This window comes from Amycolatopsis sp. lyj-109, assembly GCF_046548995.1.
Lineage (GTDB): Bacteria > Actinomycetota > Actinomycetes > Mycobacteriales > Pseudonocardiaceae > Amycolatopsis.
In genome coordinates, this window is sequence record NZ_JAJPWR010000002.1 from 398,590 (window position 1) to 451,909 (window position 53,320).

General features: G+C 71.1%; 59 protein-coding genes, 1 tRNA gene and 2 pseudogenes (2 of these 62 running past the window's edge). 26 read left to right on the forward strand and 36 right to left on the reverse strand.

Annotated elements, in window-relative coordinates; translation table 11 throughout:
* Window positions 1-878, reverse strand: partial view of an ABC transporter substrate-binding protein gene (locus ACLJQF_RS05625; protein WP_410607123.1) — the 5' portion only. Its footprint begins 43 nt before the window's first position; 878 of the gene's 921 nt are visible here — the first part of the coding sequence; it begins with the start codon at window positions 876-878; the stop codon falls past the left edge of the window.
* A 138-nt stretch (window positions 879-1,016) separates the two neighbouring features.
* Here ACLJQF_RS05625 and ACLJQF_RS05630 point away from each other — a divergent pair, with 138 nt between their 5' ends.
* Both ACLJQF_RS05630 and ACLJQF_RS05635 read left to right on the forward strand, forming a co-directional pair.
* Window positions 1,017-1,715 carry an ABC transporter permease gene (locus ACLJQF_RS05630; RefSeq protein ID WP_410607124.1) on the forward strand — a complete coding sequence of 233 codons (699 nt, stop codon included), beginning with the start codon at window positions 1,017-1,019 and terminating at the stop codon, window positions 1,713-1,715.
* Window positions 1,712-2,422, forward strand: a complete 711-nt coding sequence (locus tag ACLJQF_RS05635) for an ABC transporter permease (protein WP_410607125.1) — start codon at window positions 1,712-1,714, stop codon at window positions 2,420-2,422. The genes ACLJQF_RS05630 and ACLJQF_RS05635 overlap by 4 nt, the downstream gene beginning before the upstream one ends.
* Before the next feature lie 141 nt (window positions 2,423-2,563).
* Here the strand turns inward: ACLJQF_RS05635 and ACLJQF_RS05640 are convergent, their stop codons facing one another.
* Window positions 2,564-3,256, reverse strand: a complete 693-nt coding sequence (locus ACLJQF_RS05640; RefSeq protein ID WP_410607126.1) for a M15 family metallopeptidase — start codon at window positions 3,254-3,256, stop codon at window positions 2,564-2,566.
* 106 nt (window positions 3,257-3,362) lie between these two features.
* Window positions 3,363-3,927: pseudogene (locus ACLJQF_RS05645) on the reverse strand (cadmium resistance transporter).
* 99 nt (window positions 3,928-4,026) lie between these two features.
* On the opposite strand from ACLJQF_RS05645, the gene ACLJQF_RS05650 reads away from it, so the two are divergent.
* Window positions 4,027-4,962, forward strand: a complete 936-nt coding sequence (locus ACLJQF_RS05650; RefSeq protein WP_410607127.1) for a GNAT family N-acetyltransferase — start codon at window positions 4,027-4,029, stop codon at window positions 4,960-4,962.
* 251 nt (window positions 4,963-5,213) lie between these two features.
* Here ACLJQF_RS05650 and ACLJQF_RS05655 read toward each other — a convergent pair whose 3' ends face one another.
* The 6 genes from ACLJQF_RS05655 to ACLJQF_RS05680 form a co-directional block, all read right to left on the reverse strand.
* On the reverse strand, window positions 5,214-6,662 hold the full coding sequence (locus tag ACLJQF_RS05655) for an aromatic amino acid lyase (protein ID WP_410607128.1): 1,449 nt from the start codon (window positions 6,660-6,662) through the stop codon (window positions 5,214-5,216).
* Entirely contained in the window at window positions 6,659-7,666 is a 1,008-nt protein-coding gene (locus tag ACLJQF_RS05660) for an ornithine cyclodeaminase family protein (protein ID WP_410607129.1), read from the reverse strand. The genes ACLJQF_RS05655 and ACLJQF_RS05660 overlap by 4 nt, the downstream gene beginning before the upstream one ends.
* Complete coding sequence (locus ACLJQF_RS05665; protein ID WP_410607130.1) at window positions 7,663-8,205, reverse strand: YbaK/EbsC family protein; 543 nt, start codon at window positions 8,203-8,205, stop codon at window positions 7,663-7,665. Before ACLJQF_RS05665 ends, ACLJQF_RS05660 begins: the two co-directional genes overlap by 4 nt.
* A 115-nt stretch (window positions 8,206-8,320) precedes the next feature.
* Window positions 8,321-8,614, reverse strand: coding sequence for a DUF2516 family protein (locus ACLJQF_RS05670; protein ID WP_013222364.1), 294 nt, complete (start codon window positions 8,612-8,614; stop codon window positions 8,321-8,323).
* Window positions 8,615-8,698: 84 nt separating this feature from the next.
* A complete protein-coding gene (locus ACLJQF_RS05675) occupies window positions 8,699-9,388 on the reverse strand; it encodes a hypothetical protein (protein WP_410607131.1) in 690 nt (229 codons plus the stop codon).
* Window positions 9,385-9,813 carry a helix-turn-helix domain-containing protein gene (locus ACLJQF_RS05680; RefSeq protein WP_410607454.1) on the reverse strand — a complete coding sequence of 143 codons (429 nt, stop codon included), beginning with the start codon at window positions 9,811-9,813 and terminating at the stop codon, window positions 9,385-9,387. The genes ACLJQF_RS05675 and ACLJQF_RS05680 overlap by 4 nt, the downstream gene beginning before the upstream one ends.
* A gap of 144 nt (window positions 9,814-9,957) precedes the next feature.
* Here ACLJQF_RS05680 and ACLJQF_RS05685 point away from each other — a divergent pair, with 144 nt between their 5' ends.
* A complete protein-coding gene (locus ACLJQF_RS05685) occupies window positions 9,958-11,103 on the forward strand; it encodes a methyltransferase domain-containing protein (RefSeq protein WP_410607132.1) in 1,146 nt (381 codons plus the stop codon).
* 49 nt (window positions 11,104-11,152) lie between these two features.
* Here the strand turns inward: ACLJQF_RS05685 and ACLJQF_RS05690 are convergent, their stop codons facing one another.
* From ACLJQF_RS05690 to ACLJQF_RS05700, 3 genes are read right to left on the reverse strand one after another with little or no spacing between them, the layout of a single operon-like run.
* Window positions 11,153-11,764, reverse strand: a complete 612-nt coding sequence (locus ACLJQF_RS05690; RefSeq protein WP_410607133.1) for a nucleoside kinase — start codon at window positions 11,762-11,764, stop codon at window positions 11,153-11,155.
* A 1-nt stretch (window position 11,765) separates the two neighbouring features.
* On the reverse strand, window positions 11,766-12,119 hold the full coding sequence (locus ACLJQF_RS05695) for a zf-TFIIB domain-containing protein (protein ID WP_410607134.1): 354 nt from the start codon (window positions 12,117-12,119) through the stop codon (window positions 11,766-11,768).
* Between the two features lie 52 nt (window positions 12,120-12,171).
* Window positions 12,172-12,540, reverse strand: coding sequence for a VOC family protein (locus ACLJQF_RS05700; protein WP_410607135.1), 369 nt, complete (start codon window positions 12,538-12,540; stop codon window positions 12,172-12,174).
* 83 nt (window positions 12,541-12,623) lie between these two features.
* On the opposite strand from ACLJQF_RS05700, the gene ACLJQF_RS05705 reads away from it, so the two are divergent.
* Complete coding sequence (locus ACLJQF_RS05705) at window positions 12,624-13,094, forward strand: CGNR zinc finger domain-containing protein (protein WP_410607136.1); 471 nt, start codon at window positions 12,624-12,626, stop codon at window positions 13,092-13,094.
* Window positions 13,095-13,307: 213 nt separating this feature from the next.
* Here the strand turns inward: ACLJQF_RS05705 and ACLJQF_RS05710 are convergent, their stop codons facing one another.
* Window positions 13,308-14,606, reverse strand: a complete 1,299-nt coding sequence (locus tag ACLJQF_RS05710) for a DUF445 domain-containing protein (protein WP_410607137.1) — start codon at window positions 14,604-14,606, stop codon at window positions 13,308-13,310.
* A gap of 29 nt (window positions 14,607-14,635) precedes the next feature.
* Here ACLJQF_RS05710 and ACLJQF_RS05715 point away from each other — a divergent pair, with 29 nt between their 5' ends.
* Together ACLJQF_RS05715 and ACLJQF_RS05720 are read left to right on the forward strand one after the other, a co-directional pair.
* Window positions 14,636-15,802 (forward strand): pyridoxal phosphate-dependent aminotransferase, encoded by a 1,167-nt coding sequence (locus ACLJQF_RS05715; RefSeq protein WP_410607138.1) that lies wholly within the window; start codon window positions 14,636-14,638, stop codon window positions 15,800-15,802.
* Between the two features lie 749 nt (window positions 15,803-16,551).
* A complete protein-coding gene (locus ACLJQF_RS05720) occupies window positions 16,552-17,883 on the forward strand; it encodes a hypothetical protein (RefSeq protein ID WP_410607139.1) in 1,332 nt (443 codons plus the stop codon).
* A 495-nt stretch (window positions 17,884-18,378) separates the two neighbouring features.
* On the opposite strand, the gene ACLJQF_RS05725 is transcribed toward ACLJQF_RS05720, so the two are convergent.
* A complete protein-coding gene (locus ACLJQF_RS05725; protein ID WP_410607140.1) occupies window positions 18,379-19,833 on the reverse strand; it encodes a PLP-dependent aminotransferase family protein in 1,455 nt (484 codons plus the stop codon).
* A gap of 61 nt (window positions 19,834-19,894) precedes the next feature.
* On the opposite strand from ACLJQF_RS05725, the gene ACLJQF_RS05730 reads away from it, so the two are divergent.
* Window positions 19,895-20,542, forward strand: coding sequence for a YczE/YyaS/YitT family protein (locus ACLJQF_RS05730; RefSeq protein ID WP_410607141.1), 648 nt, complete (start codon window positions 19,895-19,897; stop codon window positions 20,540-20,542).
* Here the strand turns inward: ACLJQF_RS05730 and ACLJQF_RS05735 are convergent.
* Together ACLJQF_RS05735 and ACLJQF_RS05740 are read right to left on the reverse strand one after the other, a co-directional pair.
* The gene (locus tag ACLJQF_RS05735; RefSeq protein ID WP_410607142.1) at window positions 20,539-21,066 is read right to left on the reverse strand and encodes a Clp protease N-terminal domain-containing protein; all 528 of its coding nucleotides are present in this window, start codon (window positions 21,064-21,066) and stop codon (window positions 20,539-20,541) included. The genes ACLJQF_RS05730 and ACLJQF_RS05735 overlap by 4 nt on opposite strands.
* Window positions 21,066-21,275: a sigma factor-like helix-turn-helix DNA-binding protein gene (locus tag ACLJQF_RS05740; RefSeq protein WP_004559389.1), complete on the reverse strand. Its 210-nt coding sequence runs from the start codon at window positions 21,273-21,275 to the stop codon at window positions 21,066-21,068. The genes ACLJQF_RS05735 and ACLJQF_RS05740 overlap by 1 nt, the downstream gene beginning before the upstream one ends.
* Window positions 21,276-21,366: 91 nt before the next feature.
* Between ACLJQF_RS05740 and ACLJQF_RS05745 the strand changes: the two genes are divergently transcribed.
* Together ACLJQF_RS05745 and ACLJQF_RS05750 are read left to right on the forward strand one after the other, a co-directional pair.
* A complete protein-coding gene (locus tag ACLJQF_RS05745) occupies window positions 21,367-22,161 on the forward strand; it encodes a protein phosphatase 2C domain-containing protein (protein WP_410607143.1) in 795 nt (264 codons plus the stop codon).
* A 34-nt stretch (window positions 22,162-22,195) separates the two neighbouring features.
* Window positions 22,196-22,762, forward strand: a pseudogene (locus tag ACLJQF_RS05750) (DUF998 domain-containing protein); the annotation flags it as partial.
* Between the two features lie 78 nt (window positions 22,763-22,840).
* On the opposite strand, the gene ACLJQF_RS05755 reads toward ACLJQF_RS05750, so the two are convergent.
* Both ACLJQF_RS05755 and ACLJQF_RS05760 read right to left on the reverse strand, forming a co-directional pair.
* Window positions 22,841-23,869, reverse strand: coding sequence for a D-cysteine desulfhydrase family protein (locus ACLJQF_RS05755; protein WP_410607144.1), 1,029 nt, complete (start codon window positions 23,867-23,869; stop codon window positions 22,841-22,843).
* Window positions 23,870-23,897: 28 nt separating this feature from the next.
* Window positions 23,898-24,455 carry a dihydrofolate reductase family protein gene (locus tag ACLJQF_RS05760; protein WP_410607145.1) on the reverse strand — a complete coding sequence of 186 codons (558 nt, stop codon included), beginning with the start codon at window positions 24,453-24,455 and terminating at the stop codon, window positions 23,898-23,900.
* Window positions 24,456-24,581: 126 nt separating this feature from the next.
* On the opposite strand from ACLJQF_RS05760, the gene ACLJQF_RS05765 reads away from it, so the two are divergent.
* Genes ACLJQF_RS05765 through ACLJQF_RS05775 form a run of 3 tightly spaced genes read left to right on the forward strand, consistent with a single transcriptional unit; the run spans window position 24,582 to window position 27,378 of the window.
* Window positions 24,582-25,958: an amidase gene (locus ACLJQF_RS05765; RefSeq protein ID WP_410607146.1), complete on the forward strand. Its 1,377-nt coding sequence runs from the start codon at window positions 24,582-24,584 to the stop codon at window positions 25,956-25,958.
* Window positions 25,925-26,500, forward strand: a complete 576-nt coding sequence (locus ACLJQF_RS05770) for a TetR/AcrR family transcriptional regulator (RefSeq protein WP_410607147.1) — start codon at window positions 25,925-25,927, stop codon at window positions 26,498-26,500. The genes ACLJQF_RS05765 and ACLJQF_RS05770 overlap by 34 nt, the downstream gene beginning before the upstream one ends.
* Window positions 26,500-27,378: an oxygenase MpaB family protein gene (locus ACLJQF_RS05775; protein ID WP_410607148.1), complete on the forward strand. Its 879-nt coding sequence runs from the start codon at window positions 26,500-26,502 to the stop codon at window positions 27,376-27,378. Before ACLJQF_RS05770 ends, ACLJQF_RS05775 begins: the two co-directional genes overlap by 1 nt.
* Window positions 27,379-27,469: 91 nt before the next feature.
* Here the strand turns inward: ACLJQF_RS05775 and ACLJQF_RS05780 are convergent, their stop codons facing one another.
* Window positions 27,470-28,021, reverse strand: coding sequence for a CGNR zinc finger domain-containing protein (locus ACLJQF_RS05780; protein ID WP_410607149.1), 552 nt, complete (start codon window positions 28,019-28,021; stop codon window positions 27,470-27,472).
* Window positions 28,022-28,093: 72 nt separating this feature from the next.
* Here ACLJQF_RS05780 and ACLJQF_RS05785 point away from each other — a divergent pair, with 72 nt between their 5' ends.
* From ACLJQF_RS05785 to ACLJQF_RS05805, 5 genes are all read left to right on the forward strand, one after another.
* Entirely contained in the window at window positions 28,094-28,930 is an 837-nt protein-coding gene (locus tag ACLJQF_RS05785) for an alpha/beta fold hydrolase (protein WP_410607150.1), read from the forward strand.
* A 95-nt stretch (window positions 28,931-29,025) separates the two neighbouring features.
* Window positions 29,026-30,423, forward strand: a complete 1,398-nt coding sequence (locus ACLJQF_RS05790) for a hypothetical protein (protein WP_410607151.1) — start codon at window positions 29,026-29,028, stop codon at window positions 30,421-30,423.
* A complete protein-coding gene (locus ACLJQF_RS05795) occupies window positions 30,420-30,812 on the forward strand; it encodes a FixH family protein (RefSeq protein WP_410607152.1) in 393 nt (130 codons plus the stop codon). The genes ACLJQF_RS05790 and ACLJQF_RS05795 overlap by 4 nt, the downstream gene beginning before the upstream one ends.
* A 21-nt stretch (window positions 30,813-30,833) precedes the next feature.
* Window positions 30,834-31,976 carry a hypothetical protein gene (locus tag ACLJQF_RS05800; protein WP_410607153.1) on the forward strand — a complete coding sequence of 381 codons (1,143 nt, stop codon included), beginning with the start codon at window positions 30,834-30,836 and terminating at the stop codon, window positions 31,974-31,976.
* Window positions 31,969-32,514 carry a hypothetical protein gene (locus ACLJQF_RS05805; RefSeq protein WP_410607154.1) on the forward strand — a complete coding sequence of 182 codons (546 nt, stop codon included), beginning with the start codon at window positions 31,969-31,971 and terminating at the stop codon, window positions 32,512-32,514. Before ACLJQF_RS05800 ends, ACLJQF_RS05805 begins: the two co-directional genes overlap by 8 nt.
* A 111-nt stretch (window positions 32,515-32,625) precedes the next feature.
* On the opposite strand, the gene ACLJQF_RS05810 is transcribed toward ACLJQF_RS05805, so the two are convergent.
* Entirely contained in the window at window positions 32,626-32,880 is a 255-nt protein-coding gene (locus ACLJQF_RS05810; protein ID WP_410607155.1) for a DUF397 domain-containing protein, read from the reverse strand.
* A 458-nt stretch (window positions 32,881-33,338) separates the two neighbouring features.
* On the opposite strand from ACLJQF_RS05810, the gene ACLJQF_RS05815 reads away from it, so the two are divergent.
* Window positions 33,339-33,593, forward strand: a complete 255-nt coding sequence (locus ACLJQF_RS05815) for a hypothetical protein (RefSeq protein ID WP_410607156.1) — start codon at window positions 33,339-33,341, stop codon at window positions 33,591-33,593.
* 65 nt (window positions 33,594-33,658) lie between these two features.
* Here ACLJQF_RS05815 and ACLJQF_RS05820 read toward each other — a convergent pair whose 3' ends face one another.
* The 4 genes from ACLJQF_RS05820 to ACLJQF_RS05835 all read right to left on the reverse strand — a co-directional run bounded on the left by ACLJQF_RS05820 (window position 33,659) and on the right by ACLJQF_RS05835 (window position 36,899).
* The gene (locus tag ACLJQF_RS05820) at window positions 33,659-34,267 is read right to left on the reverse strand and encodes a class I SAM-dependent DNA methyltransferase (RefSeq protein WP_410607157.1); all 609 of its coding nucleotides are present in this window, start codon (window positions 34,265-34,267) and stop codon (window positions 33,659-33,661) included.
* Entirely contained in the window at window positions 34,264-35,112 is an 849-nt protein-coding gene (locus ACLJQF_RS05825; protein ID WP_410607158.1) for an SAM-dependent methyltransferase, read from the reverse strand. The genes ACLJQF_RS05820 and ACLJQF_RS05825 overlap by 4 nt, the downstream gene beginning before the upstream one ends.
* The gene (locus tag ACLJQF_RS05830; RefSeq protein ID WP_410607159.1) at window positions 35,084-35,935 is read right to left on the reverse strand and encodes an SAM-dependent methyltransferase; all 852 of its coding nucleotides are present in this window, start codon (window positions 35,933-35,935) and stop codon (window positions 35,084-35,086) included. The genes ACLJQF_RS05825 and ACLJQF_RS05830 overlap by 29 nt, the downstream gene beginning before the upstream one ends.
* Window positions 35,936-36,035: 100 nt before the next feature.
* Complete coding sequence (locus tag ACLJQF_RS05835; RefSeq protein ID WP_013222333.1) at window positions 36,036-36,899, reverse strand: helix-turn-helix domain-containing protein; 864 nt, start codon at window positions 36,897-36,899, stop codon at window positions 36,036-36,038.
* Window positions 36,900-37,135: 236 nt separating this feature from the next.
* Between ACLJQF_RS05835 and ACLJQF_RS05840 the strand changes: the two genes are divergently transcribed.
* Complete coding sequence (locus ACLJQF_RS05840; RefSeq protein WP_410607160.1) at window positions 37,136-38,056, forward strand: MBL fold metallo-hydrolase; 921 nt, start codon at window positions 37,136-37,138, stop codon at window positions 38,054-38,056.
* A gap of 85 nt (window positions 38,057-38,141) precedes the next feature.
* On the forward strand, window positions 38,142-39,581 hold the full coding sequence (gndA, locus tag ACLJQF_RS05845) for an NADP-dependent phosphogluconate dehydrogenase (RefSeq protein WP_410607161.1): 1,440 nt from the start codon (window positions 38,142-38,144) through the stop codon (window positions 39,579-39,581).
* 60 nt (window positions 39,582-39,641) lie between these two features.
* On the opposite strand, the gene ACLJQF_RS05850 is transcribed toward gndA, so the two are convergent.
* Genes ACLJQF_RS05850 through ACLJQF_RS05860 form a run of 3 tightly spaced genes read right to left on the reverse strand, consistent with a single transcriptional unit; the run spans window position 39,642 to window position 42,502 of the window.
* The gene (locus ACLJQF_RS05850; protein ID WP_410607162.1) at window positions 39,642-40,379 is read right to left on the reverse strand and encodes a Clp protease N-terminal domain-containing protein; all 738 of its coding nucleotides are present in this window, start codon (window positions 40,377-40,379) and stop codon (window positions 39,642-39,644) included.
* 56 nt (window positions 40,380-40,435) lie between these two features.
* On the reverse strand, window positions 40,436-41,650 hold the full coding sequence (locus tag ACLJQF_RS05855; RefSeq protein WP_410607163.1) for an NAD(P)/FAD-dependent oxidoreductase: 1,215 nt from the start codon (window positions 41,648-41,650) through the stop codon (window positions 40,436-40,438).
* Window positions 41,651-41,707: 57 nt separating this feature from the next.
* On the reverse strand, window positions 41,708-42,502 hold the full coding sequence (locus ACLJQF_RS05860; RefSeq protein WP_410607164.1) for an IclR family transcriptional regulator: 795 nt from the start codon (window positions 42,500-42,502) through the stop codon (window positions 41,708-41,710).
* 101 nt (window positions 42,503-42,603) lie between these two features.
* On the opposite strand from ACLJQF_RS05860, the gene ACLJQF_RS05865 reads away from it, so the two are divergent.
* Window positions 42,604-43,068 (forward strand): hypothetical protein, encoded by a 465-nt coding sequence (locus tag ACLJQF_RS05865; RefSeq protein ID WP_410607165.1) that lies wholly within the window; start codon window positions 42,604-42,606, stop codon window positions 43,066-43,068.
* A 38-nt stretch (window positions 43,069-43,106) separates the two neighbouring features.
* Here ACLJQF_RS05865 and ACLJQF_RS05870 read toward each other — a convergent pair whose 3' ends face one another.
* Both ACLJQF_RS05870 and ACLJQF_RS05875 read right to left on the reverse strand, forming a co-directional pair.
* A complete protein-coding gene (locus tag ACLJQF_RS05870) occupies window positions 43,107-43,424 on the reverse strand; it encodes an NIPSNAP family protein (RefSeq protein WP_410607166.1) in 318 nt (105 codons plus the stop codon).
* Window positions 43,424-44,563: a 5-methyltetrahydropteroyltriglutamate--homocysteine S-methyltransferase gene (locus tag ACLJQF_RS05875; RefSeq protein WP_410607167.1), complete on the reverse strand. Its 1,140-nt coding sequence runs from the start codon at window positions 44,561-44,563 to the stop codon at window positions 43,424-43,426. Before ACLJQF_RS05875 ends, ACLJQF_RS05870 begins: the two co-directional genes overlap by 1 nt.
* A gap of 82 nt (window positions 44,564-44,645) precedes the next feature.
* On the opposite strand from ACLJQF_RS05875, the gene ACLJQF_RS05880 reads away from it, so the two are divergent.
* Window positions 44,646-45,977, forward strand: a complete 1,332-nt coding sequence (locus tag ACLJQF_RS05880) for a nucleobase:cation symporter-2 family protein (protein WP_410607168.1) — start codon at window positions 44,646-44,648, stop codon at window positions 45,975-45,977.
* Here ACLJQF_RS05880 and ACLJQF_RS05885 read toward each other — a convergent pair.
* Window positions 45,964-46,503 (reverse strand): TetR/AcrR family transcriptional regulator, encoded by a 540-nt coding sequence (locus ACLJQF_RS05885; RefSeq protein ID WP_410607169.1) that lies wholly within the window; start codon window positions 46,501-46,503, stop codon window positions 45,964-45,966. The two genes, ACLJQF_RS05880 and ACLJQF_RS05885, sit on opposite strands and share 14 nt — an antisense overlap.
* Before the next feature lie 86 nt (window positions 46,504-46,589).
* Here ACLJQF_RS05885 and ACLJQF_RS05890 point away from each other — a divergent pair, with 86 nt between their 5' ends.
* On the forward strand, window positions 46,590-47,036 hold the full coding sequence (locus tag ACLJQF_RS05890; protein ID WP_410607170.1) for a pyridoxamine 5'-phosphate oxidase family protein: 447 nt from the start codon (window positions 46,590-46,592) through the stop codon (window positions 47,034-47,036).
* On the opposite strand, the gene ACLJQF_RS05895 is transcribed toward ACLJQF_RS05890, so the two are convergent.
* Window positions 47,037-47,573, reverse strand: coding sequence for a hypothetical protein (locus tag ACLJQF_RS05895; protein ID WP_410607171.1), 537 nt, complete (start codon window positions 47,571-47,573; stop codon window positions 47,037-47,039).
* A gap of 169 nt (window positions 47,574-47,742) precedes the next feature.
* On the opposite strand from ACLJQF_RS05895, the gene ACLJQF_RS05900 reads away from it, so the two are divergent.
* Window positions 47,743-48,471, forward strand: coding sequence for a rhomboid-like protein (locus ACLJQF_RS05900; protein WP_410607172.1), 729 nt, complete (start codon window positions 47,743-47,745; stop codon window positions 48,469-48,471).
* A 64-nt stretch (window positions 48,472-48,535) separates the two neighbouring features.
* Window positions 48,536-50,857, forward strand: coding sequence for an EAL domain-containing protein (locus ACLJQF_RS05905; protein WP_410607173.1), 2,322 nt, complete (start codon window positions 48,536-48,538; stop codon window positions 50,855-50,857).
* On the opposite strand, the gene ACLJQF_RS05910 is transcribed toward ACLJQF_RS05905, so the two are convergent.
* The 5 genes from ACLJQF_RS05910 to ACLJQF_RS05930 form a co-directional block, all read right to left on the reverse strand.
* Entirely contained in the window at window positions 50,851-51,642 is a 792-nt protein-coding gene (locus tag ACLJQF_RS05910; RefSeq protein WP_410607174.1) for an arylamine N-acetyltransferase family protein, read from the reverse strand. The two genes, ACLJQF_RS05905 and ACLJQF_RS05910, sit on opposite strands and share 7 nt — an antisense overlap.
* A 33-nt stretch (window positions 51,643-51,675) precedes the next feature.
* The gene (locus tag ACLJQF_RS05915) at window positions 51,676-52,026 is read right to left on the reverse strand and encodes a YciI family protein (RefSeq protein WP_410607175.1); all 351 of its coding nucleotides are present in this window, start codon (window positions 52,024-52,026) and stop codon (window positions 51,676-51,678) included.
* Window positions 52,027-52,123: 97 nt separating this feature from the next.
* The gene (locus tag ACLJQF_RS05920; RefSeq protein ID WP_410607176.1) at window positions 52,124-52,594 is read right to left on the reverse strand and encodes a hypothetical protein; all 471 of its coding nucleotides are present in this window, start codon (window positions 52,592-52,594) and stop codon (window positions 52,124-52,126) included.
* Between the two features lie 14 nt (window positions 52,595-52,608).
* Window positions 52,609-53,190, reverse strand: coding sequence for a class I SAM-dependent methyltransferase (locus ACLJQF_RS05925; protein WP_410607177.1), 582 nt, complete (start codon window positions 53,188-53,190; stop codon window positions 52,609-52,611).
* An 85-nt stretch (window positions 53,191-53,275) separates the two neighbouring features.
* Window positions 53,276-53,320: transfer RNA gene (locus tag ACLJQF_RS05930), tRNA-Phe, on the reverse strand; it runs 29 nt beyond the window's last position.

Genomic DNA, 53,320 nt, shown 5'->3' on the forward strand with positions numbered 1-53,320 from the left:
GCCTTCTCGCCGTCGGAGTCGACGCGCTTGTTCAGGTCGCGCATGACGTCGGTCGTCAGCTTCGCGCTCACCGCGTTCACGGCGTTGGCGAAGTCGGCACCGCGCTCGTCGAGCACCTTCTTGGTCACCGCGGGCACGACGTTCTCGGTCGGCACGATGTTGAGGTCGTCCTTGAGCACGGTGTACTTCGAGTCACCGGTCAGCGGGCTGACCGAGTCGACCGGGATGACCGTGACGGCCCCGGACTTGAGCTGCTCGACGCGCGGCCCGGCCTCCTGGATCGTCTGGAAGGTGATGTTGGTCAGCTTGTAGACGTCCGTGAAGCCCTTGAAGCAGGGAAGGCGCTTCTCGCACTCCGGCGGCCCGGCCATGACGACCTTGTCGAGCTTCTTCAGGTCGCTGATCGACGCGATGCCCTTTTCCTTGGCCAGGTCGGACTTGACGATGTAGGTGTTCTTGTCCTCGGCGGCCGCGAAGTTCAGCAGCGAGATGCCGCTGGGCTCGAACAGCTTCGCCAGCTGCTCGTGCTCCTCCTGCGCGGTCTTGCCTGCCTCCTTGCCGAAGCCGGTGGTGATCGCCGCACCCTGGTACTCCGGGATGAACTGCAGCTCACCGGACTTCAGCGACGGGTAGATCAGCTCCCGCGACCCGAGGTTCAGCTTGCGCGTCACCGGGTAGCCCTTGGCTTCCAGCGCCTGCGCGTAGATCTCGGCGAGGATCTGGCTGTCGGTGAAGTTGAAGGACGCGACGACGATCGGCGCCCCGCCCTTGCCCTGCGCGGCGGGCTTGTCACCGCTGTCGCTGCCGCCACAGGCGGCCAAACCGAGCGTCGCCGCGACGGCCACCGCCACCACGGACGCGTTCCGGAACCAGCGCACGAATCCCCACTCCCTCGTCACTCGAACAGACGAAAGGACCCTAGTCCCGACCCCCGACAAGAATCCACATCGTGGGAGATAGCACCCGAAATTCCCACTCCGCGGAATATTTGCGCCTGATCGGGGTAGGGTCGCCCGGTGCACGTGACCACGGGGACGCCGCTGGCCGCCGATAGCGGGCCCCCGATCTTCCAGTGGAAGTGGGTGGACCGCAACGCCGACGACATCGTCCAGCGCCTGGTCGAGCACATCTCCCTGACCGGCGCCGCGCTCGGCATCGGCCTGCTGGTGTCGATCGTGCTCGCCGTGGTCTCCCTCCGTTTCCGCTGGTCGTACCCGGTGATCCTCGGCACGGCGGGCGCGTTGTACGTGATCCCGAGCCTGGGCGCGTTCGCGGTCCTGGTGCCCTTCTTCGGGCTGACGTTCGTCTCCGCGATGATCCCGCTCGCGACGTACACGCTGCTCATCCTGATCCGCAACATCGTCACCGGCGTCGACCAGGTGCCGAACGAGGTCCGCGAGGCCGCGATCGGCATGGGGTACACGCGCGGCAGGCTGCTCTGGCAGATCGAGCTGCCCCTCGCCCTGCCGGTGGTGATCGCCGGCCTGCGGGTCGCGGCGGTGACGACGATCGGCCTGGTGACGGTCACCTCGATGCTCGGCCTCGGCGGCCTGGGCTACTTCATCCGCGCGGGCATCCAGACGGCGACCCCCAACCCGACGATGATCATCGTGGGCGTGGTGCTGTCGGTGGCGCTGGCGGTGGTGGTCGATCTGGTTCTCTGGCTCAGCGAGCGCGTGCTGGCTCCCTGGTCGCGGAAGGTGCGGGCGCGATGAGCTTCCTCGACCAGCTGAACGCGTGGCTCGCGGACCCGAACCGCTGGAGCTGGACCGACAAGGCCGGCGTCCCGTACCGGACGCTGGAGCACCTCAGGTTTTCCCTGCTGGCCCTGCTGATCGCGGCGGCACTGACGATCCCGGCGGCCCTGTGGCTCGCCCACTACCGCCGCGGCGCGTTCCTGGCGAGCAGCGCGGTGAACATCGGCCGGGCGATCCCGAGTTTCGGGCTGATCATCCTGTTCTGGTTCCTGGCCAGCCGGTGGGAGCTGGACACGACGTTCTGGCCGTTGCTGCTGGCACTGGTCGCCTTGGCGATGCCCCCGTTGTTCACGAACACGTACGCGGGCGTGGTGACGCTGGAGCAGGAGACGGTCGACGCCGCCCGCGGAACGGGCTACCGCGAGTGGCAGATCATGCTGCGCCTCGAGCTTCCGCTGGCGTCCCCGGTGATCCTGGCGGGCGCCAGGGTGGCGTTCCTCCAGCTGATCGCGACGGTGGCGATCGGAGCCATCGTCAACGACGGCGGCGGCCTGGGCCGCTACATAGTCGACGGCTTCGCGTTAGGAGCCCAGGGTTACGGAGCGATCTTCGCGGGCGGCCTGGCCGCGGTGGTCCTGGCGCTCCTGTGCGACGGCGCGTTCGCGTTGATCACCCGCGCGGCGACGCCCCGCGGCCTGGCACTGCAGAACGCCCGCCGCGACTAGGGCGTGTCTGGACCGCAGCCCAGAACCGCCGCCACCCCATCCGGCGACGATCCTGGGCTCCGGTCAGTCAGCCTCGGCCGCGGTCACCCATCCCAGACGCGGCCTCGGGTTTGCTTCGCCCCAGCGGTTTCCCGTTCGGGGTCAGGGCTTCTCGAAGTGCTGGTAGTCGATCGGGGTGTCCCAGGAACCGCCCCAGGTCCAGCCACGGGAGGTGAACGCCCGCTCGGTGACGTCGCCGGTGTGGATCATGCCCGGCAGGTGCTGCGTCCGGTCGACGTAGGGCGCCCCGTTGGGCGGGTAGACCGCGCCGCTACCGGAGATGTACGGGTTCTGCACGGTGTTGATGTCGATGGCACGCCCGTAGGAGTGGTTCGACCACGCGGTCCCCCCGGTGATCGCCCGGCAGTTGAACGCCGAGGTGTTGTTCGCCGCCATCGAAGCGTCGTCGTCGGAGTCGTACTTCTCGACGGTCTCCATCCGCTCGATCGGGAACCGCCCGAAGTACAGGTCACCGAAGGTGCGCGCGACCTCGAGCGCCCGGTCGGCGTTGACGACCAGCTCCCCCCGGTGCACGGCACCGTCGAAACCGAGGAAGCTCAGGTTGATCAGCCGCAGCTGGTCAGGACCGACCGGGCAGCCCGCGCGCCAGCTGTTGCCGAGCCGCTCGGCGGTCACCGGCTTGATGACGGCGATGTAGGGCGCCAGGCCACTGCCGGCCGGCGCGGCGAGCTCCACGGTCTGCGTGCCGGTGGCCGCCGGAGCCGGCGCGGCCACGGCCACGACCGCGGACAGCGTGAATGTGATGACGGCAAGAACTCTGGTTCTCAGATTCATGATCACACCACGCCCGGCCCCAGTGATCGGCTGCGTCGGAGTCGGATACGCCACACTGAAGCAACCTTCGGCGCACCGGCGAAACCGTCACCGCCGGCCGCCTCGGTCAGAACGCGCCGACCAGGATCAGCACGCCGAGCGCGATCAGCACCAGCGGCAGCACCACGTGACCCCACCGGGCGAGTACGCGGGCCACGCCCGGCCGGGTCGCCAGGAAGCGGCCCGCCGCGCACCCACACCGCCACGCCCGCCAGGAACACCGCCACGTAGCCCACCAGGCCCGCAGGCCCGGCCGCGGCGAAGGCCGGGACGTACACGCCGATGTTGTCACCGCCGTTGGCGAAGCACACCGCCGCGATCCCGGGCACGCCGGCCGCCGGTGGTGGCTCGTCGTCGTCCTGGTGCCGGGCCTGCCAGGCCGCGCGGACGCCGAGCAGCACCGGCAGCACACCCAGCCAGCGGACCGCGCCCTCCGGCAGCAGGCCGGCTCCGAGCGCTCCCGCGACCGACACCGCCAGGATCGCCGCGAAGCCCAGGAACTGCCCCACCGCGACCTTGAGCTCGTCGCGGCGGCCGGCCGCTTGCCCGAAGAACACGGCGAGCAGCACCAGGTCGTCGACGTTCGTCACGGCGAACATCGCGACCGCGCGGCCGAGCAGTCCGGCGTCCACACCCACCTCCACGGTTACCCGCCGCGCAGGGGTCGGCCTGCTTTGGTCGATCGGTAAACCGCTTGGCGAAGACCGGTGCGGCACCGGACGATTCTGCCCATGCCCACCGTCACGCGCCGCGGCTACACCGGTCCGGCCGACCTGCGGGCCATGCAGGACCTGGCCCAGCGGATCTGGTCGAAGTCGAGTTCGGTGCACGTCGGAGATCTCGCGTGGCAGCGCTTTCAGCACGCCGGCCGGGAAGCCGGGTGGCCGACCGTGCTGTGGGAAGCGGGCGGCGAAGTCGTCGCGTGGGGCTGGGTTTCGCTACCCGGTGAACTCGCGCTGCTCGTGGATCCGGCGCGCCCCGGACTCGCGTCCGAGGTGCTCGCCTGGTTCGAAGACACCGCCTCCGCGGCCGAGCTCACGGTCACCGTGCTCGACGCCGAGAAGCATGCCGTCGCCGCGCTGGAGCGGTGCGGTTACGCGCTTCATGAGGGTCCGGTTTTCCAGTCGTACCTGTCTCGCCTCCTCGTGGATCTGCCCGAGCCGGTCGTGCCCGCCGGCTTCACGCTCCGGCCGGTCGGCCCGGACGATCTCGACCGCCGCGTGGCCGTGCACCGCGCGGTCTGGCACCCGTCGAGGGTGACCGGACCGAGCTACCGGACCGTCATGGCCGCCTGGCCGTACCGGGCCGGGCTGGACTGGGTCGTCGAGGCACCCGGCGGCCGGTTCGCCGCCCAGTGCTTGATCTGGCTCGACGAACGCAATGCCGTCGGCGAGCTCGAGCCCGTCGGAACCTTGCCGGAGTTCCGTCGTACGGGGCTCGCCCGCGCGGTGTGCCTCGCCGCGCTGCGCGCGGCCCACCACGCCGGCGCTCGCGAAGCCGTCGTGTATCCGGTGATCAACCATCCGAAGTCCGCAGGTGCCCTCCCTCTGTATCGCGCTCTGGGCTTCCGCCCATATGCCCGCACCCTCACCTTCACGCGGACCCGCCGTCGTATCCCTCCTTTCCCGGGGTCCGCGCCCCCGGAGGGCGCTCACCGACGAACGTAGCGCCCCGCTCCCGCGGGATGTCCGATTCGGCGGCGTCCGGCGGCCGGTTGTCCACACCCACGCACACTTGTGGACAACCGTGCAGCCGGTGTCAGCCGGGTGCCTCTGCGGGTTTGAACGTCCTGAATGACTCATTCAGGACCTCCGACGCCAGGAATGAGTCATTCACGGCACCCCAGCCCGCCAACAGCCAAGCAGGCAGCCACAGCCCACCCACCAGAAAGCGACCGGCGTCGGAAAGCCCGGCAGACTCAGGTGAGCGTCGCCAGGTCGTTGAAGTGAGCCTCGCGGCAAACGGCGACCAGACGCTCGACTTCCGGCCCCAGCGGCCGGTCTTCGTCGAGCGGCGGCACCACCGATCGCACCCACGCATAACCGGCCCGAAGGCCCGGCACGCCGTCCCCGCCGGCCAGGTACCGCGCCTGGGACGCCGTGATCAGCTCACAAGCCGTGATCGCGAAAAGGTGTGCGGCCGCGGCGCGCAGTTGTTCGCCGGCCGCCGACGAAAACGCTTGCACGTCCTCCTGACCGGCCGACGTGTCGATCGAACCGAGCGTCGCCGGTGCCGCGAGCCGGCGCAGTGCGTGCAGTTCGCCGGCCGCTCGCTTGTGCAGCGGCACCAATCCCGCCCGCGGCCCCGGATCGGCCGTGAGCTGCGGTGGCAACCCGCTGAACCGCTCGTCCAGCAACCGGTGCGTCCGCTGCACCGAGATCTCGCCGAGGTGCACCAGCGCGGCCGTCACCGCGTCCATCCGCAATCCCAGGTCCACCGCGTGGTAGCCCGTCCCCGGAACGAACGAACCGTCGACGAAGGAAGGCGAATCGCCCGGCATCGTCGCCCAGCGTCGCCGGGTCTCGTGCAAGTCGCCGTTGACGCGGGACGCGTGCGCCAGCGCCCGCGGCGCGACCCGCACCGAAAGCGGGGCCTGCACCACGCCGGGCCGCACCGGGCCGATGCCCACCAGCTCGGTCAGCTCGTACAGCAGCGTCCGCAGGTGGTCGTCGCCGCCGGCCATGACCGGGGAAAACACCGCGCGCGGTGCGCCGAGGACGTCGATCGCCATCGCCGCGGTGAGGGTCTGCAGGTCGATGAGCTGCTGGGTTTCGGTCCAGCCCCGCGCGGCGTGCATCACCGCCAGCGGAGAACCCTGCAGCAGCGAAGCACCTTCTTTCGCCCCAAGGACATAAGGCGTGGCACCACGCGCGGCGAGCGCCGAAGCGGCCGGCACTTCGACGCCGTCCTCCAGGACCGTGCCGATGCCGAGGAACGTCTGGAACGCGTGGGAGAGCGCGATGATCTCGCCCGAACTGCCGAGCCCGGAGCGCGGGACGGCGGGTGTGAAGCCGTCGTTCAAGCGGTCCACCAGGAACTGCACCAGTTCGGGGCGCACCCCCGACCACGGCCGCAGGAAGTCGCGCAGCCGGACGACGAGCAGTGCGCGGACGTCTTCGGGTGGCAGCCACGGCGGCCCGCCGACGGCCCGGCCGATCAGCAGGTTCCGCTGGTGTTCGGCCTGCTGCCGCGAATCCAGCGCGACACCCGCGAGGCGGCCCATCCCCGTGGTGACGCCGTAGACCGGCTCGTCAGGAACGGCAAGGGCCGTCAAGACCTCTTTCCGGCGCCGCGTCAGGGCTTCCACCAGCGGTTTGTCCAGAACCAACCGTTCACTGTCAGCGAACTCGCTGTCGGAGACGATCATCGGTAGGGCAGCATGGTGCCGACGCCGGAAGCCTCGGCACGGGCGAGGATCATGTTCGCCACCGCAACGTCCGTTGTGGACAGTCCGCGGTGCCAGAACAGGATCCGTTCGGCGTCGTGCTCGCGGCCGGGTTTGCTGCCCGCCACGATGTCGCCGATCTCGGCGTGGACGTTGTCCTCGGTGAGGAGGCCGGCGTTGACCTGCGGGCGCAGGGCGCCGAACCGCGGGTTGCCGGACCGCGATTCGCGCCAGTCGTCGACGACGACCTTGTCGATGTCGTCGAGCAGCGTGAGCTCGAGCGCGCTGATCGTGCCGTAGGGCACCAGGAAGGTGCCCGGCCGGAGGAACTCGCGGCGCACCAGCGCCTCGGGCTCGACGAGCCGGGAGGCCTCGACCTGGATGTCGGCGCCGTCCAGGGTCTCCTCGGCCGTGGCGCAGACGCGGACGTCCTTGCCGAGCCGTTCGGACAGCCGGCGGCCGAAGTCCTCGCGCGACTCCGGGCGCTTGCTGGTCACGCGGATCTCGGCGAAGTCGAACAAGGAGTCCAGCAGCACGACGTTCCACCAGGCGGTACCGCGGGCACCGATGTGCCCGAGCACCCGTGCATCCGGGCGGGCCAGGTACTTCGCGCCGACGGCGGTCATCGCGCCGGTGCGCGCCTCGGTGATCATCGTGCCGTCGACGATGGCCCGCGGCATGCCGGTGTCCGGGTCGAGCAGCAGGATCAACGCCATTTCCGAAGGGAGGCCCCGTTCGAAGTTCCCTACGAAGTCACCGACGACCTTCACACCGCTGACCTGCTTCGCGGACAGGTGGCCGCGGAGGATGTTGAAGTGGCCCTTGCCGCCGTTGTCCGGCACGAGGTGCGTACGCGGCTCGAAGACGACCTGACCGCGGCCGTGGTCGGCGAGCACGTCCTCGACCGCGCCGACGATGTCCGCGTCCGTGACGCCGAGCGAGTCGATGTCGGCGCCGGTCAGGTACCGGAGCCAGACGGACGTCACTTGGCGAGGTCCTCGATGACCTCGGCGCCGGGCAGGGCGGCCAGCGCGGCGCCGGAGATCAGCAGCTTGCTGCCGCGGATCCCGCTGCCGATGACGAGCTCGGGCGCGTCGGCGACGCGGCGGTCGAGCAGGACGGGCCAGTCGGCGGGCAGGCCGACCGGCGTGATGCCGCCGTACTCCATCCCGGTCAGCGAGACGGCTTCGTCCATCGGCGCGAACGACGCCTTGCGGACGTCGAGACGGCGCTTGATCACGCCGTTGACGTCGGCGCGGGTGGTCGCGAGCACGAGCGCGGCCGCGAAGCGGACTTCGCCTGCCCGCTTGCCGGCGACGACGACGCAGTTCGCGGACGCCTCGAGCGGTGAGCCGTAGGCCTCGCAGAAGGCGGCGGTGTCGGCGAGCGAGGGGTCGATCTCCGCGACGCCGACGGCGTCCGGGTCGGCGAGCGCGGCCAAGGCTTTGGCCACGGGCTCGGCGAGCAGGTCAGTACGCGTGGGGGCGGGAACGACGGTGAGGCTCCCGGCGATGGTCCAGGTCACCCCGCCAGAGTAACTGTGCCAATGGTTGCCAACCCGACCACAGTCACGGCCGATGACTGGGGAGAACCGGTCACGTGCCGCGCGAGGGCGGGCCTGCTTTTGGCCGGATCGGCAATTACCAGCTGGAGCCGCCGCGCTGGACCTCGATCAGCTTCGGGCGGACGTCCACGATGTAGACCAGGGCCGCGGCCATGGCCGGCACGTAGAAAATCATCCCCGGGCCCATCACCGGAAAGAGCACCATGGCGAGCGTCGCGCCACCGGTGATGAGCATCCAGATGGGCTTGGTCTTGCGGTCGGCCGCGGAGTAGGCGTCGGCGCGCTGAAGCAGCGCGTGCACGAAGGCGAAGAGCCCGACCAGCGCGCTGCCCCAGTGGATGACATTGAGGATCCAGATGGCGACTAGCACAGCGACAGCTTACGGCAAACCACCCGAACGACCCCGGCCCCGCCACCGGGAGTGCGGTGGCGGGGCCGGGAGTTCACAGCGATGTCACTTGTCGGTCTTCGGCGCGGCCGGCTTCTTCGCGGCGGCGCTGGAGGTGGTCGACGTGGTCGTGCGGCGGGCCGGGGCGGCCGTCTTCGGGGCCGTCTTGTTCGCGACCCGGCGGCTCGCCGAGCGGGTTTCGTGGGCGACGTCGTCACCCAGCTCCTCGATGGCCTCAGCCGCTTCGCCGGCGACCTCGGTCACCTTGCGGGCGGTCTTCTCGCCGGCCGAGCGGGTGCGCTTGGTCACCTTGGCCAGCACGCCGTCGACGCGCTCGCGGACCTCGGTGGTGACGTCCTCGACCTGGCCCTGCGCGGTGGTCAGGGCCTCTTCGAGCTGCTCGATGGCCTTCTTGACCTGCGGCTGCGCGGCGATCTTGTCCCACGCCTGCTCGCCCGACTCGGCCAGCTTGTTGTACAGCTTGAGCGCGGCCTCGGTGTACTCGTCGATGACCTTGCGCAGCTCGGCCGGGTCCAGCTTCTCGCGGAGGCTCTCGACGTCGGTCGGCAGCTCCTGCAGGTTCTTGCGGGCGGTCTCGCCGCTCTTGGTCACGTTCTCCTTGGCCTTCGCCACGGCGTCGGTGACGGCGTGGGTGGCCAGGTTGCCGGCGCCGAGTGCGGCGAGCAGCGGGGTGCGGACCTGGTCGAGGGCGGTGGTGACGGCCTTCTTGACGTCTTCGGTCTTGGGGGTGGTCATGCTGACTCCTTGGTGTTCGCGGCTGGAGATGTGTCTGGGGTGTCCGGGGTGTCCGAGCCAGGAGAGGCGGCCGGCCGTGCCGCGGCGTTCTCCCGGCGGAAGGACTCGTAGACGTCGAGCAGGACCTGCTTCTGTCGTTCGGTCAGCTCGGCGTCGGCGCGGATCGCGTCGCCCACCGGCCCGCCCGTCGGCAGGTCGAGGATCCCGGCCTGCACGTACAGCGCTTCCGCCGAAATGCGCAGGCCCTTGGCGATCTGCTGCAGGATCTCCGCGCTGGGCTTGCGCACCCCGCGCTCGATCTGGCTCAGGTACGGGTTGGACACGCCGGCGAGCTTCGACAGCTGGCGCAACGAGATCTTCGCGGTGTTGCGCTGCTGGCGGATGTACTCGCCGATGTCGGAAGCGATGTCCGCGACCTTTTCCATGGGACTGCCGGATCCTGACGTCCCACCGGTCTCTGCCATCCGGTCACCTCCTCGCGACATCTTCGACGGTACGCGCCAGTGCTAGCTATTGCAAGCACTGTGCTTGCAACCATCGGGTGTGACGCTCACCGCTACCGTGGTCCCATGACGCGCTCGGCCCGGCTGCGGCGACGCCTCGTCGAGCACCTCCTCGACGAGGACGTCCTGCACGCGCCGGAGTGGATCGCCGCCTTCCGCGCGGTGCCCCGCCACGTCTTCCTGCCGCGGTTCTTCGTGCCGGCGGGCGGGCTGTGGGCGGCGGTCAGCCGCGAGGACCCGGGCTGGCTGGAGACGGTCTACTCCCGCGACGTGCTGGTGACGCAGCTCGACGACGATCCGGACCGCTGGGAGCTTGCCCGGCGCACCGGCCCGGTGGCGGGCACGCCGACGAGTTCGTCGAGCATGCCCTCGATCATGGCGATCATGCTCGAGGAGCTGCGGGTGCGCGGCGGGCAGTGCGTGCTCGAGATCGGCACCGGCACCGGGTACAACGCCGCGCTGCTGAGCCACCGCTGCGGCGCCGGCCGGGTGTCCACAGTGGACATCGACCCGGGGATCGTCGCGACGGCCCGCGAGCGGCTGACCGCGGCGGGGTACCACCCGGCCTGCGCGGTGGGCGACGGCGCGCTCGGCTTCCCGGCCGGCACGATCTTCGATCGGGTGCTGTGCACGGCGTCCGTGACGTCGATCCCACCGGCCTGGCTGGCGCAGACGGCGCCGGGCGGGCTGATCGTGACGACGCTGAACCGCCCGATCGGCGCCGGGCTGGTCCGGCTCGTCGTCGGCGAAGACGGCACCGCGCAGGGCCACGTCCTCGCGCGCGACGGCCGGTTCATGCCGCTGCGCGCGCACCGGCTACCGGAGACGGGCCCGCTGCCGATGCCGTCGCGCGGCGACTGGGAGCAGACGCGGCTGCCGATGTCGGCCGTGCTCCAACCCCGCCGGCAGTTCGAGTTCTTCGCGGGACTGGCACTGCCCGGCGTCCGCCCGGTGCGCGAAGGCAGCGACGAAACGCCGGGCGTCGCGCTGGTCCACCCGGACGGCTCGTGGGTCCGCCACCGCAAGCGCGGCGGCGCCGACGAGGTCGCCCAGGGCGGCCCGCGGGCGCTGTGGGAGCTCGCCGAGGCGGCCTTCGTCGAGTGGTGCGAGCTGGACAAGCCGGATCGCGACCGGTTCGGCGTGACGGTGACCGGCGACCGTCAGGAGTTCTGGCTCGACTCCCCCGGCGGCCGCACCTGGCCCTTGTCCTGACCCCTGAGGGACCCCTGAGGGCACTTTCACGTGAAAGTGCCCTCAGGGGTCAGGGCAGCCGCGCGCGGATCCACTTCTCGACGTGGTCGGCCGTCGCCTCCGGCGGGACGTCCGTGGTGTCGAAGAGGTCGACACCCAGTTCGGGCGCCGACTTCCGCAGCCAGTCGTTGAACTCCAGCATCTCGTCGATCCGCTGCTCGTCCCACTCCCGCCACGCCGGGCGCGCCCGCAGCCGCGCTCGCAGGGACGAAGGCGAGCCGACCAGCGCCAGGTAGTGGATGTCGCTGAAGAACGCGCGCTCCGGCAACGGCTCGAACTCCGGGGGCGCCACCGTGCCGCACAGCACGACCGGGCGGCCGTTCTGGTGCAGCATCGCCGCCATCCGCAGCCAAATCGAACGGAACGACGTGACCTCGTCGTGCAGCGCACTGATCCAGAGGATGTCCTGGTCCAGCACGACGACGTCGCCGGCGAACCGGTCGGCCAGCAGCGGCCCCATCGTCGACTTCCCGGCGCCGCTCGGGCCGGTCAGCGCGAACAGCGGCAGCTTCCGGAACGGCCACTCGTGCCCGCACTTCCCGCACGTGACGGTCGCGCCCGCGACGACCGGGCGGTCCGCCCGGTCTCCGCAGGCCGGGCAGATCCGCAGGTCGAGGCCCACCTCAGTCGAAGAGGTTCTCGAGGAAGCTGCGCTTGCGGTGGCCGTGGCCTTGGTTGTGTCCGTACGGCCGCGGCGAATCCGAGTACCCACCGCGGTGCGGCCGTGGCGAGTCCGCGTAACCACCACCGCGGTACCCCTTGGGCGAATCCGGGTAGCCGCCGCCACCGCGGTAGGGGCGCGGCGAGTCGGGACGGCCGTAGTGGGCCGTCGGTCCGGACTGGTACTGCGGCGGCTGCTGGCCGTAGAACGAGCTTTCCGCACCGACGATGGCCTCGAGCTCACCGCGGTCCAGGAAGATCCCGCGGCAGCCGTCGCACTGGTCGATGTGGATGCCGTTCTTGTCGACGGTCCGCATCTGGTTCTGACACTTCGGACAAATCACACCGCCGAGCCTACGCAAAAACGCGTCAGCAGGCGCAGAGGCAGAACGGGTGTCCGACCGGATCGGCGTAGACGCGGAACGTCGCCGGGTTGTCGTCGAGCAGCTTCGCCCCCAGCCCGAGCACGCGCTCGTGCGCCGCTTCCAGGTCCGTGACGTTCAGGTCCAGGTGCATCTGCTGCGGGTTCTCCGCGGACGGCCAGGCCGGCGGCCGGTAGTCGGGCACCCGCTGGAACGCGATGCCCGCGCCACCCGCGGGGTTGGCCAGCGTCACCCAGTGCCCGTCCTCGGGCACTTCGGGCGCGTCCCACTCCAGCACCGCGCGGTAGAACTCGGCCAGCGCAGCCGGGTCGGGGCAGTCGAGGGCCACCACACCCAGGGTCGGAACCGCACTCATCGTCGCTCCCTTCGATCGTGAGTAACCAGTAAAGCGATTATGTGGGTTAGCACACCCGATGGCAACCGCCGTACACTCGGCAAGTGCACACCGACGCCTCCCTGGTGGTGGAGTTCCTCAACACGGTCAACGTCGAAGAGGGCACCGACCTGCTCGAAGATCCCGGGCAGTGGCGCGAGTGGGCGGCCGCGCACGCGTTGACGGCCAATCCGGCCGCCGAGGCCCGCGCGGCGCGGGACGCCCTGCGCGCGGCGATCGGCGACCCGCGGCTACCCGGTGGCAGCGACGGCGCTGTCAACGTCGGCACCCGCATCTCCCTCACCGCGGACGGGCCGGCCCTGGTCGCGGACGACGTCGTCGGCACGGTGTTCATCGCCTGCGCGCGGCTGGTCGTGCGCGGCGACTGGATCCGCCTGAAGATCTGCCCGGCCGACACCTGCTTGTGGGCGTTCTACGACGAGTCGCGCAACCGCTCGCGCACGTGGTGCTCGATGCGCGTCTGCGGCAACCGCGAGAAGGCGCGGGGCTGGCGCGCCCGCGCCGCCGCCGGCTGAACCGGCCTCATCCGAGCGGCGGACACTCGAACGGTTGTGGACAACTTGGGGACGAAGCACCACATATCCGCGCCCCGGACACCCCGCCCCCCACACGTTGTGGACAGCCGTTAGGCCATCACCGTGAAAAACTGTGGATAACCCGGGGGATAACTCAGCTTCCTGTGGACAACTGGTTTGAAGGTCCCCCAGTTGTGGTATACGACTCGGCGGTCAAAACAGCAGCTCCGCGACGGCGTAGATGACCAGCCCGGCGAGCGCGCCGACCACCGTGCCGTTGATCCGGATGAACTGCAGGTCGCGCCCCACCTGGAGCTCGATCTTGCGGGACGTCTCCTCGGCGTCCCATCGCTCGACCGTGTCGGTGATGATCGTGGTGATCTCCCGTGAGTAGTTCTTCACGAGGTACGCCGCGGCCCCCTCGACCCAGCCGTCGGCCTTCGACCGCAGCTGGTCGTCGGTGATCAGCCGCTGCCCGAGCGAGGTGAGCCCGAGCCGGACACGCCGGCGCAGCTCGCTCGACGGGTCCTCGGCGGCGGTCAGCAGCATCTCCTTCGCCGTGCTCCACGCCGAGCCGATCAGCCGCTGGACCTCCTCGTGGTGCACGATCTGGCCTTTCACCTGCTCGGCGCGGGCCATCACCTCGGGGTTGGTCTGCAGGTCCTGGGCGAACTCGCCGAGGAACTTGTCCAGCGCCAGCCGCATCGGGTGGTTGACGTCGGTCTTCACTGCCCACGCGAAGGACAGCACCTCGCCGTAGACCTTGTCCGCGAGCATCTCGTCGACGAACTTCGGCGACCAGCTCGGTGCCCGGTCCGACACCACGCGCAGCATCGTCGTGTGGTTGTCGCGCACCCACTCGTAGCCGCGGTCGCACATCAGGTCCACGAGCTTGTGGTGCGCGCCGTCGGCGAACACGCCCTGCAGGATCTTGCCCAGCGGCGGGCCCCACGGCTTGTCGATGATCCGGCGGGCGACGGCCTGCTCCATGATCGCCTGGATGTCCTCGTCGCGGAGCACCTTCACGGCCGCCCGCACCGCAGTGGCCAGCTCGGACGTCACGCGCTCGGCGTTGTCCGGCTCCGCGAGCCAGCCGCCGAGCCGCCGGGCGATCTCGACGCGCTTGAGCTTGTCGCGCACGACCTCCTCGGACAGGAAGTTCGAGCCGACGAAGTCGCCGAGGCTGCTGCCCAGGGCGTCCTTCTTGTTCGGGATGATCGCCGTGTGCGGGATCTTCAGCCGCAGCGGGTGCCGGAACAGCGCCGTGACGGCGAACCAGTCGGCCAGCGCGCCGACCATGCCGGCCTCGGCCGCGGCGCGCACGTAGCCGACCCAGCCCGGCCAGCCGCTCGCCTGCGCCCAGCCGGCCAGCAGGAACACGAGCGTCGCTCCGAGCAGGAACGACAGCGCGACCAGCTTCATCCTGCGCAGGCCGCGCCGCTTTTCCTCTTCACCGGCCGCGCCGCCCGGTGGGTCGGCGGGTGTCACCTTCGCGGGGGTCAGTTGCTCCACATCGCCATTGTCCGTGAGGATGGCTGATCGTGCGCGAACCTGCTCTCGTTCCCCGGCTCCGGCCGTTCACCTCGACCATCTTCGCCGAGATGACGGCGTTGGCCGTCCGGCACGACGCCGTCAACCTCGGCCAGGGCTTCCCGGACACCGACGGCCCGGACGGCATGCTCGAAGCGGCGAAGAACGCCCTGTTCGGCGGGGCGAACCAGTACCCGCCGGGGCCCGGACGGCCCGAGCTGCGGGCCGCGATCGCGCGGCACCGGCAGCGCTACGGCACCGAGTACGACCCGGACACGGAGATCCTGGTCACCGCGGGCGCCACCGAGGCCATTGCGGCGGCGTTGCTGGCGCTGACCGAGCCCGGCGACGAGGTGATCGTCATCGAGCCGTACTACGACTCCTACGCCGCCGCGGTCGCGATGGCGGGGGCCGAGCGCCGGGTCGTCGGCCTGGTCGATGGCCCGGACGGCCGGTTCGGCCTGGACGTCGACGGGCTGCGCGCCGCCGTCACGCCGCGGACCCGGGCGATCCTGGTGAACTCGCCGCACAACCCGACCGGCACCGTGTTCACCCGCGCCGAGCTGGAAGCGCTCGCCGCGCTGTGCGTCGAACACGACCTCATCGCCATCTGCGACGAGGTCTACGAGCACTTGGTCTTCGACGACGCCGAGCACATCCCGCTGGTCACGCTGCCCGGTATGCGGCCGCGGACGGTGAGCATCTCCAGCGCCGGCAAGACGTTCAACTGCACCGGCTGGAAGATCGGCTGGGTCTGCTCGACGCCGGAGCTCGTCGCGGCGGTGAAAGCGGCGAAGCAGTTCATCACCTTCGTGTCCGGCGGCCCGCTGCAGCCGGCTGTCGCGCACGCGCTCGACCACGAGCTGCCCTGGGTGGACGGCCTGCGCGAGTCCCTGCAGGAGAAGCGCGACCGGCTTTCGGCCGGGCTCGCGGACGCCGGGTTCGCCGTCCGGCCGACGGCGGGCACGTATTTCGTCTGCGTCGACGTGCGGCCGCTCGGCTTCACCGACGCCGCCGATCTGGCCTGGGAACTGCCGGGCCGGGTCGGGGTCGCCGCGGTGCCGGTGAAGGTGTTCACCGATCACCCGGACGAGTGGAAACACCTGCTGCGTTTCGCGTTCTGCAAGCGCAACGAGGTCATCGACGAGGCCATCACCCGGTTGCGCAAACTGGTCTGATCACCGCGGCCCGGCTGAGTAGACGTCGTTCGCGGCCGTTCCGGCGCCGCACCGGCAGCGGGCGCCGGGCGGGCCGACCCGCCGGAGGCCGGCCGGCCTCGCCGGGCGTCCACCACTTGCCGCTTCGCGCCGTCACTCTCCGCGATGACGATGGGCGCTTCCCGGCCGGCCGCGGCGGGCGCGGGAACCTCCGTGGCGCGATGCTCGGCCTGGCAAGCACCCCGCCGCGCCGGCCGGCCCGCGGGCATCGGTCCGGCGCGTTCGTGATCACGGACCGCAGCCGGATCCCGGAACGGTCCGAGTCGCCGCTTTCGGCGTGGGACAAGCGAAGCCGCCCGCGGAACCCGTTCGGCCCAGCGGACGTCCCACATTCCGGTCAAATTCCGGTCACTTGGCCGAAACCGCGGAGTGCACACCCAGCGGAACCGGCTCGGCACAATGCGCGTTCGGGCGGCCGGAAACATCAGGTCAACCCTGAGGTGTGCAAATTGCAGTACTCGTCCGAATGGCCGTAAGCGAGCACCCGAACGGCACTGAGAGTGATCAACTTGTCGGCCGCAGATGCCTTGCCCGGTAGGGCCGCTCGGCCTCACGGGCTGGATCGAACGCGGGAGAGATGAAAGACTCCCGAACGGTGCCAGCAAGAGTGCAGCCCCGGGGGAACTGCGACCTGACCGGAGAAAGACCCCAGCAACAACAGGCTCGAGCGGAAATCGCGGAAGCCTCAGGCGCGGACGGTGGTGGTGGCGGTGAGCAGCACGGCGAACGCGCGCCGCGACGCTGCCGTGCGGCCTGGGCCCACCCCGGCTGAACCGGCTGCCTCGCACGCGCGCGTACGCGCGCCGCGGCCGTGGACGGCGTCGCTGCAACGGCCCGCCGCGAAGATCCTGGTCGCCGGTGGCCTGACCCTCGCGGGCTGGCTGCTCGGCGCCGCGCTGTCCGGCAGCACCGCATCGGCGGCCGACCGGCCGGCGTGCCCCGAGGCACCCGTGCTCTCCACTGTGGACCATGCCGCGAAGCCGGTGTGGCACGCCAGGCACCGCAAGAGCCACCACGAGACCGGCGACGGCGCCTGCGCGGCCCAGCCGAAGACCGGCAGCGCCGAGCCGACGGCGACGGACGAACCGGTCACTGCGCCGGAGACCACAAAGGACAGCTCGGCCACCGGAGAGCCGGCGGCCGGCCCTTCCCCGGAAGAGCCGGTCGCCGCCTCGCCGGAAAGCACTTCCCCGGCGGAGCCGTCGGGCAGCTCGTCCGCCAAGAAGCCCGCGGCCACCACGAAGGCCGGCTCCCCGGAAAGCTCCTCCACCGACGCGCCGAAGGCCACCTCCGCCAGCGGGAACCTGCTCGGCAGCCTGGTCGGCGGCACGCTCGAGGCGGTCAGCGGAGCGACCACAAAGGACACCACCACAGAGTCGGCCGCCTCGTCCGGTGGCCTGGTCGGCGGCCTCGTCGGCGGCGTCCTCGACGTGGTGGGCGGGACGCTCTCCACCGTCACGGGCACCCTCGGCCTCGTCACGGACACGCTCTCCCACACCGTGCTCGCACCGCTCACCCAGCCGCCCGCGAGCAACCCCGGCGCGCCCGTGCTGCTCCCCCTCGACGACATCCTGAGCCCCGTGCTCGGCGGCAGCTCGAACTCAGGCGGCGTCATCGCGACCGTCCCCGGCGTGCCGGCCGTCGTCACCCAGGCGCCGGCCGCGGTCCTCGGGACCGTCCCGGCCGCGGACGCCTCCACAGCCGGTCAGCAGCAGACCTCCCGGGTCGCGCTCGCGCACCTGGTCGTCCGGCACGCCGAGTCGCTGCCGGCGGTCCACGAGCAGCCGCGCGACTCCGGCACCCACGCCACCGGCGGCGGCGGCGATTCCACGCCCGGCCTGCCCGGCGGCACCACCGCCCCGAGCGCGCCGGCCCCCACCGCGGCCCCGGGCCACGACGGCTCCGGCGGCGCCCGCCACGCTTTCGCCGTCCACACCGACGACGTCACCACCACGCAGCTCAAGCTGATCGGCACCAGCCGCGACCACGAGGTCGACGGCGCAGGCAGGGAAGCCGCCCTGCCCACCACCTCCCCCGACTGACCCCCGGACCGGGCAGCCGGGGACAAGTGCGTCCTGTTCAAGATCATCAAGGCGCACCCGCACGCCGTTGAGGCGTCACGTTTCCCCTGCTCCAGTACGAAATCCGTGGCTCTTTCACGTCTCGTGACGCCGCCGCGCGTCCGACGTACCCCAGGGGCGGAAACCATGCGAACCCACAAACTTTCCGACCGGCCGACCGCGCCCGGCCGGGTCGGATCCCGGTCCCGGCGCCGCGCTGCCCCCGCGGCGCCGGGACCCACACCGGGTGCGCTCCGGGAGCCCTTGCTCACCGCGCCGAGCGAGGACTCGCAGTACCGCGAGCGCACCTGAGCCGCCGGCTTCCCGGCACGTCGAGGGGCTGTGCCGGGAAGCCGCGGTACCCGCGAACGGGGTCACGTCCGTGAGCGGGTGTGTGGAACGACGAACCGGTGCGCTGGATGCACATGAACGCCGCCCATCCCTGGGAGGAGGCTCGCATCCAGCGCACCGGTTCGTTCATGCGATGGGCGCGTCCAAGGAAGCCGGGGTGCCGCGGACCGACGCTTCGGCCGCGCGCAGCCGGCGGATCGCTTCGCCGATCTTCTCCGGCGGCAACGCGAACGGCAGCCGGATCCAGCGCTCCATGCCGCCGTGGACGCCGAAGCGGGAGCCCGGGGCCACCTGGATCCCATGGCTCGCCGCCGCGACCGCCAGGCGGGAGCTCACCGGTTCCGGCATCCGGCACCACAGCGACAGCCCGCCGTTCGGCAGGGTGAACGTCCAGTCCGGCAGGTGCGCGGCGACCGCCTCCGCCAGCGCGTCGCGGTTGCCTCGCAAGTCGTCGCGACGGCGAGCCAGCGCCGCCCAGCCGTCGGCTTCCAGCAGTTCGGAGAACACCACCTGCTCGAAGACCGGCGAGCCGAGGTCGACCGCGTAGCGCGCCGACACCAGGCGGCCGAGCAGGTCCTCCGACGCGCGGATCCAGCCCAGGCGCAGGCCGCCCCAGTGGGACTTCGACGCCGAGCCGACGCAGATCACCAGGTCACCCGCGAACGCGGCCAGCGGCGGCGGCCCGTCGAGCGGATCCCCCTCGAAGTCCAGCTCGACCAGCGTCTCGTCCACCACCACCGGCGTCCGGGCGCGGGACAGGACGGCACCGAGCCGTTCGCGGCCCCCGGCGTCGAGGCGCAGGCCGGTCGGGTTCTGGAAGTCGACCACGAGGTAGGCCAGCCGCGGGGCTGCCTGGCGCAGGGCCGCGTCGACGCCGGCGATGTCCCAGCCGCGGTCACCGGTCGGGTCGAGCGCGACCGGCACCGGGATGGCGTGCGCGGCCCGGATCGCCTCCAGGGCGTTCGGGTAGGTCGGCTGCTCCACCAGCACCCGGTCGCCAGGCCCGGTCAGCATCCGCAGGACCAGCACGAACGCGTGGTGCGCACCGTTGGTGACCATGATCTGCGCGGCCGTGGTCGGCAGCCCGCGCTCGGTGTACCGCCGGGCGATCTTCTCCCGCAGCGTCAGCAGGCCGCGCTCGGAGTAGCCGTGCTGCCCGAGGTGCTCGACGAGCGCGCAGCGGGCGGCGTCGACGGCCGCGATCATGCCCGGCGGCGCCGACGGCGACGCGTGGGCGAAGTCGATCAGGTCGTCACCCTCCGGGACGACCGTGGCCCGGCGGCGGCGTCCGGGTGCGGTGATCCACGAACCGGCGCCCCGACGGCTCGCGACGAACCCGTTCTCCCGCAACCGGTCCAGGGCCGCACCGATCAGCGTCCGGCTCGCCCCCAGCGCGTCGGCCAGCTCCCGTTCGGCGGGCAGCCGGGTGCCGAGCGGGAGCTGGCCGTCGAGCACCTGCAGTTCGAGGGCCGCGGCCAGGTCCGCGGCACCCTGCCGGGAGCCACCTTGCCGCCACGAGCCCAGCATGACGGCCAATCGTGGCCCGGAGATGCGTCCACCCAGCGGGATCATGGGTTCCATCAGGCCAATATTCCAGAATTGGCTATGGTTTACCAGGCCACTTACCTCGATAGTGGACGACGTGGCTCAGACCGATCTCCGGCCCGTCCGGATCACCCGCGACCCCGTCCGCCGCAGCGTCCAGCTCCTGTCCGGCCTCGCCCTCTACGGCACGAGCGTCGCCATGCTCACCCGCGCCCACCTGGGCCTCGAACCGTGGGGCGTGCTGGCCGAAGGCGTCATGAAGCACACCGGGCTGACCTTCGGCACGGTGACCGGCGTGATTTCGGTGGCCGTGCTGCTGCTGTGGATCCCGCTGCGCCAGCGGCCCGGGATCGGCACGGTCGCGAACGTCGTGGTCATCTCGGTCATGGTCGACGTCGTCCGCGCGGTCCTCCCGGACCAGCACGACCTGGTGTGGCAGATAGTGCTCCTGGTCGGCGGCGTGACGCTCAACGGCGTCGCGACGGCCACCTACGTCGGCGCCCGGCTGGGCCCGGGTGCCCGCGACGGCCTGATGACCGGGCTCGCGGCGCGCACCGGCCGGTCGGTCCGGCTGGTGCGCACCGGCATCGAGCTCACCGTGGTCATCGCCGGGTTCGCGCTCGGCGGCACGCTCGGGTTCGGCACCGTGCTCTACGCGCTGGCCATCGGCCCGCTGACCCAGGCGCTGCTGCCGCTGGTCGTGTGGCGCGAACCGCAGCGCGAAGAGCAGCAGCCCGTTCACTAACCGGCCTTGCGCTGCTGCACGGCCCGGCGCAGCGTCAGGTAGTCCGCGCCGCGCCGGGCGAGCACGTCGTCGGTGCCGCGCTGCTGGGCCAGTGCCAGCAGGATGTGCTCCCGGCCGAGGTGCTTGTCGCCCAGCCGGACGGCTTCCTTGAGGCTCAGCTCCAGCGTCTTCTTCGATTGTGCGGTGAACGGGATGTGCCCGCGCTTGGCCGGGCCGAGCCGTCCGGCCAGCGCCCCCTCGCCGTGCGTCTGCTCGACGCGGTCGACGATCTGCTCGACGTCGATGCCGAACTCGGTGAGCGCCTCGGCGTCGGCGTCGCTCACCCCTCCGCGGCGCCGGGTGCGGGCCAGCTCGGCGGCGACGTCCTCGACCGAGACGCCCAGCTCGGCCAGCAGCGGCACGTCGGTCTTCACCAGCGCGGCGAGCAGGTGGGCGGGCCCGATCTCCACCGAACCGGACTCCCGCGCCACGATCTGCGCCTCGACCACCGCCATCCGCGCGTCGGCCGTGAACCTCTCGAACATCAGTGCCTCCCGTACTTCTTGTGCACGGCCTGCCGGCTGACCCCCAGCTCGGCGGCGATCTCCTGCCACGACCAGCCGTGCACCCGCGCGCTGCGGACCTGCACGGCCTCCAGTTGTTCCAGCAGCCGCCGGAGCGCGGCGACCGCGCGCAGCCCCACCCGGGGATCGCGGTCACCCGCCCGGGCGGCCAAATCCGTCGCTTCCGTCATGCCTGTCAACCTACGTTGACATGTCGTTCCTGTCAACCGAAGTTGACACGCTCAGCGCGAAGCCACCGGAAGGGCGACGTACAGTCGGGTGATGCCCGAGATCGTGATCGCCGAACGGGCCGGGGTGGGCGCCGACGGCCACCCGCGCCCCACCGAGGACCACGTCGTCGTGCTCGACAACGCGGTGCTCGTCCTGGACGGCGCCACCTCGGCGGACCCCTCGCAGCCCCCCGGCGGCTGGTACGCCGAACGGCTGGCCGGGCGCCTCGCCGACGACCTCCGCGCGGCCCCCGAAGCCGACCTGACCGAGGTCCTGACCAGCGCGATCGCCGCGGTCACCGCGAGGCACTGCCTGCAGCCGCAGCGTTCCCCGTCGAGCACGGTCGCGGCCGTGCGGTGGCTCGAAGACCGCGTCGACGCGCTCGTGCTGGCCGACAGCCCGGTGGTCGGTTTCGGCAGCTTCGGCGGCTTCAGCGTTGACGTCGTCTCGGACGACCGGCTGGCCCGGCTGCGGCGGCGCGGGATGCTCCAGACCGGCGCCGACGTCCGGCGCCGGCGCAACGCCCACGACGGCTTCTGGGTCGCCGAAGCCGACCCGGGTGCCGCCGCGCACGCGGTCCGGCGCAGCTGGCAGCGGGCCGACGTCGACGCGGTGCTGCTCGCCAGCGACGGCGTGTCCATCGGCGTCGACCAGTACGAACTCTTCGACTGGCGCGAAGCCCTGGCGGTCACCCGGGCCGACGGACCCGACGCCGTGCTGGACGCCGTCCGCACCGCCGAAAAGCAGGATCCGGACGGCGAGCGGTGGCCCCGGCCGAAGCGGCACGACGACCAGGCGCTCGTCCTGGTCGATTTCAATCAGGGGGTTAATCAGGGTCTTCCCTGATCACGACGGTCGCGTTTCCGGCGACCCTGAACACATGGGGACGGAAACGGGGAAGCGCACGAGACCGTGGCGGCTCGTCGCGGTGGCGGCGATCGGGTGGGGCCTGTTCACGGCCGTGGTGCTGCACATCGTCAGCTCGCGCAATCCGGTGTACGACACGCTGTCGAGCTACACGGTGACCGACCGCGGCGAAGGGATGCTCGCGGCGAGCGTGCTCTCGCTGGCCGTCGGGTCGCTCGCGGTGCTCGGCGCGCTGCAGGTCGCCGGCGTGCCGCTGTCGCGGACGACCCGGTTGCTGCTCGCGTTGTGGGCGCTCGGGATGGCCGCGGCCGCGATCTTCCCGGCGAGCTACCCCGCGGCGCCGGACCCGGTGAGCGGCGAGATCCACCTCTACGCGTGCCTGGTCGCGTTCTGCAGCCTGCCCGGCGCGGCGATCTCGCTGCTGGAGCCGCTGCGGGACCGGCCGGAGCGCATCGCGCTGGTCCGGGCCATCCGGCTGACCGCGGGGGCGTTCGCGCTGTTCGCACTGAGCTTCGTGTTCGTGCGGCTGAGCGAGGCCGGCGTGGCGCCGTTCCGCGAGATCTCCGACGCCGTCCCGATCGGCGTCACGCAGCGGCTGCTGCTACTCGCGGACGTCGTACTGCTGGGCACGCTGCTGTGGCTGGCGGCCCGGCTGGAATCAGCCTTCGACGGCCGCCGCGAATTCGGGCGCGTAGCCGTACAGGCCGGGCATGCCGCCGGTGTGCAGGAACACCACGTGATCGTCCGGAGCGAAGTGACCCGCCCATTCGATCAGCGCGGCGGCCACTTTGCCGGTGTAGACCGGATCGAGCACGACACCCTCCGTGCGGCCGAAAAGCCGTAGCGCGGCCCAGACGGCGTCGGTCGGGATGCCGTAGCCGGGACCGAGCGTGGCATCGCCCATTTTCGTGTGCGCGAGCGACGGTGGTTCGACGCCGAGGAGCTTGGCCGCACCGTCGACGAGGTCGCGGAGGTTCTCCGTGGCCTCGGCGAGCGGGTGGCTGACGCAGGCGATGCCGACGCCGAGGCCGCCGAGGAGCGCGGCGCCCAGCGCGACGCCGGCCGCGGTGCCGCCGCTGGCGTGCGGGACGACGAGGTGGGCCCGCTCGATGCCGCGTTCTTCCAGCTGCTTCGCGAGTTCGTAGGTGGCGCGGACGTAGCCGAGCGCGCCGAGGTCGTTGGAGCCGCCGACCGGGATCGTGGCGACCTTCCGGCCGTCGGCGGCGGCTTCGGCGACCAGGCGGTCGTAGGTGCGGCCGGTTTCCTCGCCGTCGGCGCAGACGTGGACGGTCGCGCCGAAGAGCCGGTCGAGGGGGAGGTTGCCGCCGCGTTCGTACGCCTCGCCGTCGCGCGGGACCTTGGCGGTGAGCACGAGTTCGCAGCGCAGGCCGAGCTTCGCGCACGCGGCGGCGGTCTGGCGGCCGTGGTTGGTCTGGAGCGCGCCGAAGGTGAGCACGGTGTCGGCGCCGGCCGCCTTCGCCGCGCCCAGGTGGTATTCGAGCTTGCGGAGCTTGTTGCCGCCGGCACCGAGCGGGTGCACGTCGTCGCGCTTGAGCCAGAGGTTTCGCAGGCCGAGGGCTTCACCGAGCCGGGGCGCCTCGTGCAGCGGGGTCGGCCAGCCGCCCAGGTCGACACGGGGCACCGCGGCCAGCGCGGCGTCGGGGAATCCGGCGAAGTCGAACGTCATCGGCCCTCCAGGCTCGGCTTTCTAACCACTATAGGGGGTTAAGCACCTGGAAGCGGAGTTCGAGGACCGGCCCGACCTCGCGCACGCCGATCCGGCGCAGCGCCACGCCGTCGAGATCGGGGTCGCCGAACAACGGCAGTCCGGCGCCCAGCAGCACCGGGGCGATCTGGACGTGCAGTTCGTCGGCCAGCCGGGCTTGCACGGCCTGCCGGACCACGCTCGCGCCGATCACCTTGACCGCCCGCTCCCCCGCGGCCGCCCGCGCCTGCTCGACCGCCGAGGCGATCCCGTCGGTCACGAAGGTGAAGGTGAGGTTCTCGTCCTGCTTGGGCAGCACGGCTGGCGGCGTGTGCGTGACGACGAAGATCGGGACCTGGAACTCGTAGTTGCCGACGTACCAGTCCGGGTCCTCGGCCATCGCGAACGAGCGGCGGCCGAGGACGACCGCGCCCGTCTCCCGGATCAGGTCGGTCATCCACTCGCTGCCGCTCGAGGCGGCGGGGGCGGACAGCCGGGCCGTGCCGCCGTCGCGATCGGCGACGAAGCCGTCCAGCGACATGCTCATGCCCGCGTGCACCGTGGCCATGGTTTCTCCTCACGTAGTCGTTGGCCAGGTAGACGACCGGGGTCGCGAAAACTCATCGGAGGTAGCCGAAGACCGTCGGTATCCGGTAACGTTCGTTCGAACGAACGAGAACTTTCGGGGGCCGCCATGACCGCTACGAGCCTCGACTTCACGGGCCTCGCCGCCCAGGCCGCGCGGCTCGCCGCGGGTGAAGTCACCTCCGCCGAGCTCACCGCGGCCGCGCTCGGGCGCGCGCACGCGAGCCAGCCCACGCTGAACGCATTCCGGCACCTGCGTGACGACGAAGCCCTCGCCGAAGCCTTGGCCGCGGACCGCCGCCTGGCCGCGGGCGACCACGCGCCCCTGCTCGGGGTGCCGATCGCGATCAAGGACGACGTCGACCTCACCGGCCTGCCCACTTCGTTCGGCTGCACCGGCGAGTTCCCGTGCGCGACCTCCGATGCACCCGCCGTCGCGCTGCTGCGCGAAGCCGGAGCGGTGATCATCGGCAAGACGAACACCCCCGAGCTGGGCCAGTGGCCGTTCACCGAAGGCCCGGCCTTCGGCGTGACGCGCAACCCGTGGCACACCGGCCACACCCCAGGGGGTTCTTCGGGCGGGAGCGCGGCCGCGGTGGCGTCGGGGGTCATCGCGGCCGCGCTCGGGTCCGACGGCGCCGGCTCGGTGCGCATCCCGGCCGCGTGGACCGGGCTGGTCGGCATCAAGACCCAGCGCGGCCGGATCCCCACCGGCGGCGAGCTGTTCCACGGCCTCACCGTGCTCGGCCCGCTGGCCCGCACGACCGAGGACGCCGCCCTGCTGCTCGACGCCGCCGCGGGAACTCCCGGCGTGTTCCGCGCGGCCGCCGCGCGCGAGCCCGGGAAGCTGCGGATCGGGCTGTCGACGCGGATCCCGTTCACCGCCACCAAGACCCGTCTCGACCCGGTCGTCGACAGCGCCGTGCGGCGGCTCGCCGAGTCCCTCGCCGGGCTGGGCCACGAAATCGTCGAGGTCGAGCCGGACTACGGGCTGATCGGGCTGACGTTCCTGCCGCGGTCGCTCACCGGCGTCCGCGACTGGACGCTGCGGGTGCCCGACCGGGCCGGGCTCGACCCGCGCACGCGCAGCAACGCCGGTCACGGCCGGCTGCTGGCCGGCCCCGCGCTGCGGCTGGCCCGTGCCCTCGAGCCGGGCCTGCACCGGCGGATCGGGTCGGTGTTCGGCCGCGTCGACGTCCTGCTGACGCCGACCACCGCGACCCCGCCGCCGCCGGTCGGCACGTTCGACGGACTGTCCGGCTGGGAGACCGACCAGGCCATGATCGCCGCCTGCCCGTACGCTTGGCCGTGGAACGTGCTGGGCTGGCCGGGGGTCAACGTCCCGGCCGGGCAGACGGCGGACGGGCTGCCGCTCGGCGCGCAGCTGCTCGGCCCGTCGCACGCCGAGGAGCGGCTGATTTCCCTTGCCGCGCAACTGGAAGAGGTCGAACAGTGGCCGGAGCGGCATCCCGCGACAGGCTGGTGAGCACCCGGGAAGCCATCCTGCGCGGAGCGCTGACCGTCGTCGGCGAACACGGGGTCGGCGGGCTGACGAACCGCCGGATCGTCGCCGCCGCGGGCGTCTCGCTCGGCACGCTGACCTACCACTTCCCGAGCCAGCCGGCGTTGCTGCGCGAGGCGATGCTGCTGTTCGCCGAGGAGGAGACGGCGAAGCTCGGCGCGATCGTCGACGGCTACCGCTCCGAAGGGCTGAGCGTCGAGCAGGCGGCCTCGGTGGTCGAGCACGTGATCGCGCAGCTGCCGTTCGGCGCGGACGAGCTCGGCGCACACGAGCTGTACCTGCAGGCGGCGCGGGACCCGGAGCTGCACGAAGCGTCTTCGCGGTGCTTCGCGGCGTACGACGAGCTGGCCGTGACGATCCTGGCGGTACTGGGGGTGCCCGACCCACACCGGCTGGCCGGGCCGGTGGTGGCCCTGATCGCGGGGTTGCAGCTGCGGCGGCTGGCCACCGGCGAGACGGACACGCCGGTGGCCGAGCCGCTGATGATGCTGATCCGCGGAGCTTGATGGCCCGGCCCATCGTCCGCGGCACGGCGGCGTGGAGGTACTTCGGCGACTTCCGCGACGCCTTCCTGGCGGAGCAGGTCCTGGTGTTGCAAGTGGCGCACCCGGTCGTCGCGGCGGGCGTGCGGGATCATTCGGACTACACGTCGGATCCGTGGACGCGGTTGATGCGGACGGGCGCGTCGCTGTCGATCTACGTCTACGGCGGTGACGCCGGCGCGCGCGTGGAAGCCGCGCGGTTGCGCGCCTTGCACCGGACGTTCACGGGAGTTGCGGACGGAAAGCGGTACAGCGGGCTGGACCCGGCGGCGTATGCGTGGGTGCATGCGACTTTGGTGAAGGTTCCTGTTGACGCGCAGCGGTTTTTTGGGCGGGAACTGTCCACATCGGAGCTGGACGAGTACTACGCGCAGATGTGCGACGTCGGGCGGATGCTGGGCGTGCGCGAGCGTGATCTGCCGCCGGACTGGGCGGCTTTCGAGCGTTACCACGACTCGATGGTGGCGGGTTTTTCGGTGAACCAGACCATTGTCGAGCTTTTCGAGACCATCCGGACGGTCCGCAAGCCGGCCGGATGGCTGCCGGACCGATGGTGGCTTCCGGTGTGCCGTGCTCAGGCACGGGGGCAGCTGTTCTTGATCCGGGCGACGCTGCCGCCCGCGTTCCGGGAGCGTCTCGGTCTACAGTGGACGGAGAGGGACCAGCGGCGGTTCGACCGGTTCGCGGCTTGCGTGCGGGTCGTGAGCACGCCGATCCCGGCCGGGGCGCGGACGGCGCACATGCGGTGGATCGGGAAGCTCAACGTGTGGTTCCGCGCGCACCCGCGGGTGTACCGGGCGCTGGTCCGCCGAGACGGCCCGGGCGCGAAGCCGAGTTCCTGACCGTGACTCTGGGGCCGACACGCGTGCTTGAAGGGTCGACACGCGTGATGGAGAGGTCGACACGCGTGATTGAAGGGTCGACACGGTTCGGTTAGTCGCGGGTGAGGGTGCGGGCGTAGTGGGCTCGGGCCTTTGCGCGGTTTCCGCAGCGGGACATCGAGCACCACTGGCGGTTCCGGCGCGGTGAGGCGTCGCAGAAGCGCTGGCCGCAGTCGTCGGCCGCGCAGACTCGGACCTCCGCGTCGCTGGTGGCGAGGTCGATCGCGTCCGCCGCCAGCACCGCGAAGGCCGCCGCCACCGGGTCCTTCGGGGCCGGGACCTCGCGCCGGAGCACGCCGCCGACCAGCGCCAGGCGCGGTGGGGGCGCCGGAGCCGAAGCCGCCGCGTTGTTGACCAGCTCGACGTCCATCCTCGACGGCTCCTCCGGCGGCAGCAGCACCCGGTCGATCGCCTCCCGCAGCGCCTTCGCCGCGAGCACGTTGCCCGCCGTCACGGGCACCGGGCCCGTCGTCAGCCCCGCCCGCGAAAGCCACTCGGCCAGCGCGTCCGGGCCGGTCAGCAGCTCCACCCCCTCGTCGTACCGGCTGCGCATCGTGTTGACGAGGTCGAGGCACGGCCGTCCACCGTCGAAGACCCATTCCATGCCGACCATTCTAACCCTTGAAGACAGTTAGAAGCAGCGCTACTGTCTAACCTTATGAACCGGTTAGAAAGCATGGCCACCGTGAACGGCATCCGCATGCACTACCTCCGCGCCGGCGACGGCCCGCCACTGTTCCTGCTGCACGGCTGGCCGCAGACGTCGCACTGCTGGCACAAGGTCCTGGCGCCGCTCGCCGAAACGCACACCGTGATCGCCCCCGACCTGCGCGGATACGGCCGCAGCGACAAACCGAAGGCCGGCTACGACAAGCGCACCATGGCCGCCGACGTCGCCGCCCTCGCCGATCACCTGGGCTTCGTGAAGACCGCCGTCGCCGGGCACGACCGCGGCGGCCGCGTCGCCCACCGCTGGGCCCTCGACCGTCCGGACCAGGTCGAACGTCTGGCGGTGCTCGACATCGCCCCGACCCGTGCGATGTGGCAGCGCCTCGACGCCGGCACCGCCAAGGCGTACTGGCACTGGCTCTTCCACCTCCAGCCCGACCTGCCGGAACTCCTGGCCGGTCAGAACATCGCCGCCTACCTCGGCTACTTCTTCGAACGCTGGACCTACCAGCGCCACGCCCTCGACGCCGACGCACAGGCCGAGTACGTCCGCGCCTTCTCCCAGCCCGGAGCACTCCGGGCCGGCTTCGACGACTACCGCGCCTCCTTCCCCGACGACGCCGAACTCGACGACGCCGACTTCGACGCCGGAAAGCGCCTCACCCAGCCACTTCTCGCCCTCTGGGGCGCGAACGGCCTGCTCGGCAGCCTGCCCACCCTCGACATCTGGCGGGAGTACGCGGACGACGTCACCGGCGAAGCCCTCGCCGAGTGCGGCCACTTCCTCCCCGAGGAGCAACCCGGCGAAGTGGTCGCCCACCTGCGGAAGTTCCTCGACCCCTGAGACCCCCGGGGCCTCCGGTCCCCCGAACTGGGGACCGGAGTTCCCTCGCCGCCGTGACGCCCGCCACCCGTTGCGCCGGTTAGGTTCGGTCCACGATGGGGAGCAAATCGAAAGCCGTACTGCTGATGCTGCTGGCCACGCTGGGGATCCTGGCCGGCGGCGGGACAGCGCACGCCGACGGCGCACCGGCCGGCGCCGACATCCAGGTCGCCCAGACGCTCGGCGCGCGCGAGCTGACCGTGATCATCCGCCGCGTCGACACGACGCCGTCGCCGCTGCGGGTCGACGTCGTGACGCACCAGGGCACCGCACCCGGCACGCTGCACCTGGCCGTCGCGGCCGACGGCGTCCCGAGTTCGCGCACGGACGTGGTCCTCGGCGCCACCCCGGGTGTCCACCCCGGAAATCTCCAAGTCGACAAACCGGGACCGTGGGAACTCTCGCTGGATGACGGCACCGGGCAAAGAGCCACCATTCCGTTCATTCTGCCCGCGCGGGTGGTCCCGCCGTGGGAGAAGGCGACCTACGGCGGCTTCGTCGCCGCGGGCGCGTTCCTGCTCATCGCCCTGATCGTCGGTGTGCGGGCCAAGCGGACCGCGTTCGCGCTCGTCCCGGCGGCCGGCGTGGTCGCCGCGATCGCCGTCGCCGTCACCGGCGCGCTGCTGTCGGCGAGCACTCCCCTGCCTCCCGCACCCGGCAGCCAGCTGGACCCGACGTCCGACAACGTCACCGACCCGTACGCGAACGCTCGCCTGTCCACAGTGGATTACTCCCGGCCGCCGGTGAACCTGGCCGTCCGGGCCGAGGGCAACGAGCTCGGGCTCGGCCTCACCGACGGCGCCACCGGCCGCCCGGTGGACGACCTGCTGGTCCACGACAACGCCCTCGTGCACCTGGTACTGGTCTCGCCGTCCGGCCGGCTGAGCCACCTGCACCCGGTGCGCGTCGGCCCCGGCGACTACCGCGTCCGCCTCGCCGATCCGGAAGCGGGCACGTACGCGGTCGCCGCCGAACTTGCCCGGCGCGGCGGCGGGGTCCAGCTGGTCCGGTCCACTGTGGACATGACCGGCACCGCCGCTCCCGCGCCCGAACCACCCGGTCCCGGCCCGCGGACGATCGACGGCACCCCCGTCGAACTCACCGTCGGCCAGGGCACGCCGACCACCATCACCGCGCGCTTCCCGGCCCAGGACCTCCAGCCGTGGCTGGGCATGCTCGGCCACCTGATCATCGCCGGGCCGATCACCGGCCCCGTCGGTGAAAGCGCCGCGAAGGCCCCCACGTGGGCGCACGTCCACGCGATGGTGCCACCGGTCGCGGGACAGCTCGGCCGTCCTGATGAGACGGTCGCCGCGTACGGCCCGGACGTCGGCTTCACCTACACCTTCGCCCAGCCCGGCCGGTACCGGATCTGGCTGCAGGCCGAACGCGGCTACCAGGTGCTCACCGTCCCGGCCGTGGTCGACGTCCCGACGACAGGAGCCGGCCGATGAAACGCCCGACGTTGCTGATCGCCGTCGTCGCTCTGGTGGTCGCGGCCGGTGCCGCGTGGCTGCTCTGGGGCGACGGCGACGCGAAATCCACCACGCAGCAAGCGGTTTCGGGCCCGTACACCGTCCAGTTCTCCGCGGACCAGCCCCGGATCGGGAGCAACACGTTCGCGGTGGCGGTGACCGGGCCCGCGCCCGAAGCCGTCACGGTCGCGCCGGTCATGGCGCAGATGGGGCACGCGTTCGCGCCGGTGCCCGCCGGGCCGGACGGACCCGGCCGCTTCCGCGCCGCGGACGTCGGGCTGCCGATGGCCGGGCAGTGGGAGATCACCGTTTCGCTGCGCGGCCCCGGCGGGCCCGCGCAGGTCGTCTTTCCGTTGCTCGTCAAGTAGAAGCAAGTAGAAGGAGGGGGAATGGATCTCACCGCATCCGGCGTGCGCACCACGTCGGTGACGAAACAGGCGCGGACGGGGTTGCTGCCGGCGAACGTCGTGCTCGGCGGGTCGTTGCTGTCACTGGTCGGGCTGACCTGGGACATCCAGTGGCACGACGACGTCGGGCCGGACACGTTCTTCACGCTGCCACACCTGTTCCTGTACGCAGGCAGCGCGGTCGTCGGCCTGGCGAGCCTCGCCGTGGTACTGCTGACGACGGCGGCACGGCGCGCGGGACGGCCGGTCGACCCGCGGATCGGCGGGCGCGTGGTCAACGTGTTCGGCCGGACTTTCGCGGCTCCGCTGGGTTATCTGGTTTCCGGGGTCGGCGCGGCGACGTTCCTGCTGTACGGGCTGTGGGACCAGTGGTGGCACGGGTTGTACGGCTTCGACGCGGTCATCGACTCGCCGCCGCACATCGGGCTGCTGCTGTCGATCACGGTGTCGCTGATCGGCACGACCGCGGTGTTCGCCGCGGCACGGGAACACCGCTGGGGCCGGCTCGGCACGCCGGCGTCGCTGACCGTGCTGCTCACGTTCGGGCCGGTGCTGGCGCTCGGGTTGCAGCAGGTGCCGGACGACTACGCCGACGCCGTCGCGATCGGGACGTCGATGATGGCGGTGCTGCTGGTCGCCGTCGGCGCCGGGATCGTCCGCCGTCCGGGCGGCGCGGTGGGCACCGCGGCGCTGGTCGCGGCCGTGCAGGCGGTGTTCTGGTGGTTCTCGCCGTGGGCGGCGCAGGCGTACGCCGACCTGGTCGGCCTGCCGATGCGGGACGCGGTTTCCGGGGTGCCGGCGATGCCGTCGCTGACGCCGATGGCCCTGCTGCCGGTGGCCGCGCTGACGGAGCTGGTGTACCTCGCCGGACGGCGCCGCGGGTGGCGCGCGGGCCGCGTTTCCGTGGTCGCCGGCGGGATCGCCGGGCTGCTGCTCGGGCTGAGCCTGCCGGTGCAGCGGACGCTGCTCTACACCGGCGCGCACCTGCCGCCGGCCTGGTACCTGACGACGACCGCCGTGCTCAGCGCGGCACTGGGGCTGCTCGGCGGGTTCGCCGGGTGGCGGTTCGGCGGGATGCTCTGCCTGCTGGCACCCGCGAAGAAGGGGGAAACCGCTGATGCGTAGGAGTTTGCTCGCCCTGGCCGCGGTCGCCGGGCTGCTGTTCGTCACCGCGGCACCGGCGAACGCCTACGAGCCGGTCAACATCGTGCACACCGAGCGGGTGCAGGCCGGGCCGTACGGGCTGACCGTCGGGTTCAGCACCTGGCCGCTGAAAGCCATGCAGTCACTGGACTTCACCTTCATCCCCGACGGCGGGATCGAGGGCAAGTCCGGCACCCTCACCATGGTCAACCCGGAAGGCGGGCAGAACCGGAAGCAGCCGCTGGTCCGGCACCCGCGCAAGCTCGAGGTGTGGGGGCTCGACGTCCGCTCGATGCCGCGGCCGGGCGACTGGACGCTCCGCTTCACCGTCAACGGCCCCGCCGGCTCCGGCACCGGCGAGCTGCGCGCGTTGCCGGTACTGGAACAGCCGGGGCCGCCGATGGGCCTGAGCTGGGCGATCAGCACGCTGCCGTTGATCGGGCTGGTGGCGCTGATCGTGGTGGCCTGGCGCCGGACGCGCGGCCGCCTGCGCGGAGGCGAGCTTCCGGCAATCGGGTGAGATTCCCCTCACATCGGGCGTCCGGACGTATCCGGACGGCCGTGAAGGCCTCCTTCACCGTAGAGAGCGGAGAAGGGGGCCTTCACCATTTGTCTTCCGCGGTACCGGCGGTCAGGCGGGCAGGTCGAACTGCCCGGCCTTGACGGCGATCAGGAACGCTTCCCACTCGGCGGTGTCGAACACGAAGACCGGGCTGGACGAGAGCTTGGTGTCGCGGACGCCGATCAGACCGTCCCGGGCCAGGTTGACCTCGACGCAACTGCCGCCGTTGGGCTCGCTGGCGAACGACTTCTCCCAGGCGGCCTCTTCGAACAGGGTCACGGCCGTGTTCGGATCGTAATCCGCGAACGACGGATAATCCGCCATGGGTCGTACCTCCGAGGATCGATGGGGGGCGCGGTCGTGACCTGGTCGAAGGCACCCGCTCCCGGCTACTCAGTGTCTCAATGGAGCAAGCCACAGGGCCAAGCGGGTGATCAACTGGGTACGGCCTCGACATGAAGATTATTCCAGGAGTAGGATTAATCGCATCGGCCGGGGCGCTGGCGTCGGCGAATGACTGCCTGCTCGCGGCGGACGGTCGTCAAGGCGGGCCGAGCGTGGGAAAGACCAGCGTTCGCAAGGCCCGGCGTCGCCAAGTGCAGCGCCGGAACCGACCAAGCCAAGCCACCGCAGGACCTCATGGGGGAGGAACAGCGTGATCGTCGAGGACAGTGCGCCACCCGGCGCGCCCACCGTGACCAGGCTGGTCCGAACCACAGGTGCGGAAGCGTTTTCCCCGCGAGACGCCGAAGCACCGCGACGAGAGCTGGGGGTGTAGACGAATGGCCGTCCGGGTGAACTCGCTCTTCCGCCGCGAGGACGATGAACACCGTGGCCGCCGGGGTATCGGGATCGAGCTGCGGAACCGCTTCGGCTTCAGCCTGATCCAAGCGCCGCTGCGCAAGACCACGACCTGGGCGACCGACCAGGACCTCCCGCTGCGGCGCCACGCCGACGGGGTCCGCACCACCCGCCCGCTGGAAGCTTCGATCGACCTGACGCCGTTGATGCGCGGTCGCCTCGGCTCGCGCGTCTGAGCTGCCGTACCACCACACGAGAGAGCCCCGGTTTCCTGCGGAACCGGGGCTCTTGCTATGCGCAGCTACGGTTTTCGCAGCAGCAGGCTGCCGTGCCGCAGCGGGCGCTCCCCCGCGACCGGCTCGCGGTACACCCGGCCCACCTCGGTGAGTCCCGCCACGGCCCCGAACTCGGCCAGCTCGTCCAGCGGCCAGCTGTAGGCCGTCGTCACCTTGTGGTCGAACGGCGTCCGCGGGCCGCCGCCGGATTCGAAGCACCCCAACAGAACGTGACCACCGGACGCCAACGTTCGGGCGAATTCGGCGAAGTACCCGGGCACCTCCACCGGCGGCGTGTGGATCACCGAGTACCACGACAGGATCCCGGCGAGCGACGCGTCCGGCAGGTCCAGCGCGGCCATCGAGCCCACTTCGAACCGCCGGTCCGGATGGGCGGACCGGGCGAGCGAGATCATCGCCGGAGACAGGTCGACGCCGAACGCGTCCAGCCCCAGCGAACTCAGGTGCGCCGTCAGGTGCCCGGGCCCGCAGCCGAGGTCCGCGACCGGGCCGCGCCCGCGGACGGAATCCGCGAACGCCGTCCACACCGCCCGCTCCAGCGGGTGCTTGTCCCAGACCTCGGCGGCGAATTCGGCGTACTGGTCCGCGATCGCGTCGTAGGCGGCAGCCGTCACGGCTTGCGGCCGAGGCCGCAGAGGTGGCCGACGAACGCCGGGTCGTTCGCGAGCTTCCGGGTGGCTCGGGACTCGATCTCCTCCGGGTGCCACTCCGGCAGGTAGACGATGCCCGGTTCCACCAGTTCCAGCCCCTCGAAGAACGACGTGAACTCGGCCCGGCTGCGCAGGTGGAGCGGCGTGCTGGACTTGTTGTACTGCTTCATGATCGTCTCGCGGCTGTCCGCGTCGGCCATCTCGTGCAGGTTGTCGTCCGTCAGGTGCGAGGACAGGAAGTACGACCCGGACGGCAGCAGCGACAGGTACTTGCGGATGGTCTGGGCCACCGGCTCGTCGGCGCCGAGGAAGTACAGGACGCCGACCATGATCAGGCCGATCGGGCGGTTCGGGTCGAGGACGCCGGTGTCGAGCGCGCGCTTCCAGATGTCGGCCGGGTCGCGCAGGTCGCCCTGCAGCACCGCGTGCCGCCCCGCGACGCCCTCCTTCTCCAGCAGGATCTGGGAGTGGGCCACCGCGACCGGCTCGTTGTCGACGTACACGCACCGCGCGTCCGGATTGACGTCCGTCGCGACCTCGTGGACGTTGCCGACGGTCGGGACGCCGGAGCCGAGGTCGAGGAACTGGTCGACGCCGTTGCGCGCCAGGTACCGCACGCCGCGGCCGAGGAAGTCGCGGCCGGCGCGCGCGACGGTCTTGATCATCGGAAACGTCTTGACCGCCTGCTCGCCGAACTGGCGGTCGATGGCCCAGTTGGCGTCGCCGCCGAGGAACCAGTCGTAGATGCGGGCGGCGTTCGGCCGGTCCAGGTCCACGCCTTCAGGGGCTTCGGGGTCCTGCGTCGTCATTGCGTCCTCCAGGCTTGCGGCCGACACCGCCGACCACGCTCGCGAGGGGGACCGTGGCGGCGCCGGGCTCAGGGCGCCACTCTCCCACAGGCACGATCCCGGGCTCGACGACGTCGAAGGTACCGAAGAACGCGGCGATCTCGTCGAGGGACCGGGAAACCGCGGGCGAACTCGACCGTTCGGACAGCTTCACGAGCTTCCTGATCTGCTCCAGCTCGTCGCCTTCGACGCCGGACTCGGTCGCGTGCGAAAGCACGTACGCCGACCCGGGCGCCAGCAGCGTCCGGTAGTCGCGGATGGCTTCGCGCACACCGGTGACGTCCGGCAGGAAGTGCAGCACCGCCACGGTCAGCAGGCAGATCGGCCGGTCCGGGTCGAGCACGCCGGTGGCGAGAGCGGCCTCCCAGACCTCGCACGCGTCGCGCAGGTCGGCGTGCAGCACGGCGTGGCGCTCGGGGTCGCCGGCCTCCTCCAGCAGCATCCGCCCGTGCGCGACGGCCACGGGTTCGTGGTCGACGTACACGCACCGGCTGTCGTCGACGTGGTCGTCGGCCACCTCGTGGACGTTGCCCGCGGTCGGGATGCCGGAACCGAGGTCGAGGAACTGCGTGATGCCTTCGGCGAGGCAGTAGCGCACGGCCCGGCCGAGGAAGTCGCGGTTGGCGCGCGCCAGGGTCTTCGCCAGCGGGAACACCTTCAGCGCCTGCTCGCCGTACTGCCGGTCGATCGCCCAGTTCGCGGTGCCGCCGAGGGCCCAGTCGTAGATGCGTGCCATGTTCGGCCGGTCGAGATCGATGGCCTCGGGCAGGAAGGCGGGGTCCACGACATCCCCTTCGGGCGGCACTTCCGGTGGTTTCGAGCGCAACAGAGTGACTCTACCGAAAGTTGTTCACGACCCGGGACACCTGAGGCCGCCGTTCGCCCTATTGGAGCTGCTGCATCTGCGCGCGGTAACCCTCCGCAAGCTCCTTGAGGAACTGCCGGGTCTCCTGGCGCTCCAGCGCGGCTCCGCGCAGCCTGTCCCACGAGTCGACGAAGATGTTGAAGTCCTTGACGTCGTCGAGGTAGAGCCCGCCCGCGGAGTGCTCGATGTAGACGAAGTCGCGCGTGCGGTCCGGGAACCGCATGATCGTGAAGTCGTTGGGCACCGCGGCCAGCCGCGCACCGAACGGCAGTACGTGCACGTAGACCCGCGGGTGCTTCTCCAGGGAGAGCAGGTGCTCGACCTGGTCGAGCATCACCGCGGGCGCGTACCCGCCCGGTGCCCGGCGCAGCGCGCCTTCGCTGATGATGAAGCGGTAGTAGGGCGGCTGCTGCTGCTCGAACACCGCCTTGCGGTCGAGGCGGTTGCGGACCAGCGACGTCACGTCCGTCGCGCCGGCCTCGGTGAACTGCTTGAGCATGTAGTGCTCGGACTGCAGCGGGCCCGGGATGCGCTCACCGTGCCAGGTGAGGATCTCCGCGGCCGCGGGCTCCAGGTCGGTGAACGTGCGGAACCAGTGCGGCACCACCGAGCGGTAGCCGGACCAGTGGCCGCGCTGCCCGGCGGCGGCCCGCGCCAGGTTCATCAGCGTGTCGGCCTCTTCGCCGTTGATCCCGAACGCGTTCAGCATCGATCGCACATCCCCGAGCTTCACCCCGACGGCACCGGACTCGATCTTGTTGACCTTGCCCTGGGTGCAGCCGAGGACCTCGGCGACCTGCTGCTGTGTCATCCGCGCCGCGGTGCGGGCATGCCGGAGCTCGTTCCCGAGCTGCTTCCGGCGCGAGGTGACGGTGCTGGCCATCGCCCTGCTCTCCCGGACCACTACCAAGCGACGGCGGCCTCCCGGTCGCCGTCGCGCGCGAACTATCGAACCCACCCAGGTTAGTGCTTCACCTTGCGGATCTCGATGATGACACCGCGCAGCGTTCCAGGAAACGTCGCAGAATGCCAGTCACCTGCGGTATCACTCGCCTGGACCAGTGAAATTCGGAATTATTCCGCCAACCGGCGGAGCCCCGCCTCGGGCATAGTGAGCCGGTGACCGATCGTTCGCTCTCCGCCGCCGCCGTCACCCGGCTGGCCGACCGGGTCCACGGCTACGTCCAGCCGGACGGCTCCTGGTACATCAACAACTGCGGGTTCGTCGACGCCGGCGACCACACCGTGCTGATCGACACCTGTTCGACCGAGCGCCGCACGCGCGCGCTGCTCACCGCGGTCGAAGCGACCACCGGCAGCCCGGTGACGACGCTGGTCAACACCCACCACCACGGTGACCACACCAACGGCAACTACCTCGTGACCAGCGCGGCCGTGGTCGGCCACCGCAAGACGCGCGAGGTGATGGCCGCCGAGGGCATCCAGACCTACGAGGGCGTCTTCGTCGGCAGCGACTGGGGCGAGCTGAAGTCGCGGCCGCCCGAGATCGTCTTCGACGACCGGCTCACCCTGCACGCCGGAGACGTCGAGATCCAGCTGATCCACCCCGGCCACGCCGCCCACACGACCAACGACGTCCTGGTCTGGCTACCCGCGCAGCGCGTGCTCTACGCCGGTGACCTGGTGTTCCACGGCGGCAGCCCGTTCGCGCTGATGGGCTCGGTGGCCGGCTGGCGCAAGGGCCTCGACATCATCCGGGAGCTACAGCCGGAGGTGATCTTGCCTGGTCACGGCGGCCCGTGCGGGCTCGACGTGGTGGACACGGTCGACCGGTACCTGGCCTTCGTCCAGAAGACAGCCGAGCGAGGGAAGGCCGCCGGGCTGTCGCCGCTGGAGCTGACCAAGGAGACCGACCTCGGCGACTTCGCGTCGCTGAGCGAGCAGGAGCGGCTGCCGGGGAACCTGCACCGGGCGTACGCCGAGCTCGACGGCGCCGAGTGGGGCGCGCAGATCGACCTGGTGGCCGCGATCACCGACATGCTCGCCTTCAACAAGGGGCCGATCCACTGCTTCTCCTGAACTGAGTGAGCCGTCGCTCCGTGGCCTTCCTTGAGGCGTCGATCGGACTACTGTCTGAATCGAGAGAGACTTCGGAAGGATTCGGATGAGCAAGAAGGCGAGCATCGGGGTCACCGGCCTGGCGGTCATGGGCCGCAACCTGGCCCGCAACCTGGCCCGGCACGGTCACACGGTGGCCCTGCACAACCGGTCCGAGGAGCGGACGCGCGCGCTGGTGGACCAGTTCGGTGACGAGGGCGACTTCATCCCGGCGTACTCCGCGCAGGAGTTCGTCGACGCGCTGGAGCGGCCGCGCCAGGTCGTGATCATGGTCAAGGCGGGCGGCCCGACGGACGCCGTCATCGAGGAGTTCGCGCCGCTGCTCGAAGAGGGCGACGTCATCATCGACGCCGGCAACGCGCACTTCGCCGACACGCGCCGTCGTGAGAAGGCGCTGCGCGAGCGCGGGCTGCACTTCGTCGGCAGCGGCGTCTCCGGCGGCGAGGAAGGCGCGCTGCACGGGCCGAGCATCATGCCCGGTGGCTCGAAGGAGTCGTACGAGTCGCTCGGCCCGCTGTTCGAGGACATCTCGGCGAAGGTCGACGGCGAGCCGTGCTGCACGCACATCGGCGCGGACGGCGCCGGCCACTTCGTCAAGATGGTGCACAACGGTATCGAGTACGCCGACATGCAGCTGATCGCGGAGTCGTTCGACCTGCTCCGGCACGCGGGCGGCTACGCACCGGCCGAGATCGCCGAGGTGTTCCGCACCTGGAACACCGGGCGGCTCGACTCCTACCTGATCGAAATCACCGCCGACGTGCTCGCCCACGTCGACGCTGCCACGGGCAAGCCGTTCGTCGACGTCGTCGAGGACGCCGCCGAGCAGAAGGGCACCGGCCGCTGGACCGTGCAGATCGGCCTCGACCTCGGTGTCCCGATCTCCGGTATCGCCGAAGCCGTCTTCGCGCGTTCGCTGTCCGGGTCCAAGTCGCTGCGCACGGCGGCTCGCGGGCTGGGCGGTCCGTCGGCGGCGCCGCTGTCGGGGTCCGCGCTGGAGCGCTTCGCGGACGACGTCGAGCAGGCGCTGTACGCGTCGAAGGTGGTCGCGTACGCGCAGGGCTTCAACCAGATCCAGGCGGGCGCGACGGAGTACGGCTGGGACATCGACCTGGGCAAGGTCGCCTCGATCTGGCGCGGCGGCTGCATCATCCGCGCGAAGTTCCTCAACGACATCACCGCGGCCTACGCCGACGAGCCTTCGTTGCCGACGCTGCTCACCTCGGGCGGCTTCCGCAAGGCCGTCGAGGACGCGCAGGACTCGTGGCGTTCGGTGATCTCGACGGCGGTCAAGCTCGGCATCCCGACGCCGGGCTTCTCGACAGCGCTGGCCTACTACGACGGCCTCCGCGCCGACCGCCTCCCGGCCGCTCTCGTCCAGGGCCAGCGGGACTACTTCGGCGCCCACACCTACCGCCGGGTGGACCGCGAAGGTTCGTTCCACACGGCCTGGGCAGCCGACGGCCGCCCGGAGTCCGACGCCTGACAAGTTCGTGAAGGCCACCTTGAGGAAGTTCAAGTTCCTGAAGGTGGCCTTCACGAAGTCTCACTGCCCGCGGGCGGCGAGGAGTTCCGCCAGTACCTCCACGATCTTCGCCTCGGCCTTGTCCTTCTTGACGCCCAAGCCGTCGAGCACCTCGAACCCGGCGCCCTCGCCCTGTTCCAGCAGCGCCAGGAGCATGTGCTCGGTGCCGATGTAGTTGTGCCCCAGCCGCAGGCCTTCGCGCATGGTCAGTTCGAGGGTTTTCTTGGCGGCAGCGGCGAACGGGACCACGTTCGGCGCCGGGTCGATCGGCTCGGGCAACCGCGCTTCGGCGGCTTCGCGGACGGCGTCCAGCTGGACGCCTTGAGCCAGGATCGCCCCGGCCGCCAGCGCGGCGGGCTCGGTCAGCAGGCCGAGCACGATGTGCACGGTTTCGATCTCCGGGCTGGCGTGCGCAACGGCCGCCTTCTGCGCCTCGACCAAGACGTGCCGCGCCCGGTCGGTGTAGCGCCCGTAGACGCGCTCGATGCTGCCGCTCGGGTCGCCGCCCGGGTCCACCTTCGGCACGAACCGCTTCTGGGCGGCCTGTTTCGTGACGCCCATGCTGGCGCCGATCTCGGTCCAGGACGCGCCCGACCGGCGCGCCTGGTCGACGAAGTGGCCGATCAGGTGGTCGGCCACCTCGCCGAGGTGCTGGCCCACGTAGACCGCGTCGGTCAGCTGGGCCAGGGCGTCCTGGTCGTTGTTGCTCTTGATGGCGCTGATGAGGTCGTCGAGTTTGACGAAGTTGGGTAAGGTCATGCCGTCAACTCTAGGTTGACGATCCCCTATCGTCAACCATGGGTTGACGATCTCGGTCAGGCTGCTCGCGACTTCAAGTGGGCCTTGAGGTCGAAGCCGCTCGCTTCGAGGTCGGCGTACGCGGGCTTCGGCTCGGCGGTGAACAGGCGGCGCGCGGCAATATGGTCTGCCGGCCGGTTCACCGACTCGACGGCGATCAGGACGTCGTCGCGGAAGGACAGCACGGAGAACTTGCCTTCGGCCGGGTCGCCCGCGACCACCGTCCGGTCCGCGCCCGAGAGGATCCCGGCGATCTGCAGCTTGGCGCCCGCCTGGTCGGTCCAGAACCACGGCAGACTGGCATACGGCTCTTCCGTGCCGGTGATCGCCGCGGCCACGCACCGGGCCTGGTCGACGGCGTTCTGCACGGACTCCAGCCGGGTCTCGGCGCCGGCCTGCACGCACGGGAAGTTGGCGCAGTCGCCGATGGCGAAGATCTTCTCGTCCGCGGTCCGCAGGTGCGCGTCGACCACGACGCCGTTGCGCACCGGCAGCCCGGCGGCCTCGGCGAGCGTGGTCTCGGGCACCACGCCGACGGCGACGACGACCAGGTCGGCGGGCAGCCGGGTGCCGTCGGACAGCTCGACCTCGCGGACGCGCTCGTCGCCGTGCAGCGCCGCGACGCCCTGGCCGAGCAGCACCGTGTGCCCGGCGGTGCGGTGCAGGGAAGCGAAGTACGCGGAGATCTCCGGCGTCGCGACGCGGTTGAGCAGGCGGTCCTGCGCCTCGACGATCGTCACCGGCCGGCCGGCGTGCGAGGCGAACTCCAGCCCGATGAACCCGCCACCGGCCACGACGACGTTCCCGGCCTGTTCGAGGGACGCCCGCAGCCGGTCGGCGTCGTCGCGGGTGCGCAGGGTCAGCACGCCCGGCAGGTCCGCGCCGGGCACCGGCAGCGTCCGGTTGCGGGCGCCGGTGGCCAGGACGAGGAAGTCGTAGTCCAGCTCGCGGCCGTCTTCGAGCCGCACCTTCGCCGCCGCGCGGTCGATCTTCGCGGCCCGTCCCGCGACCAGCTCGATGTCCTTCTCGGCGAAGAAGTCCTCGCCACGCAGGTGCAGCTGCTCGAGCCCGGCGGTCCCGGCGAGGTAGGCCTTCGACAGCGGCGGCCGCTGGTACGGCACGCCCGGCTCGTCCCCGACCAGCACGACCCGGCCGGCGAAGCCCCGGTCCCGCAGCGAAGCCACGGCCTGGAACCCGCTCTGACCAGCACCGACGACGAGCACGGTGGTCATTCCTTCTCCTCACCCCATCCGGCAGCCCTCGACCTCATCCGACCACAACGGGCCCGGTCAGTCGAGGCGTGGTTCCCCGGACGACGACCGCGGGGACCGCGGCGCGCCCAGCACCCGCGAAATCCCCCGCGCGGCGGCCCGCACGGCCGGAACCAGCGTCCGCGGATCGGTCCCCTCGGCCGGGACGACCACGGAAATGGCGGCTACGACGTCGTCCGTGACGTCCCGGACCGGAGCGGCCACCGACAGGGCGATGAGCTCGATCTGGCCGTCGCTGACGGCGTAACCGTCGCGCCGGACGTCGGCCAGGACCCGCCGCAGCTGCGCGGGCGAGCCGATCGTCTTGGGCGTGAACGTCTTGAGCGGACCGGCCAGGACTTCCTCCTGCGCCTCGGCGGTGGCGTGCGCGAGGAGCACCTGCCCGACACCGGTGGCGTGCGCCGGCAGCCGCCCGCCGACGCGGGTCAGGACGTTGACGGCACCGCGGCCGGAGATGCGCTCGACGTAGACGACCTCCGTCCCGTCGAGCACCGCGAGCTGCACGTTCTGGTGGGTGGCTTCGTAGAGGTCCTCGAGGAACGGCATCGCGCTCTCCCGCAGTTCCGCACCGTGCGGCGCGAGGGACGCGACTTCCCACAGCCACAACCCGACGCGGTAGGCGCCGGTCTCGTCGCGCACCAGGGCCCCGCGCCGGACGAGCTCACCGGCGAGCCGGTGCGTGGTCGACAGCGGCAGCCCGGCCCGGCGGCCGAGCTCGGACAGCGTGAGCCGCGGCCGTTCGGCGGTGAAGGCGCCCAGGAGGTCGAGGACGCGATCCACCACCGACGGCGGCCGCTGCGCGCTGTGTCGCATGAGGCCAGTTTTCGCATCGGCGGGAAGCGCCGCAACCCACGGCTAAACCCCGCGCGCCCCCGGCGCGTGTCGCATCCGAGACGAAAGCACGAGGGGAAACCATGAAATCCTGGACCAGACTGGGCGTCGTCGTCGCGGCCGCGCTGAGCGCGGCGGCGGTATCCGCACCGGCGGCTTCCGCCGCGGCCAACCCCTACACCCCGGCGGAGGCGTGCGCCACCGACTTCGGCGGGTCGTGGTCGCTCGCGTCCGACGGCCACCGCGAGGTGAAGTACGGCTCGGCCAAGTGGGGCGACGTCTACCTCATGTACAACTCCTCGCACGCCAACTGCGTCGCGACCATCAAGGCCATCGACATCGGCACGCCGACGTACACCGAAGCCTGGCTGTGGATCCAGGGCACCCCGGACTGGATCGGGAACACCGGCCCGTTCAAGTACTACGCGGCGGTCAAGGGCACGGCGAACAACCACTGCGTCCAATACCTGGGCTTGATCTCCCGCACCGCGACCGGTGCCGGGGCCTACGCCAAGGGCGCCCGCTACACCTGGGGCAACTGCACCTGATCCGAGGGTCGCCCCGGGTGCACCCCGGGGCGACCGTCTCAGAGGTCGTCGTCCGGGAGCAGCGGGCGCATGAACGTGCGCCGGTACCGGATCACGCACCCGCTCTCCTCGCGGATCTTGTCGGCCTCGATGAAGTCCGGGTCGACGCCGAACAGCGTCCGGTAGCGCTCGTACGCCGCCAGGCTCTCGAAGCTGAACAACGCCCTCGCTTCGTCGCTCGCCCCCTCCGACGGCAGGAAGTACCCGTGGTGGATGCCGCCCTCCCGCTGCACCAGCCGCATCCACGCGGCAGCGAAGCGTTCGAAGTCGGGCAGTTTCGCGGGGTCGATGACGTAGTCGACGACGCAGGTGATCATCAGTGGCCGCCCCAGACCCGGTCGGCCGTCGTGACGATCAGCTCCAGCTTCCGCAGCTGGTCGTCCGTGGTCAGGTCGTTGCCCTCCTCCGTCGAGGAGAAGCCGCACTGCGGGGACAGGCAGAGCCGGTCGATGTCGACGTACCGGGACGCCTCCTCGATCCGCCGCACCAGGACGTCCGGGTCCTCCAGCTCCGGCCGCTTGGTCGTGACCAGGCCGAGCACCACCTTCTTGTCCTTCGGCACGAACCGCAGCGGCTCGAACCCGCCGGAGCGTTCGTCGTCGTACTCCAGGAAGAACCCGTCGACGGCGAGCTCGCCGAACAACGCCTCGGCGACGAACTCGTAGCTGCCTTCAGCGGCCCAGGATGACCGGAAGTTGCCGCGGCACAGGTGGGTCGTCACCGTAAGGCCCTCGGGACGGCCTTCGAGCGCCGCGTTCATCGTCGCGATGTTGCGCAGGTGCTGGGTGTCCGGGTCGCCGCCCATCCGCGCGACCAGCTCGCGCTGCGCCGGGTCGTTCAGGTAGGCGAGGCTCGTGTCGTCGAGCTGCAGGTACCGGCAGCCGAGGCCGGCCATCGCGGTGACCTGCTGCTTGTACGCCGCGCTGAGGTCGGCGAAGAACTCCTCGAGGTCCGGGTAGACGCTCTCGCTGACCGCGGCCCGGCCGCCGCGGTAGTAGACCATGCTCGGCGACGGGATGGTCAGCTTCGGCGTCACGCCCGGGTCCACATGGGACTGCAGGAACCGGAAGTGGTCGGCGAAGATCGGTTCGTCGAGCCGCACCTTGCCGTCGACCTGCAGCCCCGGCGGGCTGAACTCGAGGTCGCCCGCCAGGTTGTGGAACTTGACGTGCAGCCGCTGGTCGCTCTTCGAGATGCCGCCGAGCGCGTAGATGAAGTCCATGTGCCACGAGGCGCGCCGGAATTCGCCGTCGGTCGCCGAGCTCAGCCCGGCCGCCCGCTGCATCTTGATCACGTCGCGGATCGTGTCGTCCTCGACCGCGCGGAGCTGCTCCGCACCGATCTCACCGCTTTCGTGCCGCCGTCGCGAGTCGCGCAGCACCGGGGGCCGGAGCAGGCTCCCCACGTGATCGGCGCGAAACGGCGGGCCCACCTGGGAAATGCCACCCGAAGTCATGCACCGATGGTCACACATTCCCGGCCGTTGCGCCGCCCCCCGGAACATGATCATCACGCGCGGGACTTGCTACCGTCCGCTCATGACGGAATCCGCGGTCCACCCGGTCGACCGGGGCCTGCCCGCCGGACGGCTCGCCCTGCTCGGCCTCCAGCACATGTCGATCATGTACGCCGGTTCGGTCGCGGTGCCGCTGATCGTCGGCAGCGCGCTCAAGCTCGACCCGGCGACGATCGGGCTGCTGGTCAACGCCGACCTGCTGGTCGCGGGCATTGCGACGCTCATCCAAGCCGTCGGCATCGGCAAGCTGCTCGGCATCCGGCTGCCGGTGGTGGCGGGCGCGACGTTCACCGTCGTCAACCCGATGATCCTGATCGCGTCCCAGTACGGGCTGCCCGCGGTCTACGGCGCCATGCTCGCCTCCGGCGTGTTCGGGCTGCTCATCGCGAAGCCGTTCGCGAAACTGATCCGGTTCTTCCCGCCGCTGGTCACCGGGACGCTGCTGCTGGTCATCGGCGTCTCGCTGCTCGGCCCGGGCGCGGCGATGATCGCCGGCCACGACAGCACGGCACCGGACTACGCGGCGCCGTCGCACATCGGGCTGGCCTTCGGCGTGCTCGCCCTGCTCGTGCTCTTCACCCGCGTGCTGCGCGGGTTCGCCAACCAGATCGGGCCGCTGCTCGCGCTGGCCATCGGGCTGGTCGTGGCGATCCCGATGGGGCTGGTGCACTGGGACGGCCTGAGCGCGGCCGGCTGGTTCGGGCTCGCCTCGCCGTTCCACTTCGGCGCGCCGACGTTCCCGGTCGCGGCGATCCTGTCGATGTGCGTGGTCATGCTGGTGACGTTCACCGAGTCGACCGCCGACCTGATCGCCGTCGGCGAGATCACCGGCCGCCCGCCGACGGACGCCGACCTCGCCCGCGGCCTGGCCACCGACGGCGTCTCGGCCGTGCTCGGCGGGGTGATGAACTCCTTCCCCGACACGGCGTTCGCGCAGAACGTCGGCCTGGTGCGGATGACCGGCGTGCGCAGCCGCTGGGTCGTCGCGGTGACCGGCGGGATCCTCGTGCTGATGGGCCTGGTGCCGAAGGTCGGCGCGTTCATCGCGGCCATCCCGGAACCGGTGATCGGCGGGGTCGCGGTCGTGATGTTCGCGATGGTCGCCGCCGTCGGCGCCCAGAACCTGAAGACAGTCGAGTTTTCCGGCAACCACAACACCTTCGTCGTCGCGGTGGCCCTCGGCGCCGGCCTGCTGCCGGCGTTCGCGCCGGACTTCTTCACGCACTTCCCGGCCTGGCTGCAGACGATCTGCGGCAGCTCGATCACCTTGGCGGCGGTACTCGCCTTCGTGCTGAACCTGCTGTTCAACCACCTCGGCCGGCGCTCGGAGCCCGACCTGCTCAACGCTCCTTGAGCAACCGGCCGACGAGCATGGCCCCGGTGCCCGGCTCGACCGGACGCCGGAACAGCACACGCAGGTAGAGCGGAGCCAGGACGAAGTCGAGCACCTCGTCGACCGACGGCACCGGCTCACCGCGCGCCTCGGCCTTGTCGAGGGCGGCCTGCAGGTCGTCGCCGCGCGCCCGGAGGTACTCGAGCGGCTTTTCGTCCGGGCGCAGGGTCGCGACGAGCGCGCGGAGCAGGATCTGGCCGTGCCGGTCACGCATCGAGCGTTCGACGCCCTCGGCCCAGCCGAGCAGGTCACCGCGCAGCGAACCGGTGTCCGGGATCGGGGACGTCGAGCGCAGGCGCGTCACCGCCGCATCGAGCAGCAGCGCGTCGCGGCTGCCCCAGCGCCGGTAGATGCTGGTCGGGTTCACGGCCGCCCGCTCGGCGATCTTCGGGATCGCCGCGTCGATCTCACCGGCGGCGAGCAGCTCGATGACGGCGTCGTGCACGGCGTCGCGGACGCGGGCGCTGCGGCCGCCGGGTCGGGTCATCCGCCCATCCTAAAGCAAATCTGCTTGCCTTAGTGGTCGAGCTATGGCTAGCCTTAAGTCAAATTCAATTGCCTTAAGGAGCCCTCATGGCCCGCAAGATGACCAAGGACGAGCGCGAAGCATTCCTCGCCGAGCCGCAGGTCGGCGTGCTCAGCGTCGCGGCCGAGCCCGGGCGGGCGCCGCTGACCACGCCGATCTGGTACCGCTACGAGCCGGGTGGCGACGTCGTCGTGATGACGTCACCAGGCTCGCGGAAGGCCCGGCTGATCGAGGCGGCGGGGCGGTTCGCGCTGTGCGTCCAGCAGCAGGACGGTGTCTACAAGTACGTGTCGGTCGAGGGCCCGGTCGTGGAGTCGTGGCCGATGACGAAGGCGGAGCGGCACGAGATGGCGGCCCGCTACCTGCCGCCGGGCGCGAGCGAGGCCTACACCGACGCGACCGACGAAGCCCACGGGAGCAACATCGCGATCGTGATGCGCCCGGAGCGCTGGAACACCTCGGACTTCAGTGACCTCGTGGCGCAGCTTTCCTGATCACCAGCAGATGATCAGGAAACACTGGGTCCGGGGCGCCTGCGTCGTCGTCGCAGCCGGCGGATGTCCGCCGCCCGGCGGCGGGTTCCCGGTCGGCGTCGTCGTCGGGGTGCCGGTGGCCGAGGGGGCGGAGCCGGACGGCGTGGCGGCCGGCGTCGCCGTTCCGGTGGTGTTGCTTTCGGTGGCCGGGTTGCGGCCCGGCACCTCGGTGACCGTGCCGCGGTGTTCGTTCGACGCCGTGACGACGTCGCCGCCGGTGCCGCCGCCGATCCCGCCGTCGGAGGGCGAGTCCGTCGCCTGGTCGGCGCCACCCAGGCCGGTGGTGCGCTGCGGGAAGGGGATGACCTGGATCTGGTCGACCGGGGACGCGTCCTGGCGCTCCTTGCCGCCGAGGGCGACCAGCGCCGCGGCGGCGCCGCAGCCCACGATGACGGCGAGCATCACCGCGACCACCCGCCAGCGTGACTGGCCTGGTCCCGGACGGTCGCCCCAGCCCTCGCGCACGAGCAGCTCGGCGACCGATACCTCGTCGTTCACCCCGACAGACCTTCCCGATAGACCCTTTCGGCCGACATCGTGGCGTATTCTTACCGTAAAAGCCCCCCTAACGGGTGAAGGGGCGGCAAAAATTCGTCACGTAATGCAAGGTCTGACGGTGAGTGACATCCACAGCGTTTTCTAAGCTGACGCTCGTGATACTCCCAGCATGACCATCGAAGCTCGATCCATGCTGCTGAGAGCCGAACGGCCGATCTCCTCGATCGCCGTTGCGCGCCGCCGCAGTCCGTGGGCGTTGCTCCGGTACGTCCCCAACCCGAGGACGACGCCGTTCACCTTCGGCTACCTGGTCGTCCTGCTGGCCACGACCCTGCTGCTCGAGTTCGCCGACCCGGCGGTGACCACCCGGCTGCTCCAGCTGTCCAGCACCGACGCCCACAACCTGTGGCGGCGTCCGCTGACCTCGCTGGTGAGCAGCGCGATCTGGCTGCCCGGCGAAAGCTGGCTGCCCTACGTCCTGATCTTCGCGGTCGCCGTCGCGCCGCTGGAACGCCGGTTCGGCGCCCGCACCACGGCACTGGTGTTCTTCTCCGGCCACATCGTGGCCACGCTCGGCACCGAACTGCCGGTGATGGCCCTGATCAGCGCGCACGTGCTGCCGAACTCGGCCGGGCGCTGGCTCGACCTCGGGGTCAGCTACGGCTTCTTCACCACCGCCGGCGCACTGGTGTTCCTCCTGCACGGCCGCGCACGCCTGGTCGCGCTGGTCGCGATGGAGGCGTTCGTCGCGGCGATCTGGCTGAGCGACGACCCCGCGAGCCTCGACTCGATCGTCACGCTGCTCGGCCACGCGTTCGCCGCGCACTTCGGGCTGCTGGTCTGCGGCCCGTGGCTGCGGGCGCGCAACCCCAGGCCGGGCCCGGATTCCGCCGGGTAGGCACGGGCCGGAGTCGGTGGTGTAATCGACGGGCCACACGCCGACTTCACAGGGACGGAAACACATGGAGGCCGACTCGCTCGCCGAACTGGTCGAGCTGAGTCCGGACGCGATCTGCGTGCACGAGCACGGCGTGTTCACCTACGCCAACCGCGCGGCCCTCGAAACGTTGGCCGCGCGCTCCGCCGACGAGGTCGTCGGCCGGCGGTTCACCGACTTCGTCGCCGAGGACGCGCGGGCCGCGGTGCTCGGAAAGCTCGCCGAGCTGACGAAACCGGGGCAGGCGAGCGAGCCCGTCGAAGCGCTGATGTCCCGGCTGGACGGCAGCAAGTTCGCCGTCGAGACGGTGCTGGTGCGCCTCGGCGAAGGCACCTACCAGGTCGTCATGCGCGACATCACGGCGAAGAAGGCGGCCGCCGACGCCCTCCGCTACCAGGCCGCGCTGGTGTCACACGTCAGCGACGCGCTGATCGCGACCACCGGTGAAGGCGTCGTGACCAGCTGGAACCCGGCCGCCGAGGCGGTGTACGGCTGGACCGCGGCCGAGGCCGTCGGACGGCGGGCGAGCGAGCTCGTCGGCGCGCCGCTCGACCTGCCGGACATCCGGCGCGGCGGCGGCGTCGCGGAAGCGGTGCACCGGCGGCGCGACGGCGCTCCCCTGGCGGTCCGGGTCTCGGCAGCCGAAATGAACGACGGTTACGTGCTGGTCTGCGCCGACGAAACCGCGCGGCGACGGGCCGAGCGGAACTACCGTACGGTCGTCGCGTCCCTCGACGAAGGCGTGCTCGTGATGGGCGCCGCCGGGCTCATCGAAGCGGTGAACCCGGCGGCCTGCCGGATCCTCGGCGCCACCGAAGCCGACCTGATCGGCGTCCCGTGCCACACGCTGCGGCTGTTCACCGAGTCCGGGCAGTGGATCCCGCCGGACGAGATGCCGTCGGTGCAGACGCGGCGGACCGGCGTCCCGCACAACGGCCTGGTCGTCCGCCTGCGCCGGCCGGACGGGCGCGACGTCTGGGTGTCGCTGACTTCGCGGCTGCTCGACCCGGACAACCCGGCGGCGATGGCCGTGGTCACCTCGTTCACCGACATCACCGAGACCCGCGCGATCAGTGCGCAGCTCGCGCACGACGCCACCCACGACCCGCTGACCCGGCTGGCGAACCGGACGCTGGTGCTCGGCCGGCTCGACGTCCGCGACCGGGGCGCGGTCACCGTGCTGTTCCTCGACCTGGACAAGTTCAAGGTCATCAACGACTCGCTCGGGCACTCGGTCGGCGATCAGGTGCTGCGGATCGTCGGGGAGCGCCTGCGTCGCAGCTCGGGCCGCGACGACCTGGTCGGCCGGCTGGGCGGCGACGAGTTCGTCGTCGTCACCGCCGAGGTCACCGACCCGGGCGAGGTCCGCGCGCTGGCCGAGCACCTGCGGGCCGCGCTGGCCGAACCGCTCGGCGTCCTCGGCAGGCAGCTGCACCTCGACGCGAGCATCGGCGTCGTGCTCGTCGGCCGCGACGACCGCCGCAGCGCCGAGGACCTGCTGCGCGACGCGGATGTCGCGATGTACCAGGCGAAAGCGCTCGGCCGCGGCCGCCACCACGTCTTCGACGTCGGCCTGCGCGAGCGGATGCAGCGGCGGCTGCGGATGGAACAGGACCTGCGCGACGCGGTCCACGACGACCAGCTGTGGCCCGCGTACCAGCCGGTCGTCGACCTCCGGACCGGCGAGATGGTCGCGGTGGAGGCGCTGCTGCGGTGGACGCACCCGCGGCACGGCCCGATCTCGCCCGCGGAGTTCATCCCGCTCGCCGAAGAGAGCGACCTGATCAACGTGCTCGGCAAGCAGATGCTGCGCACGACGACCCGCGAACTCGCCGCGCGGCGGGCTCGCCACGGCCTGGACCTGACGCTGAAGGTCAACCTCTCCACCCGCCAGCTCGACGACCCGCACCTGGTGCCCGCGGTCCAGGACGCACTGGCGGCCACCGGGCTCCCCGCCGGCGCGCTCTGCCTGGAGGTGACCGAAAGTGCGTTGATGCGCGACCAGGAAGCAGCCGCGGAAGTGCTGGCGTCCCTGCGATCGCTGGGCGTGCTGCTGGCGATCGACGACTTCGGCACCGGCTATTCGTCACTCGCGCAGCTGCGCCGGCTGACCTTGGACACGCTGAAGATCGACCGCTCGTTCATCACGGGCATCGCGGAGTCACGGGACGCGGAGGCGATCGTCACGAGCATCATCGCGATGGCCCACGCGGTGGACCTGACGGTGATCGCCGAGGGCGTCGAGTCGGCGGAGCAGCTGGAGCTGCTCCGCGCGCTCGGCTGCGACCAGGCGCAGGGCTACCACCTCGGCCGTCCGGTGCCGGCGGCCGAGCTGTTCGGTCAGTAGACCAGCTTCAGCCGTTCCAGTTCGTCCGCCGTCAGCTCGATGCCGAGGTCCTTGAGAGTGGCGTCGAGTTCGTCGGGTGCGACGGTGGTGGTTTCCCCGCCGCCATCGGGTTTCTCGACGGTGAGTTCCCGGCCGAGCAGCTTGCGGCTGACACCCGGCTCGATGGTCATGATCACCAGCCGCCCGGTGAACGGCGACTTCGGGTGCGTCGACGTGTAGTGGTGGTACACCTCGTAGTCGATGGGGTGCATCTCGTTGAGGCGGAATTCGAGGATGTCCTCGTCGCCCTTCTGCAGCGTCCACCAGCCGTCGTTTTCTTCGATGCGGTGCAACCACCCGGCTTGGTCGACTTCCCGGCCGTCGGCGAGCGGCATGGGGTCGATGATCCCGGCCCCGAACCCGACGTCGGCCAGGAAGCTGCGGCCGTCGACATCGACGACGACCGTCATGTGCGTGTAGGGCCCGGGCCGCCTCGGCTGCACCCGCGCGGAAAGCCGGTGCACGGTGTAGCCGAGCCGTTCGAGGACGGCGGCGAAGAGGCCACTCTGTTCGTAGCAGTAACCGCCCCGCCGCCGTCCGACGAGTTTCGCGCTCACGACGTCGAGCGAAATCCCTTGGTGCTGCCCGAGAACGACGTCGACGTTCTCGAACGGAACGGCCGCGACGTGGGCCCGCGTGAGATCGGTGAGCGCGGATTCGGACGGCGCCCGCCGCGGTTGCCCGACGCGCGCGAGGTAGGCGTCGAGATCGACGGCGCCGATCCCCCATTCCCCTTCAGTGGTCATGGGTCCATGGTGGACCCTCGACCGAGCTGGAGGTCAACCTTCGTGCACGACCTGCCGCACCTCGACGGCGGTGTACTGCGCGTCGGGGATCTTGGCGGCCAGCTCGACGGCCCGCGCTTCGTTCTCGACGTCGACGACGTAGTAGCCGCAGAGGAAAGCCTCGGACTCGACGAAGCCACCGGTTTTGGTCTGCGCCACACCGTTCTTGACCTGGACGGTCTTGGTTTCGCCGGGTTCGGCGAGCGCCTTGGTCTCGACCATCTCCCCGGAGTCGGTGACGAGCTTGATGAAGCTCCCGTGCCCTTCGTAGACGGCGTTCTTCTGGTCGTCCGTGAGGGTGCCCCAGAGGGTGGGGTTCATGTGGAGGGTAAGGAGGTAACGCATGGTCCGGCTCCCCGTGTTCGGGCGGCGGCCCCGGGTGGGCTGCCTTTCACCGATGGGTCGGGGCTGCTTCTCGGGACCGGACACGGGTGCCCGCGGTTCACTCGTTCGGCCTAATCCACTCTTCGGTGTGCCGGTGGCGGCCGAGTCCCACGGCGTCGAACTCGTCGAAGTGAGCGCCGCGGCGGACGCCGAGTGCGCGCAGTGCTTGCGAAATGGGGCTGCCACCGGACGGCAGGGGCTCCCCTTCGGCCACCCGCAGGGGACCGAGGCTGACGGATCCACGGTGCCACACTTGCGCGACCTGAGTGCCGACCCCGCCGAAGAAATCGGCTTCGACGTACGCCACGGGTCCCAGCTCCGAACACGCGCCGAGGAGGCTGCCGAAGCCCGCCGGCGCCTTCCAGAAGCCTTCGAGTTCCGGGGCGCCCCGGACGGTGACCGCGTCGAAGTACTCGTCGGTCATCAGCAGCATCGACAGGGAGCCGTGCAGCGGGACGATCTTTCCCGCAGAACCGGCCAGCCGACGTAGTACGGCGTCTTCGGAGACGACCGCTTCCAGGCAGTACACGGCCCCATCCTGGCTCAGCTGCGGCTGAGGAGCACGTACCTTTCGTCCTCGATGGGACCGCCCCACAACGCCGGATCGTCGAGCCGGGTCACCGTCGCGGCGTTCCGGTTCGCCAGCACCAGCCGCTCGCACTCTTCGGCCGCGATCCCGGCCCCGGTGAACCACCGGCCCTCGACGAGCACCAGCCGCCCGTCCGGCTTCAGCAACCGCTCCCACGCCCCGAGTGCGGCGACCGGGTCGGGCATGGCCCACAACACATGCCGCGCCAGCACGACGTCGTACGAACCCGGCGGACACGGCGGATCGGCGGCATCCCCCTCACGGAAGTCCACCGCAACCCCGGCAGCGTCGGCCTTTTCCCCGGCAACGGCGAGCATCCCGCGGGAGAGATCCACGCCATGGACGACATGGCCGGCCTGCGCGAGCAGCACGGCGAGACTGCCGGTCCCACACCCGAGGTCGACAACAGCCGCGGCAGGCGGCGGCATCAGCGGCAGCAGGAGATCCGACCATGCGCCCCGTACGGCGGGATCCCGCAACCCGTGGTCGGTCTGATCGTCGAACGACGCGGCTTCGGCGTCCCAGATGTTCGTCACAGCGCCATCGTGCCGGGCCCCACCGACAGTTCCGCGCACACAAGAAAGCCGCCTTGACCGGAGTCAAAGCGGCTTCTTCGAACGGTGGCCAGGGCCGGGGTCGAACCGGCGACCTTCCGCTTTTCAGGCG

Excerpts from the sequence above, each read along its gene's own strand:
- ACLJQF_RS05635 (WP_410607125.1), top strand. The coding sequence starts at position 1,712 with ATGAGCTTCCTCGACCAGCTGAACGCGTGGCTCGCGGACCCGAACCGC.
- ACLJQF_RS05640 (WP_410607126.1), bottom strand. The coding sequence starts at position 3,256 with ATGAATCTGAGAACCAGAGTTCTTGCCGTCATCACATTCACGCTGTCC.
- ACLJQF_RS05650 (WP_410607127.1), top strand. The coding sequence starts at position 4,027 with ATGCCCACCGTCACGCGCCGCGGCTACACCGGTCCGGCCGACCTGCGG.
- ACLJQF_RS05655 (WP_410607128.1), bottom strand. The coding sequence starts at position 6,662 with ATGATCGTCTCCGACAGCGAGTTCGCTGACAGTGAACGGTTGGTTCTG.
- ACLJQF_RS05675 (WP_410607131.1), bottom strand. The coding sequence starts at position 9,388 with ATGACCACCCCCAAGACCGAAGACGTCAAGAAGGCCGTCACCACCGCC.
- ACLJQF_RS05680 (WP_410607454.1), bottom strand. The coding sequence starts at position 9,813 with ATGGAAAAGGTCGCGGACATCGCTTCCGACATCGGCGAGTACATCCGC.
- ACLJQF_RS05685 (WP_410607132.1), top strand. The coding sequence starts at position 9,958 with ATGACGCGCTCGGCCCGGCTGCGGCGACGCCTCGTCGAGCACCTCCTC.
- ACLJQF_RS05695 (WP_410607134.1), bottom strand. The coding sequence starts at position 12,119 with ATGCGGACCGTCGACAAGAACGGCATCCACATCGACCAGTGCGACGGC.
- ACLJQF_RS05700 (WP_410607135.1), bottom strand. The coding sequence starts at position 12,540 with ATGAGTGCGGTTCCGACCCTGGGTGTGGTGGCCCTCGACTGCCCCGAC.
- ACLJQF_RS05725 (WP_410607140.1), bottom strand. The coding sequence starts at position 19,833 with ATGGAACCCATGATCCCGCTGGGTGGACGCATCTCCGGGCCACGATTG.
- ACLJQF_RS05735 (WP_410607142.1), bottom strand. The coding sequence starts at position 21,066 with ATGTTCGAGAGGTTCACGGCCGACGCGCGGATGGCGGTGGTCGAGGCG.
- ACLJQF_RS05740 (WP_004559389.1), bottom strand. The coding sequence starts at position 21,275 with ATGACGGAAGCGACGGATTTGGCCGCCCGGGCGGGTGACCGCGATCCC.
- ACLJQF_RS05745 (WP_410607143.1), top strand. The coding sequence starts at position 21,367 with ATGCCCGAGATCGTGATCGCCGAACGGGCCGGGGTGGGCGCCGACGGC.
- ACLJQF_RS05755 (WP_410607144.1), bottom strand. The coding sequence starts at position 23,869 with ATGACGTTCGACTTCGCCGGATTCCCCGACGCCGCGCTGGCCGCGGTG.
- ACLJQF_RS05760 (WP_410607145.1), bottom strand. The coding sequence starts at position 24,455 with ATGGCCACGGTGCACGCGGGCATGAGCATGTCGCTGGACGGCTTCGTC.
- ACLJQF_RS05765 (WP_410607146.1), top strand. The coding sequence starts at position 24,582 with ATGACCGCTACGAGCCTCGACTTCACGGGCCTCGCCGCCCAGGCCGCG.
- ACLJQF_RS05775 (WP_410607148.1), top strand. The coding sequence starts at position 26,500 with ATGGCCCGGCCCATCGTCCGCGGCACGGCGGCGTGGAGGTACTTCGGC.
- ACLJQF_RS05780 (WP_410607149.1), bottom strand. The coding sequence starts at position 28,021 with ATGGAATGGGTCTTCGACGGTGGACGGCCGTGCCTCGACCTCGTCAAC.
- ACLJQF_RS05785 (WP_410607150.1), top strand. The coding sequence starts at position 28,094 with ATGGCCACCGTGAACGGCATCCGCATGCACTACCTCCGCGCCGGCGAC.
- ACLJQF_RS05790 (WP_410607151.1), top strand. The coding sequence starts at position 29,026 with ATGGGGAGCAAATCGAAAGCCGTACTGCTGATGCTGCTGGCCACGCTG.
- ACLJQF_RS05795 (WP_410607152.1), top strand. The coding sequence starts at position 30,420 with ATGAAACGCCCGACGTTGCTGATCGCCGTCGTCGCTCTGGTGGTCGCG.
- ACLJQF_RS05800 (WP_410607153.1), top strand. The coding sequence starts at position 30,834 with ATGGATCTCACCGCATCCGGCGTGCGCACCACGTCGGTGACGAAACAG.
- ACLJQF_RS05805 (WP_410607154.1), top strand. The coding sequence starts at position 31,969 with ATGCGTAGGAGTTTGCTCGCCCTGGCCGCGGTCGCCGGGCTGCTGTTC.
- ACLJQF_RS05810 (WP_410607155.1), bottom strand. The coding sequence starts at position 32,880 with ATGGCGGATTATCCGTCGTTCGCGGATTACGATCCGAACACGGCCGTG.
- ACLJQF_RS05815 (WP_410607156.1), top strand. The coding sequence starts at position 33,339 with ATGGCCGTCCGGGTGAACTCGCTCTTCCGCCGCGAGGACGATGAACAC.
- ACLJQF_RS05825 (WP_410607158.1), bottom strand. The coding sequence starts at position 35,112 with ATGACGACGCAGGACCCCGAAGCCCCTGAAGGCGTGGACCTGGACCGG.
- ACLJQF_RS05835 (WP_013222333.1), bottom strand. The coding sequence starts at position 36,899 with ATGGCCAGCACCGTCACCTCGCGCCGGAAGCAGCTCGGGAACGAGCTC.
- gndA (WP_410607161.1), top strand. The coding sequence starts at position 38,142 with ATGAGCAAGAAGGCGAGCATCGGGGTCACCGGCCTGGCGGTCATGGGC.
- ACLJQF_RS05850 (WP_410607162.1), bottom strand. The coding sequence starts at position 40,379 with ATGACCTTACCCAACTTCGTCAAACTCGACGACCTCATCAGCGCCATC.
- ACLJQF_RS05855 (WP_410607163.1), bottom strand. The coding sequence starts at position 41,650 with ATGACCACCGTGCTCGTCGTCGGTGCTGGTCAGAGCGGGTTCCAGGCC.
- ACLJQF_RS05860 (WP_410607164.1), bottom strand. The coding sequence starts at position 42,502 with ATGCGACACAGCGCGCAGCGGCCGCCGTCGGTGGTGGATCGCGTCCTC.
- ACLJQF_RS05865 (WP_410607165.1), top strand. The coding sequence starts at position 42,604 with ATGAAATCCTGGACCAGACTGGGCGTCGTCGTCGCGGCCGCGCTGAGC.
- ACLJQF_RS05870 (WP_410607166.1), bottom strand. The coding sequence starts at position 43,424 with ATGATCACCTGCGTCGTCGACTACGTCATCGACCCCGCGAAACTGCCC.
- ACLJQF_RS05875 (WP_410607167.1), bottom strand. The coding sequence starts at position 44,563 with ATGACTTCGGGTGGCATTTCCCAGGTGGGCCCGCCGTTTCGCGCCGAT.
- ACLJQF_RS05880 (WP_410607168.1), top strand. The coding sequence starts at position 44,646 with ATGACGGAATCCGCGGTCCACCCGGTCGACCGGGGCCTGCCCGCCGGA.
- ACLJQF_RS05885 (WP_410607169.1), bottom strand. The coding sequence starts at position 46,503 with ATGACCCGACCCGGCGGCCGCAGCGCCCGCGTCCGCGACGCCGTGCAC.
- ACLJQF_RS05890 (WP_410607170.1), top strand. The coding sequence starts at position 46,590 with ATGGCCCGCAAGATGACCAAGGACGAGCGCGAAGCATTCCTCGCCGAG.
- ACLJQF_RS05900 (WP_410607172.1), top strand. The coding sequence starts at position 47,743 with ATGACCATCGAAGCTCGATCCATGCTGCTGAGAGCCGAACGGCCGATC.
- ACLJQF_RS05905 (WP_410607173.1), top strand. The coding sequence starts at position 48,536 with ATGGAGGCCGACTCGCTCGCCGAACTGGTCGAGCTGAGTCCGGACGCG.
- ACLJQF_RS05910 (WP_410607174.1), bottom strand. The coding sequence starts at position 51,642 with ATGACCACTGAAGGGGAATGGGGGATCGGCGCCGTCGATCTCGACGCC.
- ACLJQF_RS05915 (WP_410607175.1), bottom strand. The coding sequence starts at position 52,026 with ATGCGTTACCTCCTTACCCTCCACATGAACCCCACCCTCTGGGGCACC.